The organism is Cupriavidus sp. GW822-FHT06G04 (assembly GCF_058799075.1).
The window spans coordinates 1-56112 of the sequence record NZ_JBXALD010000009.1; the positions used below are offsets into that span (position 1 = coordinate 1).

The following is a 56112-nucleotide window of genomic DNA, read 5'->3' on the forward strand; positions in this document are numbered from 1 at the left end:
GTGGCATCGCGGCGCACGTACTCCATCCGGTCCAGATCCATCGGATGGGTCAATCGGATCTTGACGCTGTAGGGCTCGCCCAGGCGCTCCGTGGCTTCGAATGACACCACGGAGAGGCCGGCCGCACTATTCGCTCCGAGCACCTTGAGGTGATAGGGCTGCAGTCCAGTCACAGCCTTGAGCAGGCCGCCTCCCATTTCCTCCAGTTGATCCGCCCCCGCACCAGCCATGTTCCTCGCTCCGTTATCAGCGTGATCGAACTCGCCGAGCAGGCCGCCGGTTGCGACGCGCGGCCCACATTCCTGAGCGCTGCACGTTACGACGTTTTCATTAGGATGGGAATTGGCGATTCATCTCTAAAATAACGAAAGTTAAACAAAGCTTAAAATCAGGAAAATTCTATATACGATGTGTTTTTTATGCTGATACAAATCGCCAAAATTTCTTTTCTTTCCTATCTAAAATTTCCAGCCACGTCTAGATGTTAGAGATGCTTAACTCTGATATTAACAGGATAAAACAATGGGAATGATCGCGCTTAAGGGAAACCTCACCACCACGGACGGCGTAATCCTCGATGGGGACGAAACCATGCTCGACAATGGCGCACCGATCGCCAAACACCTCGGGCTCGCGTCCTGCCGCCGATGTGGACACAACGGGCAAATCTTTGGCACCGCCACAACCTTTCCGTCAAGCAACACACACGGCGTGCAGGACGGCGACATCGTCATGTGTCGCTGTCCGCGCGGCACGAATCGTGTGATTGCGCGATCCACAATTTTCTACCAGGAGTAAAACGTTTCCCGATACGTGCGGGCCTGCTGCCGCCAGCATCCATGCTTGGCCATCTTTCTTTCGAAATTGACAGGATATCGCTACGTAATCGTCGTTAAATTCGCATAAAAAATAAATCGATATATTTCGGAAGATTCCCAAAATTAAGTCCCCAAGCCTCGGGGAAATTTCAAGCCTGGACCTGCATGCGGGCGGAGCGCACAAGAAATCTAACTGCCGCTCAAGCTACTAGTGATACGGCTACGGCAATGCCCCAAAAAACACGGGCGCCCGCATGATCGCGAACAGGTGTGGGTCAAGTCGACAACCTGTGACGCCAGCATCTCTCCCACGTCGAAAAACGGCTCGATGCGTCGCCTAAGTGGCTTCGGGGACGTCTTTTCGCCGCTGGAAACCCTGACACTGGTTCCCCGACCGCCGCGACCGTGTAGACTTTCCGATTTTTTCAACTTGGCGACATGACGCGAGTGCCCCAGCGCACGGGCTTCAGCGGCCCGAAACTGCTACGCCTGCTGGCCAGTCTGAGCGACGCCGGGACCTCCAGGGCCGCGCCGTCGCTGTCGGCCGTCATGAGTCAGTGGCTCGACTGGACCGATGCCATTGCGCTGTCGACAGCGCTCAACGGCAATCCGCCGGCGACCCAGCCCGGCGCGCCGGCACGCCCCGCGATTGGCGATGCCGCCGGCACACACGTCCGCGCGATGCTGAGCGCCGCGATCCTGGGGCAAGGCACATCGCCGGACAGCCGGCGCCGCATGGTCGCGCGGCCGGCTGCGTCCGATCCGGGTGAAACCGAGTTTGCCGTGCACCGTCAGCGCTACATCGCGTTGCAGCAGCAAATGGAGCGGGAAATCGCCGGTCTGCGTGCGCGGCTGCGCGCGGCACTGGCGACGCGCTCGCCGCGGGCGGCCCGTCTGGCGATGCTCGACGGCGTGATGGAACAGGTATTGGGTGCGCGCGAGTTGGCCGTACTGGCTGCAGTGCCCGGCATGCTGGAACCCCATTTCACAAAGCTGCGCGACGCCGAGGGCGCGTGGCTAAACGTATTTCGCAAGGACATGCAGAGCGTGCTGCTGGCCGAGCTGGACATCCGGTTCCAGCCGGTGGAAGCCCTGCTCGCCGCCCTGCGTGAAAACTGACCGATCGACATGAACAGACACTTGACCCCGCTCGTCGTATTCCTCGCTGGCCTCGCCGTGGTCGGCTGGGTTGGCGCCGGCTACGCGGGCACGAATGCGCTGGCGCTGGCTGTCACGCTGCTTATTGGCGGCTTCTACGTGGGCGGCGCGTTCGAACTGCATCGTTACCGTCAGGCCACCCCAACCCTGACCGCCGCGCTGGCCGACCTTGCCGCACCGCCCGCTAGCCTTGGCACATGGCTGGACCGCCTGCACCCGAGCCTGCGCAACGCCGTGCGTCTGCGCGTCGAAGGCGAGCGCGTGGCACTGCCGGGCCCGTCCATGACGCCCTATCTAGTTGGATTGCTGGTGTTGCTGGGGATGCTGGGCACATTCCTCGGCATGGTCGGCACGCTGCGCACAACTGGCGTCGCGCTGGAAAGCGCCGCCGATCTGCAAGCCATCCGCGCTTCGCTCGCCGCGCCGGTCAAGGGCCTTGGCTTCGCATTCGGGACTTCCGTGGCTGGCGTTGCCACTTCGGCCATGCTCGGCCTGCTCGCGACGCTTGCCCGGCGCGAGCGCGTGCAGGCCGCGCAGTTGCTTGACGAACGGATCGCCACCACCCTGCGCGTGCATTCGCGCCATCACCAGCACGATGCGGTATTTGCGCTGCTGCAAAAGCAAGCCGAACTGATGCCAGTGCTGGTGGATCGACTCGAAACGATGACCACGACAATGGCCAGCCGCAACGACGCACTGGGCGAGCGCCTTTTGGCCAGCCAGGACGCGTTCCACACACGCACCGACGCCGCCTACGCACGGCTGGCCGAAACCGTCGGACAGTCGCTCAAGGACGCCATCGCCGATAGCGCCCGCGTCGCCAGCGCGGCGATCCAGCCTGCCGTGGATACGACCATGGCCGGCATCGCCAACCAGGCCGCCACGCTGCGCGACACCGTCACGCAAACCGTTGAGCAGCACCTGACTGGCCTGTCCACCCGCTTCGACGCCGCCACTACCGTCGTGACCGACACCTGGCGCGAAGCGCTGGCCGAGCATCGCCAGGCAAACGCCGCACTGACCTCGGATTTGCGCGCATCGCTCGATGGCTTTGGCGAAAGCTTTGCGCAGCGCTCCGCGCGCTTGGTCGACGACATCGGCACGCGCGTCGACACGGCGGCAACCGCTGCGGCGCAGACGTGGGACGCAGCGCTGTCGCGCCTGGAACAGACCGGCGATGCTCTCGCCAGCACCCATCGCCAGGCCGCCGCCGACGCGTCCGCCGCCTTCGCGCAGCACGCTGCCAACATCGCCAACACGGTAAGCCAGGCGCACGTCGATTTGCAGGCGAAACTGGAGACGCAGGAAGCGGCCCGTCACGCCGCGCTCGATGCCCGCGACGAACAGCGCCTCGCGGCATGGCGCGAAACGCTGGCAGCGATGGCCTCCACCATGCGCGACGAATGGCAGCAGGCCAGCGCGCAGGCCGCAGGGCATCAGCATGAAATCCGCGACGCGCTGTCGCAGACCGCACGCGATATCGCCACGCACACCCAGGCGCAGGCCGCCGGCACGCTTGCCGAGATCGACCGGCTGGTGCAAACCGCTGCCACGCTGCAACAGGAACTTGCCGCCCGCGACGAACAGCGCCTTATGGCATGGCGCGAAACGCTGGCAGCGATGGCATCCACCATGCGCGATGAATGGCAGCAGGCCAGCGCGCAGGCCGCAGGGCATCAGCATGAAATCCGCGACGCCTTGTCGGAAACCGCACGCGACATCGCCACCCACACACAGGCCCAGGCCACTGGCACGCTTGCCGAGATCGACCGGCTGTTGCAGGCCACGGCCACGCTGCAACAGGAACTCGCCGCCCGCGACGAACAGCGCCTCGCAGCCTGGCGCGAAACGCTCGCCTCCATGGCATCTACCATGCGCGACGAATGGCAGCAGGCCAGCGCGCAGGCCGCCGGGCATCAGCGCGAAATCCGCGACGCGCTCTCGCAAACTGCGCGCGACATCGCCACGCACACGCAGGCGCAGGCCACCGGCACGATTGCCGAGGTCGCTCGCCTTGCACAAATCGCGACCGAGGCGCCGAAAGCCGCAGCCGAAGTCATCGCCGAGCTGCGCCAGAAGCTGACCGACAGCATGGCGCGCGACAACGCCATGCTGGACGAACGCGGCCGCCTGTTGGAGACCCTGAGCACCCTGCTCGACGCCGTCAATCACGCATCGACCGAGCAACGCGCAGCGGTGGATGGACTCGTCACCACCACCGCTGACCTGCTCGAGCGCGTCGGCTCGCGTTTCACCGAACAGGTAGCCCAGGAAACCGGCAAGCTCGACGGCATCGCCGCACAGGTCGCCGATAGCGCCGTCGAAGTGGCAAGCCTGGGCGAGGCATTCGGCATGGCCGTTCAGATGTTCAGTGCGTCGAGCGACAAGCTGGCCGAACAGTTCGCGCGCATCGAAGGCGCACTCGACAAATCGATGGCGCGCAGCGACGAACAATTGGCCTACTACGTTGCACAGGCCCGCGAGGTGATCGACCTGAGCATGCTGTCGCAAAAGCAGATCCTGGAAAACCTTCAGCAGTTTTCCGCACAGCAGGCTGGCGCCGGGGTGGCATGACAAACCACGACTTCGACGCTGGCGTAGAGACCACCGTCCCCGCGTGGGCGGTGTTTGGCGACCTGATGTCGGTCATGCTCGGCGCGTTCGTGCTGGTGCTGCTTGGCGTGATCGGCGTGCAGATGGAATTGTCGTCCCGGTTGGAAAACGAAGTGAAGCAGCGGCAGGCGGAGCTGAAGCGGCGGCAGACGCTGGAACAGGCGCTTGCCGGGCCGCTTGCCGCCGGCCGCGTCACGCTGAAGGACGGGCGCATCGGTATCAGCGGCAACGTGCTGTTCGCACTGAATTCAGACCAGTTGCAGCCCGAGGGGCGCGCGCTGCTCAAGAGCCTCGCCGCGCCGCTTTCGGCCTACCTTGGCGCGCGTGACGAAATCCTGATGGTGAGTGGCTTCACCGACGATCAGCAGGTGCGCGAAGGTAACCGGCGTTTTGCCGACAATCTGGAGCTATCGGCCCAACGCGCGCTGACCGTGACCCGTGCGTTGATCGAAGCAGGCGTGCCGCCCGCTTCGGTGTTTTCGGCGGCGTTCGGATCGCAGCAGCCGGTGGCGCCGAACGTCACCGAGGAAAGCCGCGCGAAGAATCGCCGCGTGGAGATCGCGCCGGTGCCAAGGGTCCCAAACGCCGCGGCCGGCGCCGCAAAAGCCGATGCATAGCGACGACCCGCACGCCACAATCGCGGCATGGCGCGACAGCGGCGCCGATCGCGCAGATCCGGTGCGCTTCTGCTTTATCGCAGCGATCGCACGGCGCGCAGCGCGCTACGATGGCGAAGCGGGTCGCCTGCTGGAAGCCCGCCTGACGCGACTGGTTGCCGACTACCGCGAAGTGCTGGCGCGAGCGCCTTGCGATGCGCCAGCGCGCACAGCATCGGCGCAACCGGCCGGAGCCATCGCCGCGCTTGCTGCGCTCAGCCACAGCCTTGCGCGCCCTGCGCATGCGGGCGAAACGCCAGCACGCCATACCGCTGGCGCTGCGCCGCTTGCCACGGCGCAGCGCGGCTATCCCGCCGAACCTGAACTGGTCGACTACTTCCGCGAAACATGGGCCCGCGTCAGCGTCGAACGCCAGTTGCGCCAGTCGCAGCAAGGCGTGCCCGAAAACGCCGGACCCCTGAACACCAACCATCTCGTGCATCGGGCGCTGTCCCTGATGCGCGAGGTATCGCCCGGTTATCTGGAACAGTTTCTGTCGTATGTCGATGCGCTGTCGTGGCTCGATGGCATGCACATCGCCGCCCCGGCGTCCGAGCGCGAGACGCCGCACGCTGCGCCGCGCAAACCGCGCGCCAGATCGAGCAAACCATCGGGCGGCACGCAGTAGACCGTCACCGCTTGCGCCAACCGTCAGGGCGCGGGCTTTTGGTGTGACGGCTCGGCAAAGTGTTCCTGCACAAGGCGCGCCGCCGCGTCCCATAGCGCGGGTGCGCCGCGCTGTATGACGGGGCCGTAGCGCGAGAACACCTGCTCCTGATTCAGTTGATGCGCTACCCACGTGCCGCCATCGGTGGCCACGTTATGAAGCAATGGCTGAAAGCGGTCTAGCGCCTTGGCGAATATCGCATCGGCGCTCTGCGCGGCTTCAAACTCGCACCACAGGTCGCGGAATTCGGCCGCCTGCGCATCGGGCAGCAGCGCAAAGATCCGCTGCGCCGCCTGTTGCTCACGCTCGGCCTGCGCTGCATGCATCGACGCATGATGGAACGGCGTGTCGCCCGCATCGATCTCGACGATGTCATGCAGCAGCAGCATCTTGACGACGCGCTCCACGTTGACAGGCGCCGCCGCATATTGCGACAGCACAAGCGCGTACATCGCCAGATGCCAGGAATGCTCGGCACTGTTTTCGCGTCGCGACTGATCGATCAGCGGCGACATCCGCAAGACGCCTTTCAGGCGATCGATTTCTCGAAGGAAGGCGAGCTGGCGCTCGAGATCGGATAGATTCACGGTAGCGGCCAATGGATCGCAATCATCGAGAAAAGACGCCGCCCTTTGCGCGTTCAGTCATTTGCGTCGTCATCGTCCTTCTCCTCTGCGAGCAAATGCCCGTACGCGTCGATCTCCTTCTGGGTGCGCGCCTCGCTCGCGGCAATCTTCTCTGGCGTGACTTCGCCGTCGACGAATTCCACCGACACGCGCCGCACGCGCTGGTCCTTGTCGACAATGTCCTGCAGGACGCGATTGAACAGCATTTCCCCGGCCTTGAGGCCCAGCGCCCGCGGCACAAGCACCTTGACGAGCAGAATGTCGTCGCTGCCCGCTTCCGCCGCCTCGGCGACTGCGTTGCGTAGATAGCGTTTCAGTTTCAAGACACTGAGGTCGCCTGGCACCGCCACATACGACACCCGAATCGATTTCTTGCTCATGCTTCCCGCTTCCTGCTTCGGTGTAATGTTCAGCGGGCGAATATACCGTGCGCGCGGCATTTGCGGTGCAACACGGGCCGCAACCGAGCTGCACTTGCCGTGCTTGCATCGCCGCTATCGGGGCCCGTGGCGTGCTGTCCGCGCCGTACGAGCGGCTTCGACAGTTTTCTACTCGGACACGCACCAAGGCAGTAAGATGGCGCCCTTTCTCCCGTCGGAATCACCGTGATGCAAATACTGGTCGACGCAGACGCCTGCCCGGTCGTCGTCAAGGACATGTTGTTTCGCGCTGCGCAGCGGGTACAGGTCAGCGTCACGCTGGTGGCCAACCATTTCATGCGCACGCCGCCGTCGCGCTTCATCAAGTTGCTGCAAGTGCCCGCCGGTTTCGATGTCGCCGATCAGCGCATCGTCGAACTGGCCAATGCGGGCGATCTGGTGATCACGGCCGATATCCCGCTGGCAGCGGCCGCGCTAGACAAGGGCGCGCAGGTGCTGGACCCGCGCGGCGTCTGGTTCAACCGCGAGAACATCCAGGAACGCCTGACCATGCGCGACGTCATGGATCAGTTGCGCGCCGCTGGCATCGAAACCGGCGGCCCGGCGCCCTATGCACCGCAGGACGGCAAGGCGTTTGCCAGTCAACTGGACCGCTTTCTGGCCGGCCAGACGCCGCCGCGCAATGACGCCTGAATCTACCGCGCGCTTGATGCGCACATGACTGCCCATGGCCGCTCATGGCCGCCTTCGCTGCCACGATTGTGATCCGCCGCGCGCATTGAATCCGTAGCGCCTTTCGAGGCCACTTGAGGGGCCTCGGGCGCTTCATTGCGCACCTCGGACAACACCTGCGGCGCGCACCGTGAATTCCTTCGCGCACACGGCGGGGATCCATCCGGACAATCGATATCAGACAAACACCTACACAACAGATAGTGGCTCGGACGTAGTCACATCCTGTGCCGGATGCCTAGACTTCTACCTTGTACGACGTGGAGTATCTCCCACGGTCCGGTACACGTTAAACGCACCGGCTGACGGCGGCCCGACACCGTTTCGTCGCCCGTGCATCCTGCGATCCGAAATGGAGCTAACAACATGAAATATCCGTTCATCGTCGCTCTCGCCGTGACCACCCTTGCTGGCTGCGCCGTCTCGCCATACACCCCTCCCCCTACTCCGGCGACGCGCGCCGTCGGCCCCAGCAAGCTGGAGCCCAAGGCGGCCGCGCAATGCATCGGACAGAAATGGGCCGACGCCTCGCGCCAACAGGTAACGATGCAATACATGCTGGCCAACGACCAGGCGTTCGATGTCTACGTGCCCGGACAGCAACCGCCGAACGGCGACGCCGCCGTGGTGCGCAAGGCGCCCAACGGCCCGGGCTCCTGGCTCGGTTTCCGCGGCGCCGACAGCAATGCTGCTGCCGCCATCAGCCAGTGCCAGTAACCCAGTAACCGTATGACACCAGCGCGGCCGGCCGCCGAGGCATAAGCGCCTTCGGCTGCGTCGGCCGTGCTCACTGCCGGGGCCCGCGCCGCATACGGTTGCCAATCGAATCGCGCTCGCGCCCGTTCATCGCCGGATCCAATCCTTCACGCCTCGACCGGTGCGGCGGCTTAAGCCGCGGCTTCGGGCATTCGCGGCACAAAGCGCTGCCGGTCGATCTGTCCGGCACGGGCCACCAGCACGGTGGCCTCGGGGATTTCTTCCCATACCCCCTGCACATCGATCAGCGGCTCAGACAGCACCAGGAACGCATCGTCCCCGGCGGCAATGATGCGGGGATCGTCCGGATACAGCGCCCGCAACTGCCGGAACGACGTGCTGTGGAACAGCGAGCGCGACGCGCTTTCGCTCGAATAGCGCACTGCCACCACCTGCTTGCCGTCGGTCACGCAGACCGTCATGTTCAACGGACATTCCACGCCGTTGCGTCGGCCCACCTCTTCGATCAGGCCCGCCATGCGCTCCAGCGCGCCGCGCGGGTCGCGCTCCAGTCCAAAGGTGAGCGCCAGGAAGAACATGATTTCCGAATCGGTGGACCCTTCGATCCAGCGGAACAGATGCGGCGCCACGGCCATCATCAACTCGCGCCGCACAACCGGATAGTCGCGAATCAGCCCGTTGTGGACAAACAGCCAGCGGCCGAAGCGAAACGGATGACAGTTGGTTTCCTGCGTGGGCGTGCCAGTGGCGGCGCGCACATGGGCCACGAACAGCGGCGCCCGCACTGCCCGCGCGGTCTCGCGCAGATTGGTGTCGCTCCACGCCGGATGCAGGCAACGATAGCGGAACGGCAATTCCGAATGCCTGCCGTACCATCCCACCCCGAAGCCGTCGCCATTGGTTGTCGTATGGCCAAGCCGAGAATTCAGGCTCTGGTCTATCAATGAATGCTCGGGCTGGAACAACACCGCCTCCAATGGAACAGATCGGCCCGAATAGGCCAGCCAACGACACATGACGCGCTCCCCCCTAGAGTGCTGGTTGATCACTTCAGCATAGCAAGCGAGGCGCGACACGACGCGGAATCTTCCGAACGTGGCCTCGGCCGGACATCGCACCGCGCAGTCGGCCGTTTGAATTTCGCTTGTCGTTTGCCACAGGGCCGACGATCATTTCGCAGCCGCGGCTCTCGCAAGGCCCGCGGCGCAACCTTTCAACGCCACCCATATGAAGCGCCAATTCGACGATCTTCAGCTTGGCAGCATCGAACTGTTCTGTATGGCGGCCGAACTGAGCAGTTTCACCGCCGCGGCCGCAGCCGCCGGTGTGACGCCAGCCGCGGTGAGCCGCAGCGTGCAGCGTCTGGAGGAACGGCTGGGCGTCAGGCTCTTTGTCCGCACCACGCGCCAGATCCGCCTGACCGACGAGGGCCGCGCGTATTTCGAGGCAAGCCGCCAGGCGCTGGCGCAGCTGGTCGATGCGGAACGCCAGATCAGCGGCCAGCACGCCACGCCGGCCGGGCGACTGCGCGTGAGCCTACCCACGCCCTATGCGCATTACCGCGTGCTGCCCGTATTGCCAGAGTTTCGCGAACGCTATCCGGAAGTCGATATCGACGTGCATATCAGCAATCGCAATGTAGATTTTGCCGACGACACTTACGACCTCTCGGTGCGCGGCCGCGCGCCGGACGATTCCACGCTGATCGCCCGCAAGCTGGAAGACGCCGAAATGGTGGTGGTGGCGACGCCCGCCTACCTGAGGCGCCACGGCACGCCCGCCACGCTGGACGATCTAGCCACGCATCAATGCATCCAGTTCGAGCGGCCCAGCAGCGGACGCCGCATCGCGTGGACATTCCGGCAGGATGGACAGGACATCGACATCCTGACCAGCGGCGCATACGGCACGTCCGAGGATGCGCTCGGGGGCGCCACGCTGGCGCGCGCCGGGGCGGGTCTGTTCCAGACCTACCGCTTCGTCGTGGAGCACGATCTGCGCGACGGTACGCTGGTGGAAGAACTGCAGCAATACGGCGGCAGCACCCGCCCGTTCGTTCTGCTTTACCCGCATGCGCGCCATGTGTCGCGGCGCGTGCGCGCGCTGGTCGACTTTCTCGTCGAGAAGTTTTCGGCGTAGAACGTCGGCGCGCAGCGGTTCAGTCGCCTTTGATCTGCGCGATCACCACCAGGATCACCGCTGCATTGCCGGGCTGCTGCGTCGCCGAATACGCGGCGCGCGCGTGGCCAGCCTTGTCTCCCAGCACCTGCGCAAACAGGTCTGACGCACCGTCCAGCACCGCGGGCTGATCAAGCATACCCGGCGCGCTTGTCACATGCCCCTCCAGCCGGACGATATGGTCCAGCCGTTCGAATCCGCCCAGGTAAGCGTGGATCTGCGCCAGCACATTGAGCGCCGCAAGTTCCGCCGCCTGTTTGCCCTCGGCGACGCTGAGGTCCTTGCCAACCTGTCCACTCCACACCACCTTGCCATCGCGCAACGGCAACTGGCCGGAAACGAACAGCAGGTCGCCGGCGCGGCTGACTGCCGTATAACTGCCCAGCGGTTGCGGCGGCGATGGCAGCGTCAGGCCGCGTGCAGCGAGCTTCGATTCAATGGTCATCAACGTCTCCCCTGGATAGCCTGCTTCCGACTGTAGCCGCACACCACCCGCACACCAATCGGCGCCAGGAACATGACTTGATACATCGTGGAACAAGCATGGCCGTTCCATTTCGACTATCATTCCTAAAATAATATCGTTTATCTAATATCATTCTCTTTTTAGAATGACTTGATTCAACAGCCGGACGCTCATGGAACTTGCCGAACTTGAAATTTTCCGCGCCGTGGCGGCCGAGCAAAGCGTCACGCGCGCGGCGCGCACGCTGGAGCGCGCGCAGTCCAACGTCACCACACGCATCAAGCAACTGGAAAGCGATCTTGGCGTGGAGCTGTTTCATCGCGACAGCAAGCGCATGACGCTCACGCCCGAGGGCCAGCGGCTGCTCGGTTACGCCGACCGCCTGCTTGCGCTGGCCGAAGAAGCGCGCCAGTCGATGCGGGGCGATGGCCCCAGCGGCAAGCTGCGCATCGGCGCCATGGAAAGCACGGCGGCCGCGCGCCTGCCCAAGCCGCTGGGGCGCTATCACGCGGCGTGGCCCGAGGTTGGGGTCGAGATCCAGACCGGCACCACCGCTGCGCTGGTCGATGCAGTGCTCAATCACCGTATCGATTGCGCACTGGTGGCGCATCCCGGCACCGCCCCCGCGCGCGAGGCTGACATGGCGGACCTGGGACCGGGATTGGAAGGCACGTGGCTGTTCAGTGAGGCGCTGGTGCTGGTACTGCCCGCCAATCATCCGAAGGTGCGATCACCCGACGATCTGCGCGTGCGGCAACTGGCCGTCTTCGCGCGCGGCTGCACCTATCGCGGGGTGGCCGAGCAATGGCTGGCCCAGGGCGCGGACGATGCGCGCCGGCATCTTGCAGTGCAGGAAATGCCCTCCTATCACGCGATCCTGGCCAGCGTTTCGGCCGGCACCGCGGTGGGCATCGTGCCGCGTTCGCTGCTGGCGTTGCAACGCGAGGTGTCCGACCTGCAGACCGTGCCAGTGCGCACCGTTCACACTTATCTGATCCGCCGCGCGGGCTTCTCCACGCTGGCCTTCGATGCCTTCCTCAAGGAGATGCGCCGTGGCTGACGTCGATTCGATGCGCGTGTCCGCCTCACCGGCCTCGTCGTCCTGGCGCGAAGCGATGGCCGCTGCACTCGCGCTGGCCGTCGCGATGGGCTTTGGCCGCTTCGCGTTCACCGGCATGTATCCGCTGATGGTGCGCGACGGCACCATGTCCGTCGCCATAGGGTCGCTCGCCGCGTCGGCCAACTATGCGGGCTATCTGCTGGGCGCGCTGCTTGCCGCGCGGATCCCCCACGTCAGCGCCAGCCGCTGGTCGCGGATCGCTCTGGCAGGCACGGTGGCATGCCTTGCCGCGCTGGCGCTGCCAGCGCCCGCCGCGGTGTTGATCGGCGTGCGGTTTCTGGCCGGGGTGCTCAGTGCGCTGGCGCTGGTATGTTCCGCCATCTGGCTGCTGCAGATTCGGGCACAGCATCACGGCGCGCCGCTGATGTTTTCCGGCGTCGGCCTCGGCATTGTGGTGTCCGCGGAGTTGATCGCGATGGGCAACCTTGCGCACTGGCACAGCTTGACGATCTGGCTGGCGCTGGCCGCTGGCGGCGCCACGCTGTCCGCGTTGGGTTGGCAAACCCTACGCCTGCCCGCACGTACCGACGACGTCGCGGCAGCCGCAGCGCATGCGACGGCCGGCCCGGGTATCGGCCCATGGCCGCTGATTGCCAGCTACGGCCTGGCCGGATTCGGCTACATCATCACCGCCACGTATCTGCCGCTATTCGTGCGCGACGCGCTGGGCCAGATCGATCCGATCCACATCTGGGCGGCGTTCGGGCTCGGTGCCGCGCCATCATGCTTCCTCTGGCATGCCATCCACGAACGGCTTGGCACGCAACGTGCGATGCAGTGCAACCTCGTGGTACAGGCCGTTGGTGTGGTACTGCCCGCGCTGAGCCACACCGCGCCAGCGTATCTGGCCAGCGCGATACTGGTGGGCGGCACTTTCATGGGCACCGTCACCATTGCCGCGCCGGCTGCTCGCCGGCTCGCCCACAAGGTGCGCTTCAATCTGTTTGCCGTGATGACGGCGGCCTACGGCGTAGGCCAGATCGTCGGGCCGCTGGCATCCACGGCGCTCATGCGCGGCGGACATGACTTCAATCTGCCACTGGAAACTGCCGCGGCGTCGCTGCTGCTGGCAGCCAGCCTGTGCGAGATCTAACCTTTCCAACGGAGACCGCAAATGACCCTACCCGCTCAGTCCGTGCCATTCACCCAATCCATGCCGTCGTTCCTGTCGCGCCTGGGCATCTCGACGCCGATCATCCAGGCGCCCATGGCCGGCGTCAGCACGCCCGCGCTGGCAGCGGCCGTCACCAACGCCGGCGGACTCGGATCGCTCGGCCTGGGCGCGATGGATGCGGCAGCCGCGCGCACCGCCATCCAGGACACGCGCGCCCTGACTGCCGGCCCGTTTCACGTGAACTTCTTCTCCCACAGCCCGGCGCAGGCCGATCCCGCGCGTGAAGGCGCATGGCTTGGCTATCTGGCTTCAGTGTTCGCGGAATTCGGCGCCACACCGCCGGCGTCGCTGCGCGAGATCTATCAGTCGTTCCAGACCGACGAGGCAATGCTGCAGATGCTTCTGGAAGAAAAGCCCGCAGTCGTCAGTTTTCATTTCGGGCTGCCGGACGCCGGCAAGATCCAGGCACTGCACGACGCCGGCATCTTCCTGATGGCCTCCGCGACGACGCTGGCCGAAGCGCGGCTGATCGAGGCGGCGGGCATCGACGCCATCGTGGCGCAGGGCGTGGAAGCTGGTGGGCATCGCGGCGTATTCGACCCCAAGCAGCCGGACGAAGGCCTTGGCACCATGGCGCTGGTTCGTGTGCTGGCGCGCGAAACCTCGCTGCCTGTCATCGCCGCAGGCGGCATCATGGACGGCGCGGGCATTGCGGCCGCGCTGGCACTTGGCGCGCACGCGGCGCAAATGGGCACCGCGTTCGTGGCGTGTCCGGAGACCGCCGCCGATGCCGCGTATCGCGCCGCGCTGACTTCAGGCCATACCCCGCCCACCACATTGACCACGGCGATATCCGGGCGCGCCGCGCGAGGCTTCTCCAATCGCTTCACGGCGTTGGGCACTGCGCCCGGCGCGCCGTCGATGCCGGACTACCCGATTGCCTACGACGCTGGCAAGGCACTGCATACAGCGGCCAAGGCGCGCGGATCGGCGGACTTTGCCGCGCAATGGGCAGGCCAGGCGGTACCGCTGGCGCGCGCGCTGCCGGCCGCCGAAATGGTCGCCACGCTGACGCAGGAACTCGCACAGGCCATCGACGCGCTGACGGCGTTGCGCGGCACATTGCGCTGATCGCCCACGCATTTACCACCCGATTATTGATGGAAAGCCCGGCCGCGTCGCCGGGCTGATCGGCGTGGCTGCGCGAATGCCGTTGCCAGGCATTTGTTACCGCCACGCATAACTGTTTGTGCTCCGCGGCCGTTCACCGCCGCGCTGGACTCACCTAGATTTGCCTCCATCGACCACGTTGGTTCGATTGGCGCAAACGCCAAGGTCAATCCAGATACGAGAGGTTCATCATGAGCACAACGCAAACCACCCAATCCACCCAGCACCCCCAGGCCACGCAGAAGGTCGCGATCGTCACTGGCGCATCGCAGGGCATCGGCGCGGAACTGGTCAAGGCATATCGTGAACGCGGCTACCGCGTCGTCGCCACGGCGCGCAGCATTCGCCAGGCCGACGACGCCGGCGTGCTTGCCGTGCCCGGCGACATTGCCGATCCCGACACCGCGCGCCGGGTCGTCGCGCAGGCCATCGAAGCGTTCGGCCGTGTCGACACGCTGGTGAACAACGCCGGCGTCTTTATCGCCAAGCCGTTCACGGCTTACACCGCGGAAGACTTCGCCACCAAGGTCGGCGTCAATCTGGCCGGCTTCTTCCAGATCACCCAACTGGCCGTGGCGCAAATGGAAAAGCAAGGCGGCGGACACGTCGTCAGCATCACCACGAGCCTGGTCGACCACGCCATCGACGGCGTGCCGTCGGTGCTGGCATCGCTGACCAAGGGCGGCATCAATGCTGCCACCAAGTCGCTGGCGATCGAATACGCCAGGCGCGGTATCCGCGTGAACGCTGTCTCGCCCGGCATCATCAAGTCGCCCATGCATGCGCCCGAAACGCACGAGGCGCTGGGCCAGCTGCACCCGATGGGCCATATGGGTGAGATGAGCGATATCGTCAACGCCGTGCAGTTCCTGGAATCGGCCCCGTTTGTGACCGGGGAAATCCTGCACGTCGACGGCGGCCAGAGCGCCGGGCACTGAGCGCTGCCCACCCGCCCGGGGCCGTGCCGGCAGCGCCAATGCGGCACCGGCGCGGCGACCGAGGGTAAACCCTCTTATTCCGCGCCCATGCGTGTCGACGAGCTCACCTAGACTGGAAGTTTTCGCCACTCGACAACCCTGCAGAGGAACGCACATGGCCGCGATTGAAGTGAAGGTGCCCCAGCTCTCCGAATCCGTTTCGGAGGCCACGCTGATCCAGTGGAAGAAGCAAGCCGGCGAGGCCGTCAAACGCGACGAAATCCTGGTGGAACTGGAGACGGACAAGGTAACGCTGGAAGTGCCCAGTCCCGCCGATGGCGTGCTGGCAAAGATCGTGCAGCCGGACGGCGCGACGGTGCATGCCGACGAAGTCATCGCCGTGGTCGATACCGAAGGCAAGGCAAGCGCCGCACCCGCACCATCCGCTGCAGCCTCCAAACCGGCCCCGGCACCTGCCGCAAAGCCGACACCTGCTCCTGCGGCCGCATCGGTCTCCACCTATGCCTCCGCCCCAGCATCCGCGCCCGTCACCACCGGCGGCGCACCCGCGTCTGCCCAAGCCGATTTCGATGTGATCGTGGTCGGCTCGGGCCCCGGCGGGTACATCGCGGCAATCCGCGCTGCGCAGCTTGGCAAGAGCGTGGCCTGCATCGAGGAATGGAAGGATCCGGCCGGCAAGCCGCGGCTCGGCGGTACGTGCCTCAATGTCGGCTGCATTCCAAGCAAGGCGCTGCTGGCGTCGTCCGAGCATTTCGAGCAAGCCAAGCACGGGTTGGCCGAACACGGCGTTCAGGTGAAAGGCGTGACGCTGGATCTGGCGCAGATGATCAAGCGCAAGGCCGCGATCGTCGACAAGTTCACGGGCGGCGTCGAGTTCCTGTTCCGCAAGAACAAGGTCACGTGGATCAAGGGACATGGCAAGCTCAAGGGCCGTCGCGCCGACGGCGTCATCGAGGTCGAGGCCAACGAAGGTGGCGCCGCCAAGCCCTACACGGCGCGCAATGTGATCGTCGCCACGGGCTCCAAGGCGCGCCATCTACCCAATGTGCCGGTCGACAACAGGATCGTGGCGGACAACGAAGGCGCGCTTTCCTTCGATTCCGTGCCAAAGAAGCTTGCCGTGATCGGCGCGGGCGTGATCGGGCTGGAGCTGGGATCGGTCTGGCGTCGCCTCGGGTCAGAAGTGACGATACTGGAGGCGCTCCCCACCTTTCTCGGCGCCGTGGACGAGTCGATCGCGCGCGAGGCAGCCAAGCAATTCGCCAAGCAGGGACTGACGATCCATCTGGGCGTCAACATCGGCGAGGTAAGCACCACCGCCAAAGGCGTCAGCATTGCCTACAAGGACAAGACCGGCGCAGACCAGAAGCTCGATGCCGACCGCCTCATCGTATCGATCGGGCGGGTGCCGAATACCGATGACCTGGGGCTGGACGCCGTAGGACTTGCCACTGACGCGCGCGGGTTCATTCCCGTGGACGACCAGTGCCGCACATCGACGCCGGGCATCTATGCGATCGGCGACGTGGTGCGCGGCCCGATGCTGGCGCACAAGGCCGAAGACGAAGGCGTGATGGTGGCCGAGGTGATCGATGGCCAGAAGCCGCATATCGATTACAACTGCATTCCATGGGTGATCTACACCGAGCCCGAGATCGCCTGGGTAGGCAAGACCGAAGCGCAATTGAAAGCCGAGGGCCGCGCCTATCGCACCGGTCAGTTCCCGATGTCCGCCAATGGGCGCGCGCTGGGCCTGGGCCGGCCAGAGGGCTTCGTGAAGATGATTGCCGACGCCACCACCGATGAACTGCTGGGCGTGCATATCATTTCGGCCAACGCATCGGACCTGATCGCCGAAGGCGTGGCGGCGCTGGAATTCAAGGCCGCGTCCGAGGACATCGGCATCATCAGCCACCCGCACCCGTCGCTATCCGAAGTGATGCGCGAAGCCGCACTGGCCGTGCAGAAGCGGGCGCTGAACATGTAGGCGGCCGGCGCATCCGTCGCTCGCCGGCGCGGGCGGCGGCGCGGCCCCTGTCAGCTCAAACCTGCGGCGTGGCGCTTGCGGTAGTCGGCAGGCGTGACGCCCACCACGCGCAGGAAAGCGCGCCGCAGGGTATCCACGCTGGAGAATCCACATTCGGCTGCAACCTGCTTGGGCGCCAGCGCGCCGTCTTCGAGCAATTCCCGCGCAGCCGAAATCCGCGCGGCCTCGACCCAGCTAGCGGGCGTAACGCCGACGTCTTCCTGAAACAGCCGCGAGAGATGGCGCGCGCTGACACCGATGCGCGCCGCCAGGCTCGGCACGTCATGCGGCATCGCCGGATTCGCCGCCACCCAGCGCTGCAGCGCCTGCAGCGCGGACCGGTTCACCGCGGCTGGCACTTCGCGCCGGATAAATTGCGTCTGCCCGCCCGGGCGCTTGAAGAACATCACGAGCTGACTGGCGACCCTCAACGCAATCTCGCGGCCAAGATCTTCCTCGACCAACGCCAGCGCCAAATCCATTCCGGCTGTGACGCCAGCCGCGGTGCGCACCTTGCCGTCGCGCACATGAATCGCATCCGCATCGACTGCGATCTTCGGGAACCGCTCGGCCAGCGCCTGCGCTACGGCCCAATGCGTGGTGATGCGTCTGCCGTCAAGCAGGCCCGCCTCGGCCAGCAGAAAGGCACCGCTGCACACTGACCCGAAACGCCGCGTGGTGGGCGCGGTGCGGCGTAACCACCCTACAAGCGGCGCCGGCGGTGCGGTATCGCCGATGTGTGGCGCACCCGCCACCAGCAGCGTGTGCAGGCGCGGCAGCCGGCGCGCATCCGGATCGTCGTCGATCGCAACATCGGGCAGAAGGCGGACGCCCGACGAGGCACGCAACGGCCCGCGGCGCGGCGCAATGACGACCGGACGATACACCTCTGCGCCGGCCTGAATATTGGCCTCGGCAAACACATCCAGCGGGCCCGATACGTCCAGCAACTGAACGCCTTCCACCGCCAGCAGACCGATATTTCTGACCACACGCATGACTAATGTCCCGTTTTACCTGGAATGTCCCAATTCATCGTATCACGACGTTTGGAGACATCCTACGCGCAAGCCATACTCAATTCAACCCGAACCGAACAGGAGCCGGTCATGCGTTTCACCGTTGGCGACATCGCCATTCCAGACAGCCAGTTGGCCCGCGAAATCACTGAACTCGTGCGCGATACCGAGTCGCCGCTGCTGTTTCATCATTCCAGCCGCGTCTACTACTGGGCGGCGCTGACCGGCCAGCGTCGCGGCCTGCATTACGATGCGGAACCGCTGTATGCCGGCGCGATGTTTCACGACATGGGCCTCATGCCCGCGCACAGCAGTCATGACAAGCGCTTCGAAGTGGATGGCGCGAACGTGGCGGCCGATTTCCTGCGCAGCCGCGGCATCGGCGAGCGCGAAGTGGAAAAGGTCTGGACGGCCATTGCGCTGCACACCACGCCAGGCATTCCGGAATTCATGGCGCCCGAGATCGCACTGGTTACCGCCGGCGTCGAAATGGATGTGCTTGGCATTCGCTACGACAACTTTGCCGATGCCGACCGCGACAGCGTCGTTCACGCGCACCCGCGCCCCGCGCATTTCAAGGAAGACATCATCGAGGCGTTCTACAACGGCATCCGGCACAAGCCCGAAACCACGTTTGGCAATGTCAAGGCTGATGTCATCGCCGACAAGGAGCCGCATTTCCATCACGGCAATTTCTGCAGTGTGATCCGGCAATCGGCCTGGAAAGGCTGATGCGCCTGGCGCGCCTGCCAACGGGTACGGCGCGCGCGATATCAGCCCACGTAGCGACGCAGCACCGACGCCAGCATTTCCTCGCTGGGTGGCTTGCGCAGCAGCAGGTCGATGCCGGCCGCACGGCAGGCGCGCTTCCGCGCCGCATCGACGGTGGCGCTGATCGCCACGATCGGCATCCGGCTGGCTTGTGCGCCCGCGCTGCTGCGTCCGTCGCGCGCGCCCTGCTCCGTCTCGCGCACGGCGCGCGCCAATGCAAAGCCGTCCATGCCGGGCAGATCGAGATCGGTCAGCAGCAATGACGCGCCGTGCTGCAGCGCGGCCCACGCCTGCTTGCCGTCCTCACACGCCACGAGGTCGCAGCCGCCGATCGTGCGAAGTTGATGTGCCATCACGAACAGGCAGACGGGATGATCCTCCGCCAGCACGATGCGCGGCAAAGGCGCGCGGTGGTTGGCGCAAGGCTGGGCAGGGGTGGAAGGGGTTGCGGACACGGCAGCGAGATCCAGGAAGGCATTCGGACGATCTCGTTATTGTGAAGGCCGTGGCCGCGCGCAGGTTACGGAAATTTCCGCAAGTATCGGCTGAAACGTCGGAATTTGAGGCTCAACCCACGCGGTTGCGCAGCGGTTCGCCCTGCCGCCACCTGCGCAGGTTGTCCAGGAAGATCTCGACCACGCGCGCCGCGTTGCCATCGGAGAACCCCGCGCTATGCGGCGTGGCGATGACGTTGGGCAGCGTCCAGAGCGGCGACGTCGGAGCCAGCGGCTCATGCGCGTACACATCGAGGTACGCGCCGCCCAAATGCCCACTGCGCAAGACGCCGATCAGTGCGTCTTCGTCGACGACCTCGCCGCGCGCTACGTTGACGAGCCTTGCACCGGCCGGCAGCAGCGCCATCGCGCGGGCATCGATCAGACCGCGTGTGCGATCCGTCAGCGGACACGCCAGGATCAGCCAATCGGTGCGCGGCAGCACCGCGGGCAACTGTTCGAACCCGATCGATGCGATGCCGTCGCCAGCCGGTGCGGCATGCTGCCTGACCGCTGTCACCGACAGCCCCAGCACGCGCAGCACGCTACCGATCTGTTGGCCGATCGGACCCCAGCCGACGATCACGGCGTGCTGTCCCTGCAGGTCGCGTGGCAGGCCGCTGCCGATCAACGGCGCCCAGCGCTGCTGGCGCTGCGCCTCGATCAGTTGCGGAAAATGACGCGCCAGCGCGAGCAACCCCGCCAGCGCGGTTTGCGCCACGACGCCCGCATTGGCGCCCGACGACGTGGTCACGCTCACGCCACGCTGCCGCAACTGGCCAAAGATGGCGCGGTCCGCGCCGGCCGAATGCGTATGCACCCACCACAACGAAGGCGCCTCGAGCATCGCCGTATAGAAGCGCTGCGTGCCGGGCTGGATTTCGTGCTTGGTCGACAGCCCGGTGACATCGCGCGAGACAAACGCCACCTCGGCGTCCACGGCGCGCGGGTCATCCACGTCGGGCACGCTGACCGGCTGCCACGGTTGCCCGTGCAGCACGGCGTCGATCTCCGCGCGATGCGCGTGCAGCGTGGATGGCGACAGCAGGATGCGCAAGGATTCAGGCATGGCGATCACTCAATCGACAGTCGCGCCGGAGGCTTTCACCACGGCTTTCCATTTGACATACTCCGCGCGCGTGAAATCGCCAAACTGCTTCGGCGATCCCCCCACGGGATCCGCGCCCTCGCGAATCATCTGCGCCTGCAACGACGGCAGCGCGTCGTTGACAGCCTGATTCAGCTTGGCAATCACATCTGCGGGCGTGCCCTTGGGCGCAAAGAAGCCGAACCAGGATCCCGCAGCAAAGCCGGGGAAGCCTTTCTCGGCCACCGTTGGGACATCGGGCAGCGAGCGCGAGCGCTTGGCGCTGGACACCGCCAGTGCGCGCAGCTTGCCGGCCTGGATATGCGCCATCACCGACGGAATGGTGGCAAACATGAACTGCACGCGACCCGACAGCAGGTCGTTCAACGCATCGGCGCCCTTGTACGGGATGTGCGTGGCCTGCGTGCCGATACGTTCGGTCAGCATGAACCCGGACAGATGCGACGACGTGCCCACGCCAGTGGAGCTGTAGTTGAGCTTGCCCGGGTTGGCCTTGGCATACGCGACGAATTCGTCGAAGTTCTTTACCGGCAGCGATGGATGCACCACCAGCACATTGGGGACATCGGCGATCTGCACCACGGGCACCAGATCGGTCAGCGGATCGTAGTTGAGTTTCTTGTAGAGCGTCTGGTTGATCGAAATCGGCCCGACCGAGTTCACCAGCAACGTGTAGCCATCAGCCGGCGCGCGCACCACGAATTCGGTACCGATGTTGCCACCCGCGCCGGGGCGGTTGTCGACGACGAACGACTGCTTGAAGCGCTGCGCCATCTGTTGGCTGACGCTGCGCGCCAGCATGTCCGTGGTGCCGCCCGCGGTGAATGCCACCACCACGCGCACCGGCTTGGCGGGATACTCCTGGGCATGCGCGGCCACGCCGTGCGCCAGCGCGGCCATCATCACGCCGGTCAGCAGCCGGCGCGCACGAATCCATCGTGGGGCAAGGTTGTTCATGGATGTCTCCGTTCCGTTTATGGTTATGTTTGTGTTCGCTTCGTGCGCGGTTGAAGGCGCGCGGCCTCGTCAGGCCGGAAAGTCGTACAGCCGCGCGGGATTGCTCACTAGCACGCGCTGCCGATCCGCGTCGTCAGGCAGCCAGCGCGCCAGCAGGTTGAACAGTGCGCCGTCATCGGGCATCTGCGCCGTTTCGAAGTAGTTGATATGCGGCCAGTCCGATCCCCACACCACCTGTTCCGCGTTGGCCGCCATCAGCGCCGCGACAAAGGGATCGACTTCGCGATACGGCGCGCCGGCCGACTGCAGCCGGTCCGCGCCGGAAATCTTGGTCCACGCCACGCCCTCGGCCAACATTGCGCAAAGGGTCTGGAAGCCCGGGTCGTGCACGCCGCGCGCCGTGGCCATGCGGCCCATGTGGTCGATTACCAGCGGCAGTCGCAATGCCTTCAGGCGCGGCCCGAGTTCGACGAGATCGGGCGCATGGATCCAGATCTGCGCATGCCAGCCGCGTGCCCGGAGACGCGGCGCCAGCGACTCCAGCACATCGATGCCGACGCCGTTGCGATACACCGCGTGGCCGGCCAGCTGGTACAGGTTGAAGCGCACGCCGCGCACGCCGGCATCGTGCCAGGCGTCGAGCTGTGCGTCGGCAATATCGGGCGCAGGCACCGCGATGCCGCGCAGGCGTTCGGGGTATTGGCGCAGCGCATCGATAACCACGCTGTTGTCGGTGCCGCTGGCGCTGGCGGTGACCAGCACGCCGCGCGTCAGGCCCAGTTCGTCGAGGTGCGCGATAAAGGCGTCTGCGGGATGTTCGGCAGGCGTGTAGCTGCGGTCTGCGGCCAGCGGATACCGTGCAAACGGACCAAAAACATGGGCGTGGCTGTCGCACGCGCCGGCGGGCGCGCGGAATGCGGGAGCCACCGCAACGGGCAGCGGTGGCAGGCAGGGACGTGTCATGGCGGTTCTCGCTTTGCCGATTGCGGCAGGATGGAAGTCGATCGCGACCGGGGCGCAGCGCCTACTCGGCGGCCTTCAGGCGTCCGGCGGCGGCCAGCGTCTGGGCGCGTGCGTCTTCGCGCTGTAGCGAAGCCAGCAGCTCCTGTGGCGACGACGCCTGCGCCATGCTTCCGACATTGAGCAGCCGGCTTTTCACGCTGCCTTCGGCAAGCGCCTTGCGCAGCGCCGCGTTGAGCGTGTCAACCAGCGCGGCCGGCGTGCCTGCCGGTGCCAGCAGACCCGTTGCGGTAGTGGCTTCGAAATTCGCCAATCCCGCCTCACGCAACGTCGGCACCTTCGGCAACGCGGCATCGCGCTCGCGCGACATCACCGCCAGCGCGCGCAGCGCACCCGACTGAATATGCGGCGCGGAACTGGTCAACTGGTCGACGACCATGTCGATCTGCCCGCCCATCAGGTCGATCAGCGCCGGCGCCGATCCCTTGTACGGCACCTGGTTGAGCTGAATCTTCGCGGCGTCTTCGAGTTGCAGCAGCGCCATATGGTTGGTGGTGCCCGGACCTGCATGACCGGCCGTGACCTTGCCGGGATTTGCGCGGGCGTGCGCGAGCAGCGCCGCCACGTCCTTGAACTGTCCATTGCCGCCCTTCACCACGACCACCAGCGCCGTGGTGGAGACCAGGCCCACCGGAGTGAAGCTGGCCAGCCTGAAACTGGTGCGCGTCATGCGCGGCAACACCACCACGGCATTGGGCGTGGTGACCAGCAGCGTGCTGCCATCGGGCTCGGCACGTGCAACGGCCGACGCGCCAATCACGCCGCCCGCGCCGGGTCGGTTGTCGACAATCACGTTGCGCCCCAGGTTCTGCTCCAGCGCCGGCGCAATGGCGCGCGCTACCACATCGAGATTGCCGCCCGGCGCAAACGGCACGATCAGCGTGATGGGCTTGTTCGGCAACGCTTGCGCGCGTGCACCGATGACATAGGGCGCTGCGCCCAGCGCAACGATCTGCGCCAGCATGCGTCTGCGATTCATGGTTTGTCTCCTCCACACAGGCGGTGGGCATTTATTTTTGGCAAATCGGCAAATGTCTAGCGATGGACGGGATGCGGCGCCAAGCCGGCATCCGTCGCGGGATCTGCGTCCCGTGCACCACGATGGGATTTCAGTCGCGGAAGCCAGGATCCAGACGATCGAGCTTACGCAGCAGCGCGGGCCATTCCATCAGTCCGTACGGGCGGCGCGTGCCGGGCTGATAGTTGTTCCAGGTTTCCTCCAGCACATCGGCGGGCACCTGCTGCAGCGGCGTATTGCACGACATCGCCGCCACCTGCGAGCGGCACGCCAGTTCCAGGCGGTGCATCCAGTTGAAGGCCTCACCCACGCTGTTGCCGACGGTCAGCGCGCCGTGATTGCGCAGGATCAGCGCCTCGCCCTTGCCCAGATCCTCGATCAGCGACGCCTGCTCGGCGGTATCGAGCACCACGCCTTGATAATCGTGATAACCGATCTTCAGAAAGCGCATCGCGGTCTGCGTGATCGGCAGCAGGCCGCATTCGAGCGACGACACGGCCATCGACGCCCAGCTGTGGGTGTGGATCACGCAGGCCACTTCGGGACGCGCGTGATGCACCGCGCTGTGGATCACATAGCCGGCCTTGTTGATGCCGTAATTGAGCGCGCCGAAATCCGGTTTGGAAAGGATCTTGCCGTCGTGGTCCACCTTGATCAGGCACGAAGCCGTGATCTCCTCGTACATCATTCCGTACGGGTTGATCAGGAAGGCGTTCTCTTCATCGGGCACACGCACCGAAATATGGTTGGCCATCATGTCGGCCATGCCGTACAGCTCGACCAGCCGGTAGCATGCCGCCAGATCCACGCGCGCCTGCCATTCCGCGTCACTGCACTGGTTGCGCATGGAAGGAATGCTGAGCACACCGGGTTTCGTCATGATCTGTCTCCTTGGAATTGCTGCCGATTCAATCCGAGCCGAGCGCGAGCTCGCTCGGGCGGCGTTTTTCGATGTGATACTTGAGCAGCGCTGCGCTGCGATAGATGCCGTGTGCAAACTTGCCGTACGGCAATGTCAGGAACAGCGCCATGACGATACCGAGATGCACCGCAAGCAAGGCGGCCATCGCGCCGGTGTCGCGGGCGGCCAGCAACGCGAGGCCGCTGGCGCTGGTCAGGAACAGCAGCGCGATGAACCCGCGGTCCATCGGCTTCTGGCTCGCGTCCATGGTGCGCGCATCGCGTTTCAGATTCAGCCACAGCAGCCCGGCCGGACCGATCAGCAGACCGACGCCGCCCGCGCTGCCCAAAATCACCGGCAAGCTGAGCACCGGATACGGCGCGTGCAGGTCGAGCAGATAGTGATAGAGCGTGGCCACCACGGTCGCCGCAAAGCACAGCATGAAACCGTAGAACGTGAAGTGGTGGAAGCGGCGGCGCAACAGCGTGAACGCGTCATCGTCGTTGTTGCAGCCCTGGCCGTGGCCGCCATCCAGATACTTGAGCCGGAGCGCGTCGTGGGCCGCGCCGCCAACCGCCGCGCCGCGCGTCTCGCCGCTGCGCACGCCGGGCGTGACGCGCCGCCAGAAGCGCGTGACGCCGATGCCCAGCGCGACCATCGCAAACACGAACACCACGCCGAACATCGCCGCCAGCAGGTTGTGCGGAAAGATCGCGTAGAAGTTGCCGGCCAGCGGCTCATGCAGCAGCGTGCCGCGCATGGCCAGCACCATCACCAGGAACAGCGCCAGTCCGCCGGCCAGCGCCAGCGCCATCGTCAGTCCGGCACGGCGATACAGTCCGCCCAGCGCCACTGGGAACGCGTAATCGCCATAGGTTTGCACGCGCACCTTGGCCATCGCCTGCGGAATATTGACCGCGAACTCGTGCGGCGGGGCGTATTGGCATGCGTGATAGCACGCGCCGCAGTTGTGGCACAGATTGGCCAGGTAGTGGATATCGGCCTTGTTGAATTCGAGCCGACGCGTCATGGCCGGAAACACCGCGCAGAAGCCCTCGCAATAGCGGCAGGCATTGCAGATCTGCAGGGTACGGGCCACTTCGCCCTCGTCCGCGGTCAGCGGCAGCGCGCCAGTTGCAAGCGCCGCCGCCTCGCGCGTCAGCGCTTCAAGATGTTGCATATTCCTTTTCCCGTGATGCCGCGGCGCCAACGCTCGCCGCTTTTGCCGCCGCCTTTGCCGCTTCGGTGCCTGCGATGCGGCCGAACGCGGTGCCGATCGCCATGCCGACGCCGGCGGTGTAGCCCTTGCCCAGCACGTTTCCGGCCATCATTTCTCCGGCCACAAACAGATTGCGGCTGGGCTTGCCGCCGAAATGCACGGCGGCATGCTCGTCGACCTTCAGCCCCAGATACGTGAACGTGATGCCGGGGCGCAGCGCGTAGCCAAAGAACGGCGCGGTATCGATCGGCCGCGCCCAATGGGTTTTCGCTGGCGTGACGCCTTCGGTATGGCAGTCGTCCAGCACCGTGTGATCGAACTTGCCCACGCGGCATGCGGCGTTGTAATCGCCGATGGTGCGCATGAAGGTCGCTTCGTCAAGGCCGAGCTTGCGCGCCAGTTCGGGCAGCGTGTCGGCACGCACGCCCGGAAACACCGGCGGCATGAAACGGCCCACAGCCTTGGCGTCGATGATCGAATAGCCGATCTGCTGCGGCTGCTGCGCCACCAGCCGGCCCCAGATCGCATAACGCTTGGGCCAGAAGTCCTCGCCTTCGTCGTAGAAACGCTCGGCGTTGGCATTCAGCACCACGCCCAGCGACACGCAGTCGATGCGCGTGCAGATGCCGCCGTCGTACAGCGGCGCGCGCGCGTCGATCGCCACGCAATGCGATTGCGACGGATCGCCGATCGCATCCGCGCCTGCTTCGATCATGAATTTCAGCAGCACACCCATGTTGAAGCGCGTACCGCGGATCAGAAAATTGTCGGCTGGCCATTCGCCGCGCTCGTTGCGGCCCCAGGCTTCGCGCAGCCATTCGCGATTCGATTCGAAACCGCCCGCGGCCAGCACGCAGGCGCGCGCCTCGATGCGCTCGGCGCCGATGCGCGCCGCCACGAAACGGTCGCCGTCGAGTTCGATGGCATCGACCGGGCTGTTGTACCGGATCTGCACGCCGAGCTTTTCAGCGCTGCGGAAGTACGCATTGACCAACGCCTTGCCGCCGCCCATGAAGAACGCGTTGGTGCGCGCCACATGCAGCGCGCCCGACAGCGGGGGCTGGAAATGCACACCGTGGCTGCGCATCCAGTCGCGGCACGTCGACGAGGCGCGAATGGCCAGCCGCGCCAGTTTTTCGTCGGTGAGCCCGCCAGTGACCTTCAGCAGGTCCTGCCAGTACTCCTCTTCGGGATACGCGTCGACCAGCACATCCTGCGGCGCGTCGTGCATGCACCGCAGGTTGCGCGTATGGGAGGAATTGCCGCCGCGCCATTCGCGCGGCGCGGCTTCCAGCAGCATCACGCTGGCGCCGGCTTCGCGCGCCATCAGCGCTGCGCAGAGGGCGGCATTGCCGCCGCCGATGACGAGGACGTCGATCATGTGCGGACGCCCTGCCCGCGGGTTTCGAGTGTGAGGATGGACACGGCTTTTTCTATGCCTTCAAGAGTCTGGTCGAGACTCTATCGGCGCCGCTGAACGCTGCTAAGCCCTTGTCCGGCATGGGGGTATCACGATTCGTGATGCCCACGGCAACGCGCGTGGCGCCGCGCCATGCGTTTTCAGAACCGTCTCATATTCGCGCGGCGCGATTTCCGGGAAAGTCTTGTCAACAGCACGTGCATCGCCAATACGCGAACCCGCACGAACCCTGCCCGGCTCCACAACATTCCGCCGTCATGAGCGCTACCGCAGATCCACACCCACTGCCTGCTTCCGTTCCAACGCCGCCATCTCCGACACGGGCGGCCCCCTCAGCGGCGCAAGCGCGCCGCCGTACGGGGCGCCGTTCGTGCCGCGCTCTGGCCCGGCACCGATGGCAACGCCCCGCGCAGCCGGACGCCCTATGCCTCCAACAGGCGCGCCCCGCGCCATTCTCCGGAACGCACCAGTCCGCGCGCCGTGTCGGCCAGCACCACCCGCAGGGCCAGTGCCGCGGGCGACAGCTCATCGTCGGACAAGCTGCACAGCAGGTTCTTGCGCCCGACCTGCGGATCGTCGATCTGCGCCAGGTGAAAGCGCGTTGCCGCGTCCGGATAGCGCCCCACCGCCGCCCAGGGCTGCAACGTGGCGCCAAACCCCATGTCGACGGCATCCATCAGCATGGCCAGGGAATCCACTTCCTGGATCACGCTGGGCGTCACCTTGGCGCGCGAAAACGCTGCGTCGAGCGTGCTGCGCAAGCCATGCAGACCAGTCGGCATGATCAGCGGCACGCCGGCAAGATCGGCCATGGTGCATTGCGTGGGAGGATCCGCGCGGCCTTGCGGCAGAGCCTGGCGCGACTGAATCAGAAAAAGGGTTTCCTCGAGCAGCGGCATCACCGTCCAGCGGCGCGCGGCGTGGGTGTCGAACAACACGGCCAGATCAAGCTGGCGCGCGTTGAGCATGGCCGTGAGATGGCCGGAGAGGCTTTCCACGATATGCAGGCGCACATCGGGGTAGCGGTCGCGCATGGCGCGAATCAGTGGCACACCGATCACCGATGCCGTGGTGGGCGCCAGCCCGACGCTGACCGCGCCCGACAAGCGTGCCTGATGGGCGGCGCGGCGCGCTTGCTCCGCATGGCGCAGCGTGAGCTGGGCCTCGTGGAAGAACGCCAGCCCGGCCTCGGTCGGCGTGACCCCCTGCGGGGTCCGGCGCAGCAGGCGCGTGGCCAGTTCGCTCTCCAGGCGGCTGATCTGCTGGCTGACCGCCGATTGCACCATATCGAGTTCGAGCGCGGCGCGGCTCATGCTGCCAAGCTCGACCACCCGCACGAAATACTGAAGCTGGCGCAATTCCATCTGGCTCCCCCGGCAGGGCCGACCCATCCGCGCCAGCGGAAGTCGGCTTCCATGTTCTGGGGCGTCTTATACCAGATACGCCGGCGTCGCGCCCGGGGCGGCTGCCTGGGTCGGGGCCACGGCGCGGTCCGCGGACACGGGCCAAACGGCGCGTCAGGCTTCGTCGGCGCCGCTATACCAGTCCACGGTCTGGTCGAGATAGACAAGACCCTTGTCGGCCAGCGCTGGGCGCATGTTGTACATGTCCACGCCCAGCACGCCCGAGGCCAGCTTCTCGCGCTTGGCCGCCTCCAGCGCCTCGCGCTCAGCGGCCTTGCGCGCGATGTCGGCGGCATGCGGCCGCGCCACGACAACCACGCCGTCGTCATCGGCCACGATCACGTCGCCAGGTCGGACCTGCGCCCCGGCGCAAACCACCGGCACGTTGACGGCGCCCACGGTCTCCTTCACCGCGCCCTGCGCGGACACCGCGCGCGACCAGACCGGAAAGCCCATGGCGTTGAGCGTGCCGACATCGCGGCAGCCCGCATCGAGTATCAGCCCGCGGGCGCCACGCGCCCGCAGCGACGTCGCCAGCAGATCGCCGAACACGCCGTCGGTGCAGTCGCTGGTCAGTGCCACCACAAGAACATCGCCGGGGCGGATCATTTCCACGGCGACATGGATCATCCAGTTGTCCCCGGGATGCATCAGCGCCGTGACCGCGCTGCCCGCAATCGCGACGCCGGACTGGATCGGCCGGATATACGGCTTCATCAGCCCGGTGCGCCGCTGCGCCTCATGCACCGTGGCCACGCCCGACGCGCCAAGCGATTCGATATCGCGCGCGTCGGCACGCAGGATATTGCGATATGCCACCGTTCTCATGCCAGTACCTCCGCCACTTGGGGAAACACCCGTGCGTAGCCCTCTGCGTATTGAACCTTGCGATCCGAGTTGCGCGTCGCCTGCGCGCCGCGCTGCAGGGCCACGCGCGTGTAGTAGTCCCACAGATGTTCCTGCGCGGCCATGGTCTCGAACGCACGCTGCTTTTTCTCCCATACCGGCGAAATGTCCAGCAGCACATCGGGCTTCCAGTTGCATTGCTCGGGCTGATGCGGCTCGAACAGAAACACCGGAGGCGCACCAATCACCGGTACTTCGGGCCTGTAGCCATGCGCCTGGGCAATGACGCGCGCTTCCTGCGCGACGTGCGTGGCCAGCGGATGGTCGAAGTTGTAGATGTCCTCGCGCGAGTGGCTCAGCACCAGTTCCGGCCGGATATCGCGATAGATATCGGCCAGCCGCAGCAGCGCGTCGTCCGGCACGCGCAGCGGGTAGTCGCCAAGGTCGAAGCAATCGAGCGTGCCGCCCAGGATCTCGGCCGCGCGTTGCGCTTCCTCGTGGCGCGCGGCCTTGACGCGCTCCATCGTCATCCCGGGCTGGCGCCACATCTTGGCGGATTCGCCGCGCTCGCCGAACGACAGGCAGACGATGCGGACGTGGTAGCCGCGCGCGGCATACAGGGCAATGGAGCCGCCCGCGCGCCAGACAAAGTCTGCGGCATGGGCGCTGACAACCAGAATCGAAGGCTTGGCAGCCGTGGTGCTTGGATGGGACATAAGACTTCCAGAAATCGTTGGGGCTGGCGAATCGCGTGCGACGCGGACGGGCGCAATGCGTCAGTCTGCGGTGATGCCGGCCTTGCGGATCACGCCATTCCAGGTGGCAGTTTCGGTGCGCACGAACTGGCCGAACTGTTCGGGCGTGCCCGATACGATCGTCACGCCCAACTGGCTCAGTTGCTTGCGGACGTCCGGATCAGCCAGCGCCGTGTTGGCGGCGGCATTGAGTTGCCGGACGATCGGCGCCGGCGTCTTGGCGGGCGCCACCAGACCCCACCAGACCGACGCGGTAAAGCCCGGCAAGCCTTCTTCCTTCGAAGTCGGCACGTCCGGCAGCAGCGCCGAGCGGTTTGCGCTGGCCACCGCCAGCGGACGCAGCGTGCCGGCCTTGATATGGGAGACCACTTCGAGCGGATTGATCGGCATGAAGGTAATGCGTTCCCCAATCAGGTCAGTAATCGCAGGCGCACCGCCCTTGTATGGCACGTGCAGCACGTCGATGTTGGCGGTCTCCTTCAACATCTCCCCCGCCAGATGACCGGAGCTGCCGTTGCCGGCCGATGCATAGCTGAGCTTGCCCGGCTGCGCCTTGGCCTGCGCGACCAACGCCTTCATCGATGCGATCGGCGATTTGGCCGGCACCACCACGACCAGAGATGCCTCGCCAATGCGCGCCACCGGTGCGAAATCGCTCGACGGATTGAAACCGAGCTTGTTGAACAGTGCGGAATTGGTGGCGAGGCTGTTGGACGCCATCATGATGGTGTAGCCATCGGCCGGCGCCTTGGCCACGAAATCCATCCCGATGTTGGTGCTGGCGCCGGGCCGGTTGTCTACGATGATCGGCTGCTTGAGCAACTGGCTCATGCGCTGCCCCACCGACCTGGCCACGATATCGACCGCACCGCCGGCCGCATACGGCACCACCAGGCGTATCGGATGGTCGGGGAACGTCTCGGCACGTGCGCTGGCGCCGACCAATGTCAGCGACGCCATCAGTACCCCCGACAGGATGGGGCGGCTGGCGCCGTGCGACATACCAATACGAACAAGCCTGCGCAGCATCATCGTCTCCAGATGTTTTCAGAATGTGGTCGCATTCTCTGCGCGGGCCGTGATACTGTCCAATACGTTTTCACATCGCCGGTTATTTCGATTCGCTATTATGGATTTCCGCCAGCTTCGCTATTTCGTGGCCGTTGCCGAAGCCTTGAGCTTCAGCGAAGCCGCGCGTCGCCTGCACGTCAGCCAGCCGCCGCTGAGCGTGCAAATCAAGGCGCTGGAAGACGAACTGGGCAGTGCGCTGCTGGAGCGATCGCGGCACCATGTGGCGCTGACGCCCGCCGGCGAACTGTTTCTGGACAAGGCGCGCGCCGCACTGGCGAACCTCGATCAGGCCCGCGAGGTAGTCAAGCAGGTGGCGTCGGGCGAAGCGGGGGAAATCCGCGTGGGCTTCACGGCGTCCGTGCCGATGCAGGATGCCTTTCCCCGTGCGGTGCATGCGTTTCGCGAGGCGCATCGCCACGCGCGGCTGGAACTCGTACACCTGTCGACCGGGCAGCAATTGCAGCAACTGGAGCATGGCGATATCGACATCGCCTTCCTGCGCCCGTCGCCGCAGTTTCGTCCGCCCGCCTCCATCACCGTGCGAGAGGTGTTGACCGACAAACTCGTCGCAGTGCTGCCGTCGGGCCACACGCTTGCCGCAACGGATGGCCTGCGGGGTATCGATATCAGCGCCCTGTCTGCCGAAAAATTCCTGCTGTTTCCGCGCGGGCTTGGCTGCGGGCTGTTCGATCACGTCACGACGTTGTGCAACCGGGCCGGATTTGCCCCAAAGGTTGCGCAGGAAGCCCGCGAGGCCACGACAATCATCGGCCTCGTGGCCAGCGGTGCGGGGGTGTCGGTACTACCGGCGATCTACGCGCGCACCGGCATCCCGGGCGTGACCTATGTACCGATAGCGGGTCCGGACGCGGCGAGCCGTATCCTGATGGCACATCGCGCCGAAGCGCTCTCGCCCATCATGAAACGGTTTCTCGGCTATTTCTAAAAGACGGCCCGCCCCGCCCCGAAACGACGCGGGACGCGGGCGGGCATGCTTCAACGGCGCTTCGGATGACGTGGATCCAAGCCGGTGGAGGCGTCCGTTCAGGCTGCAGGTGCCTTGATCAGACCGTCGGCGCGGAACATCGCCTTGATGCCGCGCACCGCCTGACGAATACGGGATTCGTTTTCGATCAGCGCGAAGCGCACGTATTCGTCGCCGTAGTCGCCAAAACCAATACCGGGCGATACCGAAACCTTCGCCTTGGCCAGCAACTGCTTGGCAAACTCCAGCGATCCAAGCGCGCGATACGGCTCGGGAATACGCGCCCAGATATACATCGATGCCTTGGGGATATCGACGGGCCAACCGGACTCGATCAGGCCGCGCGCCAGTACATCGCGGCGCGACTGGTATTGCGCGGCGATTTCCTTCACGCATTGCTGGTCACCTTCCAGCGCGGCAATCGCCGCGACCTGGACAGGCGTGAACGTGCCGTAGTCGTGATAGCTCTTGATGCGTGTCAGCGCGGCCACCAGATCGGGATTGCCGACCATGAAGCCGACGCGCCAGCCGGCCATGTTGTAGCTCTTCGACAGCGTGAAGAATTCCACGGCAATATCCTTGGCGCCGGGCACCTGCATGATCGACGGCGCCTTCCATCCGTCGAACACGATATCGGCGTAGGCCAGGTCATGCACGACGAAAATTTCGTGCTTGCGCGCCAGCGCGATCACACGCTCGAAGAAATCGAGTTCCACGCATTGCGCGGTCGGGTTCGACGGAAATCCCAGCACGATCATCTTCGGCTTCGGATAGCTGCCGCGAATCGCGCGTTCGAGTTCGGCGAAGAAGTCGACGCCCGGCGTCAGCGGCACCGAGCGGATATCGGCGCCGGCGATCACCGCGCCGTAGATATGGATGGGATAGCTCGGATCCGGCACCAGCACCGTGTCGCCGCGATCGAGCGTTGCCAGCATCAGATGCGCCAGGCCTTCCTTGGAGCCGATCGTGACAATGGCTTCCTTGTCCGGATCGATCTCGACGTCGTAGCGCTCGCGATACCAGTGCGATATGGCGCGGCGCAGTCGCGGAATGCCTTTGGACGCCGAATATCCGTGTGTATCGGGCCGCTGCGCCGCATCGACGAGCTTGGCGACGATATGCGGCGGCGTGGCGCCATCGGGATTGCCCATGCTCATGTCGATGATGTCCTCGCCACGTCGGCGGGCGGCCATCTTGAGCTCGGCAGTGATATTGAAAACGTAGGGGGGAAGACGATCGATGCGCGCAAAGCGGCGCTTGCCGGATTCGGCAGTCATGGGGAAGTCCTTTACGTAAGCGCCCGGAACCGTCCGAGCGACGTCGCGACCGCTGTGTCGGTCACTGGGCATCGATCATAGCCAGCCATACCCGTTTGCACAACTGGAGAATGTGCGATCCCGCAACGCGATGCGGGCGTGGCAGCGGTCGCAGGATTCGCGGCATGGCGAGCCATGCCGCGTCACGGACCGTCGTCGGCGCGATGGCAGTCGAATGATGGCAGTCGAATGATGGCGGCCGGATGAGCGGGGATGGCCGCTGGCCCCCACCCGCTAGAGGATCGACCCCGGCACCTTGGTTGGCCGGTCGGGCGGGAGATTTTTCACGATGCAATCGAGCGCCTCGGCATTGGGCTTGGCGCCGCCGAGCGCGCCAGCGATCGAATCGCGATACTCGGGCACGCTGACGCGGTTGTAGTAGAGGCGCGATGTCTGGTCGAGCCAGTAGACGTAGTCGCTGTCGCTATCGTTGGTACCGCTGCGCAGCCACTCGCCCAATTCATGATCGCCCAGCCGCGTGCCGGCGCACACGCTCTGGATCTTGTCGAGATATTTGTTCAGGCCATGCGCCTCGTAGTTGCGCACGGAATCCGGCGCGCAGGCGGCAAGGCCGAAGGCGACAAGGCACGGCAGCAGGCGAAGGTGCGACATGGCAAATCCCGTGGCAATGGAGGTGCTTTCCAGTGTAGTGGCACGGCCCTGTCATGGGGTGGCGGGATGCAAGATTTCCGCGCGGTCTTACCACCAATTTTTCGCGCCAGTTCTTTCCGCCAGTTCTTTCCGCTCAGTCGTCGATGGTCTCGTGGACTGCGGCATTGCCGCGCTTCCAGTACGCCGACGCGCGGATGCGCGCCTTGTCGATGCCGCGCTCGGCCACCAGGTACTGGCGCACCGCGCGCATGGCGACGGCCTCGCCTGCGGCCCACACATAGCCTTCGCCCTCGGGCAGCGCCAGCCGGCGCAGCGCGGGCGCCAACTGGCTGCCTTCCGGCGTGCCGGGGCCATGCTCGTCGCGATGGATCCAGTGCACCTCGGCACGCGGGCCGGTGGCGAGCGGAATCCGCGCGGATGCATCGGCCACTTCAGCCACCACGATCACGCGCGCGTCGGGCCCGAGTTCCTCGATACGGCGGCCGATGGCCGGCAATGCCGTGTCGTCGCCGATCAGCAGATGCCAGTCGAACGCATGCGGGACCACGAACGACCCGCGCGGACCGCCAACGCCCAGGTACTGGCCGGGCCGTGCCTGAGCGGCCCAAGTCGATGCAGGGCCATCGCCATGCAGCACGAACTCGATGTCCAACTCGTGCGCCGCGGCATCGAAGCGGCGCGGCGTGTAGTCGCGCGCTTCGGGCCGCGGCTGGCCTTCCGGAAACACGATGCCGTCGGCGCCCACCTGTGGCAGCACTGGCTTTTCGGCGCCCGGCGCGGGGAAGAACACCTTGATGTGATCGTCGAACGAAGCCGAGGTGAAATCGGCAAGATCGTCGCCGCCCAGCGTGACGCGCAGCAGTTGGGGCGAGACGTTGCGGGTGCGCAGCACCTTCAGCAGGCGCATCTTCAGCGGATGGCGAACGCGCTGTACGGTCAGGTCGCGATTTGCGGTCATGGAATTCCTTGAGGTAACGCTGCCGCCGGCCGGCGCTGGCGGCGAGGACATTCGGGAAAACAAGAGCGAAACGGCCGGCATCATCGCTGTCCTTTTGTGGGGCTTTGGAATGCGTGGTCGCGCCTGGATCGTGCGCGACGAAAAGTCAGGTCAGCGCGCGGCGATCATCGGCGACAGTCGGCCGCATGGGGCGCGGTGCGTCCGGGCGCGGCGTCGCCCGCGCGCTGGCGCAGCCGGCAACCGCCGCCGGACATGGCATGACATCTGGATGATCATGCGTCGGGGTTTCCGGGGTGCGCACCGCGCTCGATCTCGTCCACGGCACGCATCAGGATTGCGGCGATGCGGCGCTGCTCGTCGACCGCGTCGCCGCTGCGCTCGGTCAGTACCTGCTTCAGGCGCGTGCGGGCCTGCACGTATTCCGGCACCCAGCCGCCCTCATCGGGCGCGCGCTGAGGCTGTCCGCTCATGGCACGCCGCATCCAGTCCATCTTGCGCGCCACATGCTGCAGGCGGGCCACCATTTGCTCCAGCCGTTCGCGATTGGCATTCAGGTAGTCGCGCCCGGCATCGGACAACTGATAGCGCTTCTTGTTGCCTTCGGTGTCTACCGTCGCGTAGCCCAAGTCTTCCAGGAACGTGAGGGCCGGATACACGACGCCCGGGCTGGGCTTGTAGAAGCCGCCCGTGCGCGTTTCCAGCGCCTTGATCAGTTCATAGCCGTGCGAGGGCTTTTCGTCGAGCAGCGACAGGATCAGCAGTTGCAGGTCTTCCGCGCTGAACTTGCGCCCACGGCGCAGGCTCTCGCCGTCAAACCCGTCGCCGCCGTCCCAGTCTCCGCCGCCACCGTGGGACCAGAAACCGCCACCCCCGCGCCGGCCGACCGCGCGATACCAGTAGGCCGCCGCCATGCGCGAGAACGCCGCGAACGGATCGCGCGGGCCACGTCCTTCCGCATGCCATCCGGCGTCGCGATCAGAGCGGGGGCCGTGCGCGTGGCGCCGGCTGTGGGCGTGACAGCCGTGCTCGCCCGAAAAACCGTGACCGCCGGGATGATCGTCATGACGACCGTCGTAGTGGCCGTGGCGATGGTCGAAATGATGATGATGGGGGTGATCCATGTGCCCGAAGGGATGTCGCATCGCGCTCTCCGATATATCGTAAGACTTATCGTAAGATATATATCGTACGATATAAAGTCAAGGTCGGATGTGCGATGCGTGCAACCGCCTAGTTCCTGTCACAATGCAAGTCACTCGCACCTATCCGCTTTTTCCCAACCTGGCAGGAGGAGACACCCATGCCTGAAAAGAAAGCCGTACTGGTCGTAGGCGCCGGCGACGCCACTGGCGGCGCGATTGCGCGGCGGTTTGCCCGCGAAGGCTATGCGGCCTGCGTCACCCGGCGCAACGCCGACAAGCTGGCGCCACTGGTCGAGCAAATCCGCGCCGACGGCGGCGAAGCGCATGCCTTTGCCTGCGACGCCCGCAAGGAAGAAGAAACCACCGCGATGATCGAGCGCATCGAGCGCGACATCGGTCCGCTGGAAGTGGCCGTGTTCAATATCGGCGCCAACGTGAACTTTCCGATTCTGGACACCACCTCGCGGGTGTACTTCAAGGTCTGGGAGATGGCTTGCTTCGCGGGCTTCCTGATGGGCCGCGAAGCCGCGCGCGTGATGGTGCCGCGGCAGCGCGGGTCGATCTTCTTCACCGGCGCCACCGCCAGCACGCGCGGACGCGAAGGCCTGTCGGCCTTTTCCGGCGCCAAGCATGGGCTGCGCGCGCTGGCGCAAAGCATGGCGCGCGAACTCGGGCCCAAGAATATCCACGTGGCGCACCTGATCATCGACGCCGCGATCGATACGGCCTTTATCCGCGACAATTTTCCCGAGCGCTACGCCACCAAGGCGCAGGACGGCATCGTCAACCCGGACCACATCGCGGACACCTACTGGATGCTGCATCAGCAGCCGCGCGATGCGTGGACGCACGAACTCGATATCCGTCCCTGGATCGAACGCTGGTAAGCCACGCCAACTAACGACTAGCAACGCCAACCACTGAGGAGACAACACGATGAGCAAGCAGGTGGAGTTCTATTTCGATTTCGGCAGCCCCTACTCGTATCTGGCGTACAAGGAACTGCCGCGCGTGGCGGCGCGCACGGGCGCGACCATCGTCTGGCGGCCCATGCTGCTGGGTGGTGTGTTCAAGGCGACGGGCAACCATAGCCCGATGGAAATCCCGGCCAAGAGCGACTGGTCCAACGGCGATGTCCGGCGCTGGGCCCAGCGCTACGACGCGCCGTTCCTGCACAACCCGTTCTTCCCGATCAACACCCTGGCGCTGATGCGCGGCGCCATCGGCTATCGCCGCAAGGGCGAAGCCGAATTTCACCGCTATGTGGCGGCGATTTTCAGCGCGATGTGGGAAACGGGCAAAAACCTCAACGATCCGAACGAGATCGGCAAGGTTCTGGTTGCAGCCGGATTCGATCCGCGCGAAGCGCTGGCAATGCTCGACGACCCCGAGGTCAAAGCCGAGCTGAAGCAGGTCACCGAGGACGCCGTGGCGCGCGGCATTTTTGGCGCGCCCAGCTTTATCGTCGATGGCGAGCTGTTCTGGGGCAACGACCGGCTGTTGTTCGTCGAAGAACAGCTCGCCGGTCCGCGCAAGGCTTAAGCGAGCCGGAACACCGTCACCGCCGCGGCCAGCTGGTTGGCCTGCGATTCCAGCGCATCGGCTGCGGCGGCCGCCTGCTCCACCAGCGCGGCATTCTGCTGGTTCACCTGCTCCATTTGCGACACCGCCTCGCTGACCTGCGTGATGCCGCTCGATTGTTCGATCGATGCGGCGGAAATCTCGCTCACCGTATCGGCAAGACGCTTCACGGCCGCCACGATATCCTCGATGGTGCTGCCAGCCTGTTCCACTTGCGCGCTGCCGGCGCCCACCTTGTCCACCGATGAATCGATCAGCGCCTTGATTTCCTTGGCGGCATTGGCGCTGCGCTGCGCGAGGCTGCGCACTTCGCCAGCCACCACGGCAAATCCCCGGCCCTGCTCGCCGGCGCGCGCCGCTTCCACGGCGGCGTTCAGCGCCAGGATATTGGTCTGGAACGCAATGCCGTCGATCACGCCAATGATGTCGACGATCTTCTGCGAACTCGCATTGATCTCGTTCATCGTCTTCACCACGCCGCGCACCACCTCGCCGCCCCGCGTGGCCAGATCGGCCGCATCACGCGCAAGGCCACTGGCGCGCGTGGCGCTTTCCGCGTTGTTGCCTACCGTAGACGTCAGTTGCTCCATGCTGGCCGCGGTTTCTTCCAGCGCCGACGATTGCTGCTCGGTACGCGACGACAAATCGGTATTGCCGGCAGCGATTTCGCGCGCGCCGATCGTCACGGCGTCGGACCCCGCGCGGACCTTGGCCACAGTCTGCGTCAGGCCGTGCTGCATGCGCGCCAGCGCATCGAGCAACTGGCCGATCTCGTTGCGCCCCGCCTTGGGCACCGCGATGCTCAAATCGCCGTCGGCCACGCGCATGATCAGCTCGCAGGCCCGGTTCAGCGGCGTCACCACCAGCTTGCGCAGCGCCAGATGCACGGCGACGATCAGCAGCGCCGACAGCGTCAGCCCCACGCACACCAGCACGATCACACGGCTCAGGCGCGCACGCTCGTCGGCCAGCGCATCGTCGTTCAGCTTGATCGCGAATTGCTGGAAGCGCTCGACACCCGCGGAATATTTGGCGCCGGACGCGGTGATGTCCCGGTCGTTGATGGCGGCGTAGGCATCGGCATCGCCCTTGCGCAGCGCTTCCAAGCCCTGCTTCACCACGTCCATATGCGCCACGCCAGCCGCGACGATGTCGTCGCGCGTCGATGCGTCCTGTCCGACCAGCGCGGGCGCCCTCTCGAAGGCCTGGAGTTCGTCGCGCGACTTGCCGATCGACTTTTCCGCGCTGGCGATTGCGTCGGCATTCACTTGACCGCCCGCCTTGGCCGAACTGTAAGCCCGCGTCAGTGCGGATCGCGCCCGCGTCATGTCCTTGTAGGCATCGTTGAGCAGCAACGCCCGAGACGACACCAGATGAATGCGTTCGGCCGAATCGCTGGCCGCACTCAGTTGGCTGACGCCGAGCGCGGCGCCAAAAACGATCATCAGTCCAAATATCACCAGCGTCGCCAGCAGGCCATGGCGAATACTCACGTTGTTCATCGGGGGCTCGACTCGTAGGGATCCAGCCCAGCCTTAACGACCCTTGCCCTTTAAGCTTGAGGTCGGTGATGCGGGCCATTTGCTCCAGATCAAATTCGTGTCAACATAAGTGGATCCACATCCACTTGCCGAGGCCCATCGCGGCGCATCCGGTGCCCCGATAGCGCGTCGCGCGCGTCGTGCTACGCTGCGCCTCGATTTGCCCTCGATTTGCCCTCCTTCGCCGTTATCCGGTTTTATTTGCCGCCAAGCCATGTCCATTTCCTTCGCCCTGCCACCTGCCGCGCAACCTGGCCAAGCTGCCGACACCATCGACACACCTTCCCTGGTGCTCGACCTGGACACGTTCTCGCGCAATGTGGACCGCATGCAGGCCGCCGCCGATCACGCCGGCGTGAAGCTGCGCCCGCACGCCAAGGCGCATAAATGCCCCGACATCTCGCTGGTGCAGATCGCACGCGGCGCCGTGGGGATCTGCTGCCAGAAGGTCAGCGAAGCGGTGCCATTCGTGCGCGCGGGCGTGCGTGACATCCATATCAGCAACGAGGTGGCGGGCCCGGCGAAGGCCGCGCTGGCGGCCGAACTGGCCAGGCACGCGCGCATCAGCGTATGTGTCGACGATGTGGCGCAGGTGGACGCCCTCGCCGTCGCCACGCAGACGGCCGGCACGCAACTGGACGTTTTCGTCGAAATCAACGTGGGACAAGGCCGCTGCGGCGTAGCCGACGGCGCGGCGGTGCTGGCACTGGTGGAGCGCATCAACGCCCATCCCCAACTGACGATGCGTGGCCTGCAGGCGTATCACGGCGGCATCCAGCATCTGCGCGGCTGGCATGAGCGTCGCGATGGCGCGGCACGTGCGGCGGACCGTACCGGCGCGGTGATCGCACAACTGGAAGCGGCCGGCGTGGCGTGCGAGGTGGTCACGGGCGGCGGCAGCGGCAGCGTCGAGTTCGATCTGGCAAGCGGCGTCTACACCGAGATCCAGCCGGGCTCCTATGTGTTCATGGATGCCGACTACGGCGCCAATACTTACGCGGGGGCGCTGCGCTTCGAGCACAGCCTGTTTATCGCCACGGCCGTCATGAGTGTGGCCGCGCGCGATCGCGTTGTGGTCGATGCGGGCCTCAAGTCGATGGCGGTCGATTCCGGTCTGCCTTGGATCTGGGACGATGGCGCCGCGTCGGCAACGCTCGACTACGTGGCCGCCAACGACGAGCACGGCATCGTCATGCCGAAATCCGGAACCTCAACTGGGGGGCTGCCGCCGCTGGGCAGCCGCATGATGCTGGTGCCCGGTCACTGCGATCCCACGCTCAATCTGTACGACGAGTTGGTGGGCGTGCGGGGCGGCGTGGTGGAATGCGTGTGGCCGGTGGCGGCGCGTGGATTGAGCCGCTGACGCGCCGTACCCGGCACGCAGCATCCGCATCGATGGCACAACGGATGCGAGCAGGATGGTGCGGGATGTGATCAGGTCGCGACCGGGGCCGCAATGTCGACGCGATTCATGCGCAATCGCTAAGCGGGACTAAGGGGTGCTTGAGGCTCAACTCAGGCGCATCGCGGCGCATCTGAGTACATCCCAGCGCATCTCAGGCGGACTGGGCAACCAGTTCGTTCAGGTCGGCCGGCACCCAGGATGTGCCGGTCCAACGCTCGAAGCGCAAATCGTCGAGCGGTATCGCCGACAGCGTGCCGATCCAGTCGGTCGGGGCGGCGCCGCAGCGCAGCCCGGTGGCAACCATGTTCATGGCCTCGGGCACGTCGATGTCGGCCACGCGCGTCACGGTCGGCCACGGTAAGAGGCGAATATCGGCCTCCGGCAGGCCAAACCGATACAGGCCAAAACGCATGTGCAGCGCGGCACGCGTGAGGGCGTGGCGCGCCTGGCTCAGCCCATCGTCCTTCATGGCGGACGGGTCCCATTGCTGATTGCGCGAGAACCAGAGGATTTCCTCGCAAGAGCGGGGATCGGGTGTACGGGCGGCAGCCGGCAAGAGACTGCCGGACCGCGCAATCTCGGCCAACGGCGTACCCACTGTGTAATGCCAGACGTAACCGGTTTCTTTTTCCATATACAGCTCCTGCAAGCGCCCTTCCGCCTACCAGATTGGTGGCAGCATGCCCCGTTTACAAGCAAGGTCACGGCGCGTTGCGGCCGCAACAAGAATGGTGCTTTGAGGTCAATGCCCGCGCCATCGCCCTGCAACGCAGGACTGGCGCGGTTTCCCGGAAACTGGCGCAGATCGGACGGCGAGCCGTGTGCGCACTTTCTTGAGGGAAACGCCTAAAACCTTAGCACAGCGCTTGGTGCATTGCAGCATCCAATTTGCATTTCGAGGGATTGAAACGCGGGTGCGCGACGGGGATCCCCTCCCCTGGCAGGCAATTCCAATGTCTGCACATTACGCACCAAAAAGTGCGAATACCGGGATCGGAAACTTTCGGTTGGATGTCACCGGGGTGCCGTTGCCGTTGCTTACGCTGCACAGCGCATATGCCACCACGCATTTGCCCGGGCGGCGCAGGCTGCCGGGCCCTCCCCCGCAAGAGACACGACCATGACCGAAGCCATCCGACACATTGCCCGGGTTCGCCCGCTGGGCATGCTGGCCGCCCTGCTACTCTGCACGGCGCTGACCGCCTGCGGCGGCGGCGACGACAACAACAACGGCAACCCGTCGCCCAACAAGCCCGACGCTGGCACGCCCGAAGTCAAACCGCAAATGAAGTGCGCGCCCTGAGGCCTGCGCAACGTCCGACCCGACCTACGCACCTTTTCGCGCAAACCGAACTTCCCAAACAACGACATGACTTCCAGCCGACGCAACTTTCTGAAGATGGCCGGCGGCAGCGCCGCCGCCACCGCCGCGCTTGCCGCCTTCCCGCCCGCCATCCGGCGCGCCCTGGCAATTCCCGCCAATAACGCCACCAAATCGATTCGCGATGTCGAATACGTGGTCATCCTGATGCAGGAGAACCGCTCGTTCGACAACTACTTCGGCACGATGAAAGGGGTGCGCGGCTTTGGCGACCGCTTCCCGATTCCGCTGCCCGGCGGACGCAATGTGTTCCAGCAGACCTACGCCAGCGGCAACACCAACCGTATCGTGCTGCCGTATCACCTCGACCAGTCGGTCGGCAACGCGCAGCGCGTGAGCGGCACGCCGCACAGCCAGCCCGATGGGCAGGCCGCGTGGGACCTGGGTCGCATGAGCGCGTGGCCGACATCGAAGAAGACGCAATCGATGGGTTACTACACGCAGCAGGAGCTTGGCTTCCAGTTCGCGCTGGCCGATGCGTTCACGCTCTGCGACGCCTATCACTGCAGCTTCCACGGCGGCACCAACACCAACCGCCTGTTCCACTGGACCGGCACCAACGATCCGTTCGGCAAGAACGGCGGCCCGGTCATCGACAACAGCGGCGATTCGCTCGACGCCACCGGCATCAACTACACGTGGACCACCTACCCCGAGCGCCTGCAGGCCGCCGGCGTGACATGGAAGGTCTACCAGAACATGCCGGACAACTTCACCGACAATCCGCTGGCCGGCTTCCAGCAATATCGCGCCGCCAACGCTGCGCGCGGCAACGCGGCCAACGGGTCGCCGTATCCCGCCTACACTGCGGCGGACGACGCCGGCAACCCGCTGTACAAGGGCATTGCCAACACCATGCCGGACAACGGCTTCCTGCAGGCACTGCGCGACGACGTGGCGGCCGGCACGCTGCCGCAGGTTTCGTGGATCGTCGCGCCCGCCACCTATTCGGAGCATCCGGGGCCGTCCAGCCCGGTGCAGGGCGCGTGGTACACGCAGCAGGTGCTGGACGCGCTGACCGCCAATCCCGACGTCTGGAGCCGCACGGTCCTGCTGATCAATTTCGACGAGAACGACGGCTTCTTCGACCATCTGCCGCCGCCGTGCGCCCCCGCGCTCGACAGCACCGGCAAGCCAATCGGCTACACGTCGATGGATGCATCGCCGGAGTACTACAGCCTCGACAAGACGCCATTCGGCCCCGGCCCGCGCGTGCCGATGTACGTGGTGTCGCCGTGGAGCCGCGGCGGCTGGGTCAACTCGCAGGTGTTCGACCACACCTCGGTGCTGCGCTTCCTGGAGCAGCGCTTTGGCGTGGCCGAGACCAACATCAGCGCGTACCGCCGCGCGATCATGGGCGACCTGACTTCGGCCTTCGACTTCGTCAATCCGAATGGCAACGCCGCGCTGGCCTTCACGCCGCTGATCAAGACCGATGCCGACGCACTGCGCGCGGCGCAGGATGCCAAGGCGCAGATCCCCGCGCCAAGCGTCGCCACGCAGACCATGCCCAAACAGCAGTCAGGCACGCGGCCGTCACGCGCGCTGCCGTATTCACTGCACGTCAGCGGCCTGGAAGATCCGAACACCAACACGTTCTGGCTGCGCTTCAAGAACGACGGCAAGCAGGCCGCGGTGTTCCATGTCTATGACAAGCTCAACCTCGGCAACGTACCGCGCCGCTACGCGATCGATGCGGGCCAGTCGTTCGACGCCAAGCTCGATGTACTGGCCGACAACGGCCGCTATGACCTCTGGGTGCTGGGCCCGAACGGTTTCCACCGCGCGTTCGCCGGCGACGTCAGCGCGCAGAAGACGGCCGGCGGTGGCGCCGCGCCCGAGATCCGCGTCTGCTACGACGAAGCCAATGCGCACGTCTGGCTCACGCTGATCAATCGCGGCAGCACGGCATGCACGTTCACCGTGAAGCCCAACGCCTATCGCAACGACGGCCCCTGGGCGTTCGAACTGCCGCCCGGCAAGGAACTGGACCAACACTGGCCGGTGGGCTCCCAGGCAAACTGGTATGACTTCACGGTGACCACGCAGCAAGGCGGATTCAGCCGCCGCTTTGCCGGCCGGCTGGAAAACGGCACGCACACCACGTCGGACCCGGCGATGGGCGGCTGACACGCCGACGCACTTGGCCCGGCGCGCGGGCAGCGATTTCCGTCGCGCTCCCGCGCGCCTGCACGCACGCCGACGGACGCAGGCGCGGCGTGGTGGGTCGCGCCGAACGTGTGGGTCGGTCGTCACGCTGTCATATTTCCGACTTAAAGTCCCGGGCTGATCTGGCTCTCCCGGGACTTGCATGCTTGGCGACCTGTTGATGACGTTTTACGAGGTGGCTCGACAAGGCAGCATCACGACCGCCGCGCGCCAGTTGCGCGTGAGTCAGCCCACCGTCACCGGGCGGATCCGGCAACTCGAAGACCTTTACGGCGTGGAACTGTTCCACCGCCGCGCCGGCCGCGTGGACCTGAGCGACGTGGGCGTAGCGCTGATGCCGCTGGCCGAGCAAATCACCCAGCAGGAAAGCAACGCCGATTTCCTGCTGCGCAATGCCGGCAACCTGAGCTTTGGCAACCTGCGCATCGGCGCCACCGGCCCCTACTACATCCTGCGCAGCGTGGCCGCGTTTCGCCAGCGCTATCCGGCCATCGAGATCAGCATCCAGATCGGCAACTCCAAGCAGATGATCGATGCGCTCTACGAATATCGCATCGATGCCGCCGTGTCGTCGCACGCGCTCGGCGACGCCCGGCTGCATCGCGTGATGCTGGCAGCGGATCCGATGGTGCTGGTGGTGCATCCCGCGCATCCGCTCGCGCGTCGCGTGCATGTCGACGTAGCCGAATTGTCGGGCTGCCATCTGCTGGTGCGCGAGCAAGGATCGATGACGCGCGAAGCCACCGAATCCGCGCTGCATGCGGTGGGCGCGGAGCTGCCCGCGCACACCGTCATCGGCAGCCGCGAGGCGATCTGCGAGGCGATTCGGCACAACCTCGGCGCGAGCGTAATGCCCGCCGGTGAAGTGCCGCACGATCCCGCGCTGGCCGTGGTGCGCTTCGCCAACGATGCGCCCGTGATCCACGAATACCTGTACTGCCTGAAGACCCGCTGCAACACGCGGCTGGTGGGCGCGCTGCTGGACTGCCTGGTGACGCCGGGCCACGCGGCCAGCCGCCGCTGTGAAGCGCCGCCGCCAGCGCCTATATTGAACTGACCGTCGCCACGCCCCCTACGATGACCGATCCGGGCCGCCCCAGTTTCCCCGAGTACGACCAGTTGCTGGCGTTGCTGGAGCTTGGGGCGCCATGGTTCCAGACCGAAGTGGTCTGCAACGTGGCCGCGCGCGATCACACGTTTGCCGTGCATGTGGCGAGCCTCGGCACGCGCGCACCCGATGCGCCCGCGATCGGCATCTTCGGCGGCATTCACGGGCTGGAACGGATCGGCACGCAACTGGTGCTCGACTACATGCGATCGGTGTTGTGCAGGCTGGCCTGGGACGAACTGCTGCATCGCCAGCTGGAAACGGTGCGGCTGGTGTTCATGCCGATCGTCAATCCGGGTGGCATGTACGTGGCCACGCGCGCCAATCCGAACGGCGTCGACCTGATGCGCAACGCGCCGCAGAACGCCGACGCATCGGTGCCCTTCCTGGCGGGCGGCCAGCGCATCGGCGCGTGGCTGCCGTGGTATCGCGGCCGCGCCGGGGCGCCGATGGAACCCGAAAGCCTGGCGCTGCTGCGCGTGGTGGAAACGGAACTGCTGACGCGGCCGCTCAGCTTTGCCGTCGATTGCCATTCGGGCTACGGTTGGCGCGACAGCATCTGGTTTCCCTATGCGCGCACGCACGCGCCGATGCCGCATTTTCCGGAGATGTACCTGCTCAAGACCATGTTCGAACAGGCCCATCCGCACCACGGCTACGCATTCGAGCCGCAAAGCCACCAGTACCTGTTGCACGGCGACCTGTGGGACTACGCCTACGACCGCACGCCCGCGCACAACCTGTTTCTGCCGATGACGCTAGAGCTGGGGTCGTGGCTGTGGATCAAGAAAAACCCGCGCCAGCTGTTCTCGCGCGCTGGCATCTTCAACCCGATCAAGGCGCACCGCACCGCGCGGGTGCTACGCCGCCATGTGAGCCTGTTCGATTTTCTGGGCCGCGTGGCGGTGGCGCCCGAACGCTGGCTGCCGCACGGTCCGCATCGCCTGCATTTGCTGGAACAGGCGCGCGCCCACTGGCAGAACCGCAACGGCGCGCCATGAGTCAGTGGATCTTCCTGCGCGGGCTGACGCGTGAATCGCGCCACTGGGACGACCTGCCGGCCCGCTGGGCGGCGTGTGGACTCGGGCAGCCGCTGCTGATCGATCTGCCGGGCAATGGCCATGCACGCGAGCAACCGGTGCCCGGCGATGTCGCAGGCATGGCGCAGGCCGTGCGCGACGCGGCGCGAGCATCGGGCACAGACGGTCCGTGGCGCATCCTTGCGATGTCACTCGGCGCGATGGTAGCCACCAGTTGGGCACAGGCATGGCCCGCCGACGTTGCGCAACTGGTGCTGATCAACACGAGCATGCGCCCCTTCAGCACCGCAACCGAACGCTTGCGGCCGCAAAACTGGGCCGCCCTGATCGGCATGGCCAGCCATTGGCATGACCGCGCGCGCTGCGAGCGCACCGTGCATCGACTGACGTGCGAACGGCTCGATACGCGCGATGCGGATCTGTCGCGCTGGGTGGAGATCGGCCTGAGCGCGCCCGTGTCGCGCCGCTCGGCGATGCGCCAGTTGATCGCCGCCGCGCGCTTCCGCGCGCAGCCGACGGCGCCGGCTTGCCCGACCCTGATCGTGTCGTCCGACGCGGACCGGCTTGTCGATCCGGTCTGTTCGACGCGCCTGGCTGGGGCGTGGCGGGCGCCGCATGTCGATACGGCGCGGCATCCGTGGGCTGGCCACGACCTGCCGCACGATGACGCCCAATGGCTGTGCGACACGGTATCCCGCTTCGACGCCCAAACGAAAAACGCCGGATGACGTGAGCCATCCGGCGTTTGCGACGTTTTGTTGTGCTTGTCGGTGCGGGGCGACGCCGCGCTCAGGCGGCGCAGGCGGCCTGGGATTCCAGCAACGCTTTCGCGCGCTTGTTGCACAGCGCGCCGAGCAGCGTTTCAGCCGCCGCTTCCAGGCGTTCCTGCGTGCCGAAAAGCCGCGCCGCGATCAGCCCGCTTTGCAGCGATCCATAAATCACCTGCGCCAGCATGGCCGGGGGCACCGGATACGGCGTATCGCGCTCCTTCTGGCCGCGTTCGAGCAGCTTGGTCAGCCACGCCTCGTTGATGTGATAGAACTCCTTGAGCACATGGTGGACCGATTCGGGCAGGCTCAGGATTTCCGTCGACAACATGCCGGCCAGGCAGATCTGCCCCGAACCGCACGTCTGGCGCAGCGGGTCGAGGTAAAGCCGGGCCTGCTCCAGCACCGGCAGGCTCGAATCGATGCCCGCCAGCCGCTCGGAGATGCGTCGGCTGTATTCCCGCACGGCTTCCAGGACCAGATCGTCCTTGGAAGGAAAGTAATAGTGGATGCTGGAGGTCTTGACCCCCACCAGCTCGGCCAGGTCGCGGTAGCTGAAGCCGTTGAAGCCGCGGCTGCGGATCAGCACCAGCGTGTGTTCGAGCAGTTGCTCGCGAACAGGTTGCGTTTTCATGGTGGGAACTTTATCTACACGAAGATAGATACTCAACCGGGATTTTCCCGGAGTCAATCTCCAGGCCAATTACGCCAGTGTTTGCACCACCAGCGTGACGGCTGAACCACTGGCTGCACAAAGTGCCAGCCATCCGCCCAGAATCAGGGCATCGTGCCCAAGCGTTTTCATCGTAGTGCTTCCTGTTGGAAAACAGACGGGCATTCCTCTCGATTCGAGGGAGGCCCGTCTGCGTTGGCGCGACCGCCAAATCCTGGCAAGTCGCGCGCCGTTGCGCTCAGACCAGTGCGCCGTCGGTGTACACGTCGGTCGAGCGTGCGCCGTCGAAGTACGGGTTGCGCGGGCCATTGCCGCGGGCGCCGTCCAGGTACGGATCGGCAGAACGGGCCGGGCTGGCCGAAACGCCGGTGCGGTCCAGGCCGGCTACGAAGCGCGCGCCGTCGGTGTACGGATCGGCGTTGCGGGCGCCCTCCGAGTACACGTCACGATTGCCGATGCTGGCGCTCAGGCCGTCGCGATTGCTGATGCGTGCACCGTCGGTGTAGCCGTCGCGGTTGCTGATGCGCGCACCTTCGCTGAAGGCGTCGAACTTGCCTTGGCGCGCGCCGTCGGTAAAGGCGCTGCGTTGATCGTTGATGCGATACGTATAACCGTAGACTTCACCGCGCGGCTGGGCGGCCTGGGCGGCGCCCGTCACAAAAGCGGCTGCAAGGGTGGCGGCGGTCAGGATGGTCTTGGCGTTCATGATGCTCTCCGTGATAAGGCCGGGCGATCTCGGTTCGGTGGTGGATCGCGGGGCGATTGTCTGTGCTGCGATTCGGCGGATTCTTTTGCTATCTACTGCTAGATAGATTTATCGATCCAAAAAAATACCGCCTCCGGTACTGACAAACTGCCTGATGTTGCGTGGACAGTTTTCGCTAAACCGCTATTGCTTGTTGTTGCGTCGCTGTCCATGGCCTGAATACTATCTACCTATAGATAGATAAGCAAGGACGATTTGCAGTGCGCGCGCAAAAACTTTTCTATCGGCGCGATTGATCAGGTCAATTTAGGCGATATCTAATTGATTCTTCAGGAATTTGTGATCGATCCCGCGCTGCACCGTGTGTGCCGCCCTGCCTTCCGGCACAACAGGTGCTAGGGTTACAGATACTGCAGTCGCGTCCGCACCACACCGCACGAACGCGCGGCCAGATACAGTCCCGCACGCCACCTACTTTGCGGACGCCCTCGACGCCCGACCTTTGCGGAGCATTCAACAACTCATGCCGCCCGAACCGCACCCAGATCCGGATACCGGCGCTCGTACCGGGCCTGCGCCCTTCGCCGCGCGGGAGCCCGGTGGGGCGAGCGCTGTCGATCCTGCGCCCCCCGCCCCGTCCCGGCGCTGGCTCGTCGGCATGCTGGGGCTTGCGGGGCTGGCGGGTCTGGTCGCGGCGGCCGGTCTGGGTCGCCTGCTGCTGTACCGCGCGATCGAACGCGAGGCATTCGTGCCCGGCCCCGTGGGCACGCAAACGCCTGACGACTTTGGCGTGGCTTCGCGCCAATACGTATTCCCGAGCGGCGACCGTCGGCTGCACGCTTCGTGGGTCGGCGCCGCCAATCCCGCGGCCCCGGCATTGGCGGTGTTCCATGGCGACGAGGAGTCGCTGGGCGACTGGGCACCCGTGCAGGCCTTGCTCCATGCCGCGGGCATCAGCTCCTTCGTGTTCGATTACAGCGGATATGGCACCAGCACGGGCAAGCCCAGCGTGCGCCATTTGCGCGAAGACGCCCTGGCGGCGTATGCGCAGTTCCGTGCGGTGGCGCCACGCGCCGCGCGCCATCATGTGATGGGCTATTCGCTGGGCAGCGGCGTGTTGCTCGATGTGCTGGGCGATCTGCATCCTCAGCCTGACGGCGCGGTGATCGGGGCCGGATTCCGCTCCGCGCGCGCGGCGGCGGTCGCCACCGGCCTTGTGCCGCGCTGGATCGCGTGGGCCTTGCCGAATCCGTGGGACAACGTTGCCCGGCTGCGCGCGCTGAGAATGCCAGTGATGCTGATACACAGCCGGCACGACGAGACCATCCCGTTCGGCCACGCAGAGGACCTGGCCCATGCCGTGCATGCGCCAAGCCGCCTGGTCGTGTTTGAAGACCTGCCCCATAACGCCGCCATCGAACCGGCGTTCATGAACAAGTTCTGGGCGCCGGTGATCGGCTATCTGCAAAGCGGGCGCCTCTGACGCCCCTCACGCCTGTCGCGTCACTGCCGCACGGACGCCCCCGGCGCGCCTACAGCTTGAACTCGCCCACCACCTTTTGCAGTTCCTGGGCCTGATCGGCCAGCGCGGACGATGCAGCCGCCGCCTGCTCCACCAGTGCCGCGTTCTGCTGCGTGACATCGTCCATCTGGGTAACGGCCACGTTGACCTGTTCGATGCCGGCGCTCTGATGTTCGGACGCGACGGCGATCTCGCCAAGGATCTGCGTGACGCGGCGCACTGCCTGCACGATTTCGTCCATCGTCGCACCGGCCTGCCCGACCAGCGCCGAGCCGCTTTCCACCTGATTCGCCGAATCGTGGATCAGCACATTGATCTCCTTGGCCGCCGCTGCGCTGCGCTGGGCCAGCGTGCGCACTTCGCCCGCCACCACGGCGAAGCCGCGGCCCTGCTCGCCGGCGCGCGCGGCTTCCACGGCCGCGTTCAGCGCCAGGATGTTGGTCTGGAACGCGATGCCCTCGATCACGGCGATGATGTCGGTCACCTTGCGGGAACTGACGCTGATCGCGTCCATCGTCTTCACCACCTTGCCGACCAGTTCGCCGCCGCGCTCCGCAATATCGGACGCCGATGCCGCCAGCCCGTTGGCCGTGCGCGCGCGGTCGGTGTTCTGCTTGACCATGGTGGTCAGTTCGCTCATGCTCGACGCGGTTTCCTGCAGCGTCGCGGCCTGCTCCTCGGTGCGCTGCGACAGATCGGTGTTGCCCACGGCAATCTGCTGCGATGCCGATGAAATCGAATCGCTGGCCGACTTGATGCGCGTGACCAGGTCGGTGAGCATGTCCTCCATCTCGCCAAGTCCGCCCAGCAGACGACCGAAATCGCCGCCGCGATCGGTTTCGAATTCCTTGCTCAGGTCCCCGGCGGCCACCGTTTCCGCGATGAATTCCGCTTCCCTGAGCGGCACCTCGATGGCACCCGTCAGCCGGAACCAGCAGATCACGCTGAAGGCCAGCACCGCGGCGCCTAGGCCCCAGATCCAGCCGCGCGGACCGCTGTCCGGCATCGCGTCAAGCGCCAGCGTCATCATGATCGCCACCAGCAGCAAGATCACGCCAAATGTCGCACCCAACCGGATGCGCATACTCAAGTTGTCCCAAGCCATGATGCAGTCCGCTCCTCGTTTGCGCCCCGCGTAGTCCGGGGCTATCGATGGGCTAACGGACAGGTGGCGGCGAAACTTTAGCGTTCAGAGCGTTAGCGTTTCGGCGTTGCGGTATTCAGCGTCCCAGCCCTGCGCCAGCTGCTGGCAGCGGCCCAGCGCCAGCGCCTGGCGCTCGACGTCGACCACCACGATATGGTCGGCCCACGCGGGTCGGGACGGCGTTTCGGTGGTGCGGCCGTCGCTGAGCAGCCAGAGCCAGCGGCGCTGCGCGGGACGCAGCCGAGCCTGGCGCGCGAGCAACTGGTCCGCGCGCGCCGCACCAAGCGCCAGCGGCGTGCCGCCACCGCCGGCGATCGGGCGGACCCAGTCGTCGTTCCAGCGCCGCGCGCGCGACGGCGCCAGACGGACTTCCGCCTGCCCGGCCGCGAAACACACCAGCGCAACGTCGGCGCGCGCCTGATAGGCGCGTTCGATCAGGCGCACCAGTACGCCCTTGGCCAGCGCCAGCTGGTCGCCTTGCAGCATCGATGCAGAACAATCGAGCACGATGCAGTGCAGTTCGCCGCCGCGCGCCGACACATGGCGATAGCGCAGATGAGGCGCGGCCAACGCCCGGTCGCGCTTGGCGGCCAGCGTGCGCGGCCAGTGCACGCGCGCGCCCGGTGCGCCGTCATGCGACACGGAACCCTTCGATACGAGCCGGGGCGCCTGCCACCGGTCGCCGCCCTGCCGCTGCTGCGCGGCGGCGCGCCGGTGGCTCAGGCTTTTTTTGCGGTGCGATTCCCGATATGGAACGGTTTCAGCGGTTTGACGTCGGCAATGCCGGCGGTCTGCGGCGGCGGCAGCGCACCCCATGGGTCGGCGCTCTGGCGATGGTCGGGCGCAGGACCATCCTGCCCTCCCTGCTCGCCATACGACGGCGCCGGCCCACCCTTCGACGGTGCGGACTGCGCGTCTTGCCTTGGCTGCGATGTCTCGCCGTGCGCGTGACGTCGATGGTGCAGCACCAGCTCTGCCACCGCATCGACATGATCGGCGCGCACGGCAGGGTCGCCGCGCCATGCCGCCAGCGCACGCGCCGCGCGCAGCATCACGAGGTCGGCGCGCACGCCATCGACCTCGGCGGCCAGGCACAGCGCGCTGACACGATCGTGCACTGCATCGCTGAACGCCAGGCCCGCAAGCGCTTCACGCGCGCGCGCCACCTGCCGCGCCAGATCGCGCTGACGTTCCGCCACGGCAGCGCGGAACGCATCGGGATCGGTATCGAAGTCCAGCCGTGCCCGCACGATCGCCTGCCGCACCGCCGGGTCGTCGTAGTTCGATAGCGCCAGCGCCAGCCCGAAGCGATCGAGCAATTGCGGACGCAACTCGCCTTCTTCCGGATTCATGGTGCCTACCAGCACGAATCGCGCCGGATGCTGATGCGACACGCCATCGCGCTCCACCACATTGACGCCGCTGGCCGCCACGTCGAGCAACTGGTCCACCAGCGGATCGGGCAGCAGGTTCACCTCGTCGACGTACAGCACGCCGTCGTGCGCACGCGCCAGCAGGCCCGGCTGGAACCGCACCTCGCCCTGTTGCAGCACATGCCCCAGATCGAGCGAGCCGGTCAGTTGTTCCTCGCTGGCGCCGAGTGGCAGGGTCACGAAGCGCCCGTGCGGCAGCAGCTCTGCCAGCGCGCGCGCGGCGGTCGATTTTGCCGTGCCGCGCGGTCCCGTCACCAGCACGCCGCCGATGCCCGGATCGATGGCGGCCAGCAGCAGTGCCTGCTGAAGCGCGTCCTGGCCCACCAGGGCACTGAATGGAAATATCGGGCGCAATGCCGTTTTCGTCATGACATCCCTTCCAGATGCTGTTCGTTATCGAGCAGATGGCCGGCGATCCGCGTTTGATGGTCGCCCGGCTCCTGCCACAGTCCGCGCGCCATCGCCTCCAGCAGGCGCTCGCAGATGCCCTGCAGCGCGCGCGGATTGTGCTGCGCGAGAAACGCCCGCGTGACGTCGTCATGCACATAGGCGTCGGCCACCAGCGCGTATTGATGATCACCAACCACGCGCGCCGTGGCATCGTAGCCGAACAGGTAATCGACCGTCGCCGCCATCTCGAACGCGCCCTTGTAGCCGTGGCGTTTGACGCCGTCGATCCATTTTGGATTCACCACGCGCGTGCGGATCACGCGCGCGATTTCCTCGTCGAGCGTACGCACGCGCGGCGCGGCCGGGTTGGCGTGATCGCCCAGATAGACGGCCGGTTGCGCGCCGCCCAAGTGCCGCACGGCCGCCACCATGCCGCCGTGGAACTGGTAATAGTCGTTGGCGTCGAGGATGTCGTGTTCGCGGTTGTCCTGGTTCTGCAGCACCACGTCGATCTCGGCAAGCCGCGCGGCGAACGCGTCGCGCGCGTCGGCGCCGGCGCTGCGCTGACCGTACGCGTAGCCCCCGGCATGCAGATAGGCCTGCGCCAGATCCTCGTCGCTTTGCCAGCGCCGTGTGTCGATCAGCGCCTGCAGCCCGGTGCCATAGTCGCCAGGACGCGCACCGAACACGCGCCAGCCGGCACGCTGGCGCGCGAATTCGGGCGCGATACCCTGCGCTTCGAGCGCCTGCTGCTCGGCCAGTACGCGCGCGCGTAGCGGATTCACGTCGGCGGGCTCGTCGAGCGCCGCCACGGCTTGCACGGCCGCGTCGAACAGCGCCACGAGATTGGCAAACGCGTCGCGGAAGAAACCGGACACGCGCAACGTCACATCGACGCGCGGCCGGTCGAACACCGTCATCGGCAGGATCTCGAAATCGACCACGCGATGGCTGCCGTGCGCCCATTTCGGCCGCACGCCAAGCAGAGCCATCGCCTGCGCGATATCGTCGCCGCCGGTGCGCATGGTGGCGGTGCCCCACACCGACAGCCCGACCGCGCGCGGATACTCGCCATGCTCCTGCAAATGCCGCTCGATCAGTTGGTTGGCCGCGCGCAGCCCCAGCGTCCACGCCGTGCGCGTGGGCACCGCGCGTGTATCGACCGAATAGAAATTGCGCCCGGTGGGCAGCACGTCGGGACGCCCGCGCGACGGTGCGCCGCTCGGCCCCGCTGGCACGAACCGCCCGGCCAGCCCGCGTTCGAGCTGCATCAGTTCCTGCGCGCCGCACGCATCGAGGCGCGGCGCTATCTGCTCGCGCAGCCGCGCCATCACTGCGCGCGATTGCGGGCCGACGTCGGTGGCGTCCTCAAGCAGCCGCAGCGCAAGCGCTTCCAGCCGCTCGCGCGTATCGCCGCAATGGCGCCACGGCCCATCGCCGACCTCGGCAAGGCACGCGGGACGCGGGCCGGTCCATGGCGCCGCCCAGTCGGCGTCGAGGGGATCGAAATCCGCACCGAGGGCAAGGTCGGCCGCCATCGCGGACAGCAGACCGGCGCGCGCGCCCTGCCCGTCTTCCACCGGAAAGCGCGCCAGCGCGGCCAGCGTATCGCGCCGCTGCCGTCCGGCTGGCGATTGCCCGAAGACATGCAGCCCATCGCGTATCTGCGACTCCTTCAGTTCGCACAGCCATGCGTCGGTGCGATTGAGCAGCACCTCTTCGTCTTCGCCGCTGGACGGCGCGTCAAGCCCGAGTTCGCGATGCAGCTGCTGGCTGACGATCGACTTCAGGATCTCGCGCCGCAGCAGCCTGGCGCGACGCGGATCGAAGCTCAGCGCTTCGTAGTATTCATCGACCTGACGCTCCAGATCCTGTAGCGGCCCGTAGTTTTCCGCGCGCGTGAGCGGCGGCATCAGGTGGTCGATGATCACGGCCTGCGTGCGGCGCTTGGCCTGTGCGCCTTCGCCGGGATCGTTGACGATAAACGGATAGAGATGCGGCAGCGGGCCCAGCACCACATCGGGCCAGCACGCATCGGACAGCGCGACGCTCTTGCCCGGCAACCATTCCAGGTTGCCGTGCTTGCCCACGTGCACCACGGCGTCGATGCCAAACACATGGCGCAGCCAGAAGTAGAACGCCAGATAGCCGTGCGGCGGCGGCAGCTCGGCATCGTGATAGCTGGCGTAGTCGTCGACCCCGTAGGCCCGCGCCGGCTGGATGCCGATGAAGACATGACCGCTGCGCACGCCGGCGATCATGAAGCGGCCGTCGCGCACCATCGGATCGGCCTCCGGCGCGCCCCAGCGCGCCGTGACGGCGTCGCGGTTGGCCTGCGGCAACTGCGCCAGCCACGCCTTGTAGTCGCCCATGGCTAGGCTCTGGAATGCAGGGCGCCACGCATGCTGATAGACATCGTTGGTGATGCCGCGCGTCAGGCCGCGCATCAGCGCGTCGCCGTCGGCCGGCAGCGGTCCGAGCGCATAGCCCGCATCGCGCAGCATCGACAGGATGCGCACCACGGAGGCCGGCGTATCGAGCCCCACGCCATTGCCGATGCGCCCTTCGCTGGCCGGATAGTTCGCCAGGATCAGCGCGAGCCGCTTGTCGGCGGCCGGCACGGTGCGCAAGCGGCACCAGCGGCGCGCCAGTTCCGCCACGAACCGCACGCGCCCGGTATCGGGCTGATAGCGCACCACATCCACTTCCGTATGCGGGCAACGCCATGCCAGTCCCTTGAAGCTGATGGCTCGCGTGATGATGCGGCCGTCGACTTCTGGCATGGCGACGTGCATCGCCACGTCCCGCGTGCCCAGGCCCTGGCTATCGGCGAGCCAGTCGTCGCGATTGCCGCCGCT

General features: G+C 65.8%; 54 protein-coding genes (1 of these 54 only partly in view). 24 read left to right on the plus strand and 30 right to left on the minus strand.

Annotated elements, in window-relative coordinates; all coding sequences use genetic code 11:
• On the minus strand, positions 1–230 hold a 230-nt coding region (locus AC1RKI_RS19930), incomplete at its 3' end, for a hypothetical protein (protein WP_492796974.1).
• Positions 231–522: 292 nt separating this feature from the next.
• On the opposite strand from AC1RKI_RS19930, the gene AC1RKI_RS19935 reads away from it, so the two are divergent.
• The 5 genes from AC1RKI_RS19935 to AC1RKI_RS19955 all read left to right on the plus strand — a co-directional run bounded on the left by AC1RKI_RS19935 (position 523) and on the right by AC1RKI_RS19955 (position 5873).
• On the plus strand, positions 523–798 hold the full coding sequence (locus tag AC1RKI_RS19935) for a PAAR domain-containing protein (RefSeq protein WP_150980014.1): 276 nt from the start codon (positions 523–525) through the stop codon (positions 796–798).
• A gap of 458 nt (positions 799–1256) precedes the next feature.
• Positions 1257–1937 carry a DUF3348 domain-containing protein gene (locus AC1RKI_RS19940; protein WP_227461272.1) on the plus strand — a complete coding sequence of 227 codons (681 nt, stop codon included), beginning with the start codon at positions 1257–1259 and terminating at the stop codon, positions 1935–1937.
• A gap of 9 nt (positions 1938–1946) precedes the next feature.
• Entirely contained in the window at positions 1947–4550 is a 2604-nt protein-coding gene (locus AC1RKI_RS19945; protein ID WP_061957993.1) for a DUF802 domain-containing protein, read from the plus strand.
• Positions 4547–5206, plus strand: a complete 660-nt coding sequence (locus AC1RKI_RS19950) for an OmpA family protein (protein ID WP_222156664.1) — start codon at positions 4547–4549, stop codon at positions 5204–5206. The genes AC1RKI_RS19945 and AC1RKI_RS19950 overlap by 4 nt, the downstream gene beginning before the upstream one ends.
• Complete coding sequence (locus tag AC1RKI_RS19955; RefSeq protein WP_492796972.1) at positions 5199–5873, plus strand: DUF2894 domain-containing protein; 675 nt, start codon at positions 5199–5201, stop codon at positions 5871–5873. Before AC1RKI_RS19950 ends, AC1RKI_RS19955 begins: the two co-directional genes overlap by 8 nt.
• A gap of 23 nt (positions 5874–5896) precedes the next feature.
• Here the strand turns inward: AC1RKI_RS19955 and AC1RKI_RS19960 are convergent, their stop codons facing one another.
• Positions 5897–6499 (minus strand): HD domain-containing protein, encoded by a 603-nt coding sequence (locus AC1RKI_RS19960; protein ID WP_150980010.1) that lies wholly within the window; start codon positions 6497–6499, stop codon positions 5897–5899.
• Positions 6500–6552: 53 nt separating this feature from the next.
• Positions 6553–6918 carry a hypothetical protein gene (locus tag AC1RKI_RS19965; RefSeq protein WP_150980009.1) on the minus strand — a complete coding sequence of 122 codons (366 nt, stop codon included), beginning with the start codon at positions 6916–6918 and terminating at the stop codon, positions 6553–6555.
• A 228-nt stretch (positions 6919–7146) separates the two neighbouring features.
• Here AC1RKI_RS19965 and AC1RKI_RS19970 point away from each other — a divergent pair, with 228 nt between their 5' ends.
• Together AC1RKI_RS19970 and AC1RKI_RS19975 are read left to right on the plus strand one after the other, a co-directional pair.
• Positions 7147–7611, plus strand: coding sequence for a YaiI/YqxD family protein (locus AC1RKI_RS19970; RefSeq protein ID WP_227461483.1), 465 nt, complete (start codon positions 7147–7149; stop codon positions 7609–7611).
• A gap of 405 nt (positions 7612–8016) precedes the next feature.
• Complete coding sequence (locus tag AC1RKI_RS19975) at positions 8017–8367, plus strand: hypothetical protein (protein ID WP_061957998.1); 351 nt, start codon at positions 8017–8019, stop codon at positions 8365–8367.
• Positions 8368–8537: 170 nt separating this feature from the next.
• Here AC1RKI_RS19975 and AC1RKI_RS19980 read toward each other — a convergent pair whose 3' ends face one another.
• Positions 8538–9383, minus strand: a complete 846-nt coding sequence (locus AC1RKI_RS19980) for a class II glutamine amidotransferase (protein WP_061957999.1) — start codon at positions 9381–9383, stop codon at positions 8538–8540.
• 211 nt (positions 9384–9594) lie between these two features.
• Here AC1RKI_RS19980 and AC1RKI_RS19985 point away from each other — a divergent pair, with 211 nt between their 5' ends.
• A complete protein-coding gene (locus tag AC1RKI_RS19985) occupies positions 9595–10506 on the plus strand; it encodes a substrate binding domain-containing protein (protein WP_492796970.1) in 912 nt (303 codons plus the stop codon).
• Between the two features lie 19 nt (positions 10507–10525).
• Here AC1RKI_RS19985 and AC1RKI_RS19990 read toward each other — a convergent pair whose 3' ends face one another.
• Positions 10526–10990, minus strand: coding sequence for a RidA family protein (locus AC1RKI_RS19990; RefSeq protein WP_061958001.1), 465 nt, complete (start codon positions 10988–10990; stop codon positions 10526–10528).
• 193 nt (positions 10991–11183) lie between these two features.
• Between AC1RKI_RS19990 and AC1RKI_RS19995 the strand changes: the two genes are divergently transcribed.
• The 5 genes from AC1RKI_RS19995 to lpdA all read left to right on the plus strand — a co-directional run bounded on the left by AC1RKI_RS19995 (position 11184) and on the right by lpdA (position 17340).
• Positions 11184–12071, plus strand: coding sequence for a LysR substrate-binding domain-containing protein (locus tag AC1RKI_RS19995; protein WP_150980007.1), 888 nt, complete (start codon positions 11184–11186; stop codon positions 12069–12071).
• Positions 12064–13224 (plus strand): YbfB/YjiJ family MFS transporter, encoded by a 1161-nt coding sequence (locus AC1RKI_RS20000; RefSeq protein WP_492796968.1) that lies wholly within the window; start codon positions 12064–12066, stop codon positions 13222–13224. The genes AC1RKI_RS19995 and AC1RKI_RS20000 overlap by 8 nt, the downstream gene beginning before the upstream one ends.
• Before the next feature lie 21 nt (positions 13225–13245).
• Positions 13246–14376, plus strand: coding sequence for an NAD(P)H-dependent flavin oxidoreductase (locus AC1RKI_RS20005; protein WP_492796966.1), 1131 nt, complete (start codon positions 13246–13248; stop codon positions 14374–14376).
• Between the two features lie 230 nt (positions 14377–14606).
• On the plus strand, positions 14607–15353 hold the full coding sequence (locus AC1RKI_RS20010) for an SDR family NAD(P)-dependent oxidoreductase (protein WP_150980006.1): 747 nt from the start codon (positions 14607–14609) through the stop codon (positions 15351–15353).
• A gap of 154 nt (positions 15354–15507) precedes the next feature.
• Positions 15508–17340: a dihydrolipoyl dehydrogenase gene (lpdA, locus tag AC1RKI_RS20015; RefSeq protein WP_492796964.1), complete on the plus strand. Its 1833-nt coding sequence runs from the start codon at positions 15508–15510 to the stop codon at positions 17338–17340.
• A 50-nt stretch (positions 17341–17390) separates the two neighbouring features.
• On the opposite strand, the gene AC1RKI_RS20020 is transcribed toward lpdA, so the two are convergent.
• Positions 17391–18377, minus strand: a complete 987-nt coding sequence (locus tag AC1RKI_RS20020) for a GlxA family transcriptional regulator (protein WP_061958005.1) — start codon at positions 18375–18377, stop codon at positions 17391–17393.
• 111 nt (positions 18378–18488) lie between these two features.
• On the opposite strand from AC1RKI_RS20020, the gene AC1RKI_RS20025 reads away from it, so the two are divergent.
• A complete protein-coding gene (locus tag AC1RKI_RS20025; RefSeq protein ID WP_492796962.1) occupies positions 18489–19130 on the plus strand; it encodes an HD domain-containing protein in 642 nt (213 codons plus the stop codon).
• A 41-nt stretch (positions 19131–19171) separates the two neighbouring features.
• Here the strand turns inward: AC1RKI_RS20025 and AC1RKI_RS20030 are convergent, their stop codons facing one another.
• From AC1RKI_RS20030 to AC1RKI_RS20085, 12 genes are all read right to left on the minus strand, one after another.
• On the minus strand, positions 19172–19624 hold the full coding sequence (locus tag AC1RKI_RS20030; protein WP_223506078.1) for a response regulator: 453 nt from the start codon (positions 19622–19624) through the stop codon (positions 19172–19174).
• Positions 19625–19736: 112 nt separating this feature from the next.
• Positions 19737–20732, minus strand: coding sequence for a D-2-hydroxyacid dehydrogenase (locus tag AC1RKI_RS20035; protein WP_492796960.1), 996 nt, complete (start codon positions 20730–20732; stop codon positions 19737–19739).
• 9 nt (positions 20733–20741) lie between these two features.
• Positions 20742–21728, minus strand: a complete 987-nt coding sequence (locus tag AC1RKI_RS20040; RefSeq protein WP_407648897.1) for a Bug family tripartite tricarboxylate transporter substrate binding protein — start codon at positions 21726–21728, stop codon at positions 20742–20744.
• A 69-nt stretch (positions 21729–21797) separates the two neighbouring features.
• On the minus strand, positions 21798–22691 hold the full coding sequence (locus AC1RKI_RS20045) for an amidohydrolase family protein (RefSeq protein WP_227461284.1): 894 nt from the start codon (positions 22689–22691) through the stop codon (positions 21798–21800).
• Between the two features lie 61 nt (positions 22692–22752).
• Entirely contained in the window at positions 22753–23727 is a 975-nt protein-coding gene (locus AC1RKI_RS20050) for a Bug family tripartite tricarboxylate transporter substrate binding protein (RefSeq protein WP_341248772.1), read from the minus strand.
• A gap of 130 nt (positions 23728–23857) precedes the next feature.
• The gene (locus AC1RKI_RS20055) at positions 23858–24646 is read right to left on the minus strand and encodes a class II aldolase/adducin family protein (RefSeq protein ID WP_150980002.1); all 789 of its coding nucleotides are present in this window, start codon (positions 24644–24646) and stop codon (positions 23858–23860) included.
• 28 nt (positions 24647–24674) lie between these two features.
• Positions 24675–25847 (minus strand): tricarballylate utilization 4Fe-4S protein TcuB, encoded by a 1173-nt coding sequence (gene tcuB, locus AC1RKI_RS20060; RefSeq protein ID WP_492796957.1) that lies wholly within the window; start codon positions 25845–25847, stop codon positions 24675–24677.
• Entirely contained in the window at positions 25834–27267 is a 1434-nt protein-coding gene (tcuA, locus tag AC1RKI_RS20065) for an FAD-dependent tricarballylate dehydrogenase TcuA (RefSeq protein WP_061958012.1), read from the minus strand. Before tcuA ends, tcuB begins: the two co-directional genes overlap by 14 nt.
• Positions 27268–27728: 461 nt before the next feature.
• On the minus strand, positions 27729–28670 hold the full coding sequence (locus AC1RKI_RS20070; RefSeq protein WP_061958014.1) for a LysR family transcriptional regulator: 942 nt from the start codon (positions 28668–28670) through the stop codon (positions 27729–27731).
• Between the two features lie 153 nt (positions 28671–28823).
• Complete coding sequence (locus tag AC1RKI_RS20075; protein ID WP_490713803.1) at positions 28824–29537, minus strand: 4-carboxy-4-hydroxy-2-oxoadipate aldolase/oxaloacetate decarboxylase; 714 nt, start codon at positions 29535–29537, stop codon at positions 28824–28826.
• Positions 29534–30271, minus strand: a complete 738-nt coding sequence (locus AC1RKI_RS20080; RefSeq protein WP_492796954.1) for a PIG-L deacetylase family protein — start codon at positions 30269–30271, stop codon at positions 29534–29536. The genes AC1RKI_RS20075 and AC1RKI_RS20080 overlap by 4 nt, the downstream gene beginning before the upstream one ends.
• A 60-nt stretch (positions 30272–30331) precedes the next feature.
• Entirely contained in the window at positions 30332–31339 is a 1008-nt protein-coding gene (locus AC1RKI_RS20085) for a Bug family tripartite tricarboxylate transporter substrate binding protein (RefSeq protein ID WP_150979997.1), read from the minus strand.
• Between the two features lie 100 nt (positions 31340–31439).
• On the opposite strand from AC1RKI_RS20085, the gene AC1RKI_RS20090 reads away from it, so the two are divergent.
• The gene (locus AC1RKI_RS20090) at positions 31440–32327 is read left to right on the plus strand and encodes a LysR family transcriptional regulator (protein ID WP_227461287.1); all 888 of its coding nucleotides are present in this window, start codon (positions 31440–31442) and stop codon (positions 32325–32327) included.
• Between the two features lie 98 nt (positions 32328–32425).
• Here AC1RKI_RS20090 and alaC read toward each other — a convergent pair whose 3' ends face one another.
• From alaC to AC1RKI_RS20110, 4 genes are all read right to left on the minus strand, one after another.
• The gene (alaC, locus tag AC1RKI_RS20095) at positions 32426–33643 is read right to left on the minus strand and encodes an alanine transaminase (protein ID WP_061958018.1); all 1218 of its coding nucleotides are present in this window, start codon (positions 33641–33643) and stop codon (positions 32426–32428) included.
• Between the two features lie 273 nt (positions 33644–33916).
• Positions 33917–34294 (minus strand): hypothetical protein, encoded by a 378-nt coding sequence (locus AC1RKI_RS20100; RefSeq protein WP_492796952.1) that lies wholly within the window; start codon positions 34292–34294, stop codon positions 33917–33919.
• A gap of 133 nt (positions 34295–34427) precedes the next feature.
• Positions 34428–35252, minus strand: coding sequence for a siderophore-interacting protein (locus tag AC1RKI_RS20105; RefSeq protein ID WP_227461288.1), 825 nt, complete (start codon positions 35250–35252; stop codon positions 34428–34430).
• A 272-nt stretch (positions 35253–35524) separates the two neighbouring features.
• Positions 35525–36394, minus strand: a complete 870-nt coding sequence (locus tag AC1RKI_RS20110) for a PadR family transcriptional regulator (protein ID WP_492796950.1) — start codon at positions 36392–36394, stop codon at positions 35525–35527.
• A gap of 158 nt (positions 36395–36552) precedes the next feature.
• On the opposite strand from AC1RKI_RS20110, the gene AC1RKI_RS20115 reads away from it, so the two are divergent.
• Entirely contained in the window at positions 36553–37281 is a 729-nt protein-coding gene (locus AC1RKI_RS20115; protein ID WP_150979994.1) for an SDR family oxidoreductase, read from the plus strand.
• Positions 37282–37330: 49 nt separating this feature from the next.
• Entirely contained in the window at positions 37331–37936 is a 606-nt protein-coding gene (locus AC1RKI_RS20120) for a 2-hydroxychromene-2-carboxylate isomerase (protein WP_061958023.1), read from the plus strand.
• Here the strand turns inward: AC1RKI_RS20120 and AC1RKI_RS20125 are convergent.
• Positions 37933–39477, minus strand: a complete 1545-nt coding sequence (locus tag AC1RKI_RS20125) for a methyl-accepting chemotaxis protein (RefSeq protein WP_492796947.1) — start codon at positions 39475–39477, stop codon at positions 37933–37935. The genes AC1RKI_RS20120 and AC1RKI_RS20125 overlap by 4 nt on opposite strands.
• A 253-nt stretch (positions 39478–39730) precedes the next feature.
• Between AC1RKI_RS20125 and AC1RKI_RS20130 the strand changes: the two genes are divergently transcribed.
• A complete protein-coding gene (locus AC1RKI_RS20130; RefSeq protein ID WP_490713798.1) occupies positions 39731–40879 on the plus strand; it encodes a DSD1 family PLP-dependent enzyme in 1149 nt (382 codons plus the stop codon).
• A gap of 193 nt (positions 40880–41072) precedes the next feature.
• On the opposite strand, the gene AC1RKI_RS20135 is transcribed toward AC1RKI_RS20130, so the two are convergent.
• Positions 41073–41555 (minus strand): hypothetical protein, encoded by a 483-nt coding sequence (locus AC1RKI_RS20135; RefSeq protein ID WP_061958026.1) that lies wholly within the window; start codon positions 41553–41555, stop codon positions 41073–41075.
• A 486-nt stretch (positions 41556–42041) separates the two neighbouring features.
• Between AC1RKI_RS20135 and AC1RKI_RS20140 the strand changes: the two genes are divergently transcribed.
• The 5 genes from AC1RKI_RS20140 to AC1RKI_RS20160 all read left to right on the plus strand — a co-directional run bounded on the left by AC1RKI_RS20140 (position 42042) and on the right by AC1RKI_RS20160 (position 47347).
• Entirely contained in the window at positions 42042–42224 is a 183-nt protein-coding gene (locus tag AC1RKI_RS20140; protein WP_061958027.1) for a hypothetical protein, read from the plus strand.
• Between the two features lie 66 nt (positions 42225–42290).
• Positions 42291–44432, plus strand: a complete 2142-nt coding sequence (locus tag AC1RKI_RS20145; RefSeq protein ID WP_492796945.1) for a phosphocholine-specific phospholipase C — start codon at positions 42291–42293, stop codon at positions 44430–44432.
• A 181-nt stretch (positions 44433–44613) separates the two neighbouring features.
• The gene (locus tag AC1RKI_RS20150) at positions 44614–45528 is read left to right on the plus strand and encodes a LysR substrate-binding domain-containing protein (protein WP_061958029.1); all 915 of its coding nucleotides are present in this window, start codon (positions 44614–44616) and stop codon (positions 45526–45528) included.
• Between the two features lie 20 nt (positions 45529–45548).
• Positions 45549–46580, plus strand: coding sequence for a M14 family zinc carboxypeptidase (locus AC1RKI_RS20155; RefSeq protein ID WP_150979988.1), 1032 nt, complete (start codon positions 45549–45551; stop codon positions 46578–46580).
• Positions 46577–47347, plus strand: a complete 771-nt coding sequence (locus tag AC1RKI_RS20160; protein ID WP_061958031.1) for an alpha/beta fold hydrolase — start codon at positions 46577–46579, stop codon at positions 47345–47347. Before AC1RKI_RS20155 ends, AC1RKI_RS20160 begins: the two co-directional genes overlap by 4 nt.
• Positions 47348–47408: 61 nt before the next feature.
• Here the strand turns inward: AC1RKI_RS20160 and AC1RKI_RS20165 are convergent, their stop codons facing one another.
• Both AC1RKI_RS20165 and AC1RKI_RS20170 read right to left on the minus strand, forming a co-directional pair.
• A complete protein-coding gene (locus AC1RKI_RS20165; RefSeq protein ID WP_061958032.1) occupies positions 47409–48020 on the minus strand; it encodes a TetR/AcrR family transcriptional regulator in 612 nt (203 codons plus the stop codon).
• A 277-nt stretch (positions 48021–48297) separates the two neighbouring features.
• A complete protein-coding gene (locus tag AC1RKI_RS20170; protein WP_061958033.1) occupies positions 48298–48765 on the minus strand; it encodes a hypothetical protein in 468 nt (155 codons plus the stop codon).
• A gap of 658 nt (positions 48766–49423) precedes the next feature.
• Here AC1RKI_RS20170 and AC1RKI_RS20175 point away from each other — a divergent pair.
• Positions 49424–50248 carry an alpha/beta hydrolase gene (locus tag AC1RKI_RS20175; protein WP_492796943.1) on the plus strand — a complete coding sequence of 275 codons (825 nt, stop codon included), beginning with the start codon at positions 49424–49426 and terminating at the stop codon, positions 50246–50248.
• 49 nt (positions 50249–50297) lie between these two features.
• Here AC1RKI_RS20175 and AC1RKI_RS20180 read toward each other — a convergent pair whose 3' ends face one another.
• From AC1RKI_RS20180 to cobN, 4 genes are all read right to left on the minus strand, one after another.
• Positions 50298–51371, minus strand: coding sequence for a methyl-accepting chemotaxis protein (locus tag AC1RKI_RS20180; protein ID WP_061958035.1), 1074 nt, complete (start codon positions 51369–51371; stop codon positions 50298–50300).
• A gap of 105 nt (positions 51372–51476) precedes the next feature.
• Positions 51477–52073 carry a vWA domain-containing protein gene (locus AC1RKI_RS20185; RefSeq protein WP_492796941.1) on the minus strand — a complete coding sequence of 199 codons (597 nt, stop codon included), beginning with the start codon at positions 52071–52073 and terminating at the stop codon, positions 51477–51479.
• A gap of 77 nt (positions 52074–52150) precedes the next feature.
• A complete protein-coding gene (locus tag AC1RKI_RS20190) occupies positions 52151–53233 on the minus strand; it encodes a magnesium chelatase ATPase subunit I (protein ID WP_492796939.1) in 1083 nt (360 codons plus the stop codon).
• Positions 53230–56112, minus strand: the 3' portion of a protein-coding gene (gene cobN / locus AC1RKI_RS20195; RefSeq protein ID WP_492796937.1) for a cobaltochelatase subunit CobN. 900 nt of this gene lie beyond the right edge of the window; the window shows 2883 of its 3783 coding nt (coding positions 901–3783); its start codon lies off the right edge, out of view; it ends in the stop codon at positions 53230–53232. Before cobN ends, AC1RKI_RS20190 begins: the two co-directional genes overlap by 4 nt.

What these genes read in the sequence shown, in the direction of transcription:
- AC1RKI_RS20080 (WP_492796954.1), bottom strand. Translation starts at nt 30,271, where the DNA reads ATGTCCCATCCAAGCACCACGGCTGCCAAGCCTTCGATTCTGGTTGTC.
- AC1RKI_RS20075 (WP_490713803.1), bottom strand. Translation starts at nt 29,537, where the DNA reads ATGAGAACGGTGGCATATCGCAATATCCTGCGTGCCGACGCGCGCGAT.
- AC1RKI_RS20115 (WP_150979994.1), top strand. Translation starts at nt 36,553, where the DNA reads ATGCCTGAAAAGAAAGCCGTACTGGTCGTAGGCGCCGGCGACGCCACT.
- AC1RKI_RS20035 (WP_492796960.1), bottom strand. Translation starts at nt 20,732, where the DNA reads ATGCCTGAATCCTTGCGCATCCTGCTGTCGCCATCCACGCTGCACGCG.
- AC1RKI_RS20085 (WP_150979997.1), bottom strand. Translation starts at nt 31,339, where the DNA reads ATGCTGCGCAGGCTTGTTCGTATTGGTATGTCGCACGGCGCCAGCCGC.
- AC1RKI_RS19975 (WP_061957998.1), top strand. Translation starts at nt 8,017, where the DNA reads ATGAAATATCCGTTCATCGTCGCTCTCGCCGTGACCACCCTTGCTGGC.
- AC1RKI_RS20125 (WP_492796947.1), bottom strand. Translation starts at nt 39,477, where the DNA reads ATGAACAACGTGAGTATTCGCCATGGCCTGCTGGCGACGCTGGTGATA.
- AC1RKI_RS20005 (WP_492796966.1), top strand. Translation starts at nt 13,246, where the DNA reads ATGACCCTACCCGCTCAGTCCGTGCCATTCACCCAATCCATGCCGTCG.
- AC1RKI_RS20180 (WP_061958035.1), bottom strand. Translation starts at nt 51,371, where the DNA reads ATGCGCATCCGGTTGGGTGCGACATTTGGCGTGATCTTGCTGCTGGTG.
- AC1RKI_RS19950 (WP_222156664.1), top strand. Translation starts at nt 4,547, where the DNA reads ATGACAAACCACGACTTCGACGCTGGCGTAGAGACCACCGTCCCCGCG.
- AC1RKI_RS20135 (WP_061958026.1), bottom strand. Translation starts at nt 41,555, where the DNA reads ATGGAAAAAGAAACCGGTTACGTCTGGCATTACACAGTGGGTACGCCG.
- AC1RKI_RS20045 (WP_227461284.1), bottom strand. Translation starts at nt 22,691, where the DNA reads ATGACACGTCCCTGCCTGCCACCGCTGCCCGTTGCGGTGGCTCCCGCA.
- tcuA (WP_061958012.1), bottom strand. Translation starts at nt 27,267, where the DNA reads ATGATCGACGTCCTCGTCATCGGCGGCGGCAATGCCGCCCTCTGCGCA.
- AC1RKI_RS20160 (WP_061958031.1), top strand. Translation starts at nt 46,577, where the DNA reads ATGAGTCAGTGGATCTTCCTGCGCGGGCTGACGCGTGAATCGCGCCAC.
- AC1RKI_RS20040 (WP_407648897.1), bottom strand. Translation starts at nt 21,728, where the DNA reads ATGAACAACCTTGCCCCACGATGGATTCGTGCGCGCCGGCTGCTGACC.
- AC1RKI_RS20050 (WP_341248772.1), bottom strand. Translation starts at nt 23,727, where the DNA reads ATGAATCGCAGACGCATGCTGGCGCAGATCGTTGCGCTGGGCGCAGCG.
- tcuB (WP_492796957.1), bottom strand. Translation starts at nt 25,847, where the DNA reads ATGCAACATCTTGAAGCGCTGACGCGCGAGGCGGCGGCGCTTGCAACT.
- AC1RKI_RS20090 (WP_227461287.1), top strand. Translation starts at nt 31,440, where the DNA reads ATGGATTTCCGCCAGCTTCGCTATTTCGTGGCCGTTGCCGAAGCCTTG.
- AC1RKI_RS20145 (WP_492796945.1), top strand. Translation starts at nt 42,291, where the DNA reads ATGACTTCCAGCCGACGCAACTTTCTGAAGATGGCCGGCGGCAGCGCC.
- AC1RKI_RS19970 (WP_227461483.1), top strand. Translation starts at nt 7,147, where the DNA reads ATGCAAATACTGGTCGACGCAGACGCCTGCCCGGTCGTCGTCAAGGAC.
- AC1RKI_RS19955 (WP_492796972.1), top strand. Translation starts at nt 5,199, where the DNA reads ATGCATAGCGACGACCCGCACGCCACAATCGCGGCATGGCGCGACAGC.
- AC1RKI_RS19965 (WP_150980009.1), bottom strand. Translation starts at nt 6,918, where the DNA reads ATGAGCAAGAAATCGATTCGGGTGTCGTATGTGGCGGTGCCAGGCGAC.
- AC1RKI_RS20025 (WP_492796962.1), top strand. Translation starts at nt 18,489, where the DNA reads ATGCGTTTCACCGTTGGCGACATCGCCATTCCAGACAGCCAGTTGGCC.
- AC1RKI_RS19990 (WP_061958001.1), bottom strand. Translation starts at nt 10,990, where the DNA reads ATGACCATTGAATCGAAGCTCGCTGCACGCGGCCTGACGCTGCCATCG.
- AC1RKI_RS20175 (WP_492796943.1), top strand. Translation starts at nt 49,424, where the DNA reads ATGCTGGGGCTTGCGGGGCTGGCGGGTCTGGTCGCGGCGGCCGGTCTG.
- AC1RKI_RS20140 (WP_061958027.1), top strand. Translation starts at nt 42,042, where the DNA reads ATGACCGAAGCCATCCGACACATTGCCCGGGTTCGCCCGCTGGGCATG.
- AC1RKI_RS19985 (WP_492796970.1), top strand. Translation starts at nt 9,595, where the DNA reads ATGAAGCGCCAATTCGACGATCTTCAGCTTGGCAGCATCGAACTGTTC.
- AC1RKI_RS19945 (WP_061957993.1), top strand. Translation starts at nt 1,947, where the DNA reads ATGAACAGACACTTGACCCCGCTCGTCGTATTCCTCGCTGGCCTCGCC.
- AC1RKI_RS20170 (WP_061958033.1), bottom strand. Translation starts at nt 48,765, where the DNA reads ATGAACGCCAAGACCATCCTGACCGCCGCCACCCTTGCAGCCGCTTTT.
- lpdA (WP_492796964.1), top strand. Translation starts at nt 15,508, where the DNA reads ATGGCCGCGATTGAAGTGAAGGTGCCCCAGCTCTCCGAATCCGTTTCG.
- AC1RKI_RS20105 (WP_227461288.1), bottom strand. Translation starts at nt 35,252, where the DNA reads ATGACCGCAAATCGCGACCTGACCGTACAGCGCGTTCGCCATCCGCTG.
- AC1RKI_RS20070 (WP_061958014.1), bottom strand. Translation starts at nt 28,670, where the DNA reads ATGGAATTGCGCCAGCTTCAGTATTTCGTGCGGGTGGTCGAGCTTGGC.
- AC1RKI_RS20010 (WP_150980006.1), top strand. Translation starts at nt 14,607, where the DNA reads ATGAGCACAACGCAAACCACCCAATCCACCCAGCACCCCCAGGCCACG.
- AC1RKI_RS20055 (WP_150980002.1), bottom strand. Translation starts at nt 24,646, where the DNA reads ATGACGAAACCCGGTGTGCTCAGCATTCCTTCCATGCGCAACCAGTGC.
- AC1RKI_RS20110 (WP_492796950.1), bottom strand. Translation starts at nt 36,394, where the DNA reads ATGCGACATCCCTTCGGGCACATGGATCACCCCCATCATCATCATTTC.
- AC1RKI_RS20155 (WP_150979988.1), top strand. Translation starts at nt 45,549, where the DNA reads ATGACCGATCCGGGCCGCCCCAGTTTCCCCGAGTACGACCAGTTGCTG.
- AC1RKI_RS20100 (WP_492796952.1), bottom strand. Translation starts at nt 34,294, where the DNA reads ATGTCGCACCTTCGCCTGCTGCCGTGCCTTGTCGCCTTCGGCCTTGCC.
- AC1RKI_RS20150 (WP_061958029.1), top strand. Translation starts at nt 44,614, where the DNA reads ATGCTTGGCGACCTGTTGATGACGTTTTACGAGGTGGCTCGACAAGGC.
- AC1RKI_RS19995 (WP_150980007.1), top strand. Translation starts at nt 11,184, where the DNA reads ATGGAACTTGCCGAACTTGAAATTTTCCGCGCCGTGGCGGCCGAGCAA.
- alaC (WP_061958018.1), bottom strand. Translation starts at nt 33,643, where the DNA reads ATGACTGCCGAATCCGGCAAGCGCCGCTTTGCGCGCATCGATCGTCTT.
- AC1RKI_RS19935 (WP_150980014.1), top strand. Translation starts at nt 523, where the DNA reads ATGGGAATGATCGCGCTTAAGGGAAACCTCACCACCACGGACGGCGTA.
- AC1RKI_RS19940 (WP_227461272.1), top strand. Translation starts at nt 1,257, where the DNA reads ATGACGCGAGTGCCCCAGCGCACGGGCTTCAGCGGCCCGAAACTGCTA.
- AC1RKI_RS20165 (WP_061958032.1), bottom strand. Translation starts at nt 48,020, where the DNA reads ATGAAAACGCAACCTGTTCGCGAGCAACTGCTCGAACACACGCTGGTG.
- AC1RKI_RS19980 (WP_061957999.1), bottom strand. Translation starts at nt 9,383, where the DNA reads ATGTGTCGTTGGCTGGCCTATTCGGGCCGATCTGTTCCATTGGAGGCG.
- AC1RKI_RS20130 (WP_490713798.1), top strand. Translation starts at nt 39,731, where the DNA reads ATGTCCATTTCCTTCGCCCTGCCACCTGCCGCGCAACCTGGCCAAGCT.
- AC1RKI_RS20020 (WP_061958005.1), bottom strand. Translation starts at nt 18,377, where the DNA reads ATGCGTGTGGTCAGAAATATCGGTCTGCTGGCGGTGGAAGGCGTTCAG.
- AC1RKI_RS20190 (WP_492796939.1), bottom strand. Translation starts at nt 53,233, where the DNA reads ATGACGAAAACGGCATTGCGCCCGATATTTCCATTCAGTGCCCTGGTG.
- AC1RKI_RS20120 (WP_061958023.1), top strand. Translation starts at nt 37,331, where the DNA reads ATGAGCAAGCAGGTGGAGTTCTATTTCGATTTCGGCAGCCCCTACTCG.